Annotated in this window: 49 protein-coding genes, 1 tRNA gene and 4 pseudogenes; 33 read left to right on the forward strand and 21 right to left on the reverse strand. The window is 72.5% G+C overall.

Features of this window, described 5'->3' with window-relative positions; genetic code table 11:
* The 7 genes and pseudogenes from ACYVPE_RS20530 to ACYVPE_RS20560 all read left to right on the forward strand — a co-directional run.
* Nucleotides 1-375, forward strand: a pseudogene (locus ACYVPE_RS20530) (hypothetical protein); the annotation flags it as partial.
* Between the two features lie 274 nt (nt 376-649).
* Complete coding sequence (gene rplU, locus ACYVPE_RS20535) at nt 650-979, forward strand: 50S ribosomal protein L21 (RefSeq protein WP_461035115.1); 330 nt, start codon at nt 650-652, stop codon at nt 977-979.
* Between the two features lie 12 nt (nt 980-991).
* A complete protein-coding gene (gene rpmA, locus ACYVPE_RS20540; protein WP_461035116.1) occupies nt 992-1,252 on the forward strand; it encodes a 50S ribosomal protein L27 in 261 nt (86 codons plus the stop codon).
* Between the two features lie 133 nt (nt 1,253-1,385).
* Nucleotides 1,386-2,840 carry a GTPase ObgE gene (gene obgE, locus ACYVPE_RS20545; protein ID WP_461035117.1) on the forward strand — a complete coding sequence of 485 codons (1,455 nt, stop codon included), beginning with the start codon at nt 1,386-1,388 and terminating at the stop codon, nt 2,838-2,840.
* A 164-nt stretch (nt 2,841-3,004) separates the two neighbouring features.
* A complete protein-coding gene (locus ACYVPE_RS20550) occupies nt 3,005-4,552 on the forward strand; it encodes an SDR family NAD(P)-dependent oxidoreductase (RefSeq protein WP_461035160.1) in 1,548 nt (515 codons plus the stop codon).
* Complete coding sequence (locus ACYVPE_RS20555; protein ID WP_461035118.1) at nt 4,549-6,606, forward strand: hypothetical protein; 2,058 nt, start codon at nt 4,549-4,551, stop codon at nt 6,604-6,606. The genes ACYVPE_RS20550 and ACYVPE_RS20555 overlap by 4 nt, the downstream gene beginning before the upstream one ends.
* A gap of 65 nt (nt 6,607-6,671) precedes the next feature.
* Nucleotides 6,672-9,434 (forward strand): CDP-glycerol glycerophosphotransferase family protein, encoded by a 2,763-nt coding sequence (locus ACYVPE_RS20560; protein WP_461035119.1) that lies wholly within the window; start codon nt 6,672-6,674, stop codon nt 9,432-9,434.
* Nucleotides 9,435-9,483: 49 nt separating this feature from the next.
* Here ACYVPE_RS20560 and ACYVPE_RS20565 read toward each other — a convergent pair whose 3' ends face one another.
* Nucleotides 9,484-10,563 (reverse strand): acyltransferase family protein, encoded by a 1,080-nt coding sequence (locus tag ACYVPE_RS20565; protein ID WP_461035120.1) that lies wholly within the window; start codon nt 10,561-10,563, stop codon nt 9,484-9,486.
* A gap of 77 nt (nt 10,564-10,640) precedes the next feature.
* Between ACYVPE_RS20565 and ACYVPE_RS20570 the strand changes: the two genes are divergently transcribed.
* A complete protein-coding gene (locus ACYVPE_RS20570) occupies nt 10,641-11,279 on the forward strand; it encodes an alpha/beta hydrolase family protein (protein ID WP_461035121.1) in 639 nt (212 codons plus the stop codon).
* A gap of 458 nt (nt 11,280-11,737) precedes the next feature.
* On the opposite strand, the gene ACYVPE_RS20575 is transcribed toward ACYVPE_RS20570, so the two are convergent.
* The gene (locus tag ACYVPE_RS20575) at nt 11,738-13,954 is read right to left on the reverse strand and encodes a hypothetical protein (RefSeq protein ID WP_461035122.1); all 2,217 of its coding nucleotides are present in this window, start codon (nt 13,952-13,954) and stop codon (nt 11,738-11,740) included.
* A 266-nt stretch (nt 13,955-14,220) separates the two neighbouring features.
* Between ACYVPE_RS20575 and proB the strand changes: the two genes are divergently transcribed.
* From proB to ACYVPE_RS20600, 5 genes are all read left to right on the forward strand, one after another.
* The gene (proB, locus tag ACYVPE_RS20580) at nt 14,221-15,342 is read left to right on the forward strand and encodes a glutamate 5-kinase (protein WP_461035123.1); all 1,122 of its coding nucleotides are present in this window, start codon (nt 14,221-14,223) and stop codon (nt 15,340-15,342) included.
* A gap of 171 nt (nt 15,343-15,513) precedes the next feature.
* Nucleotides 15,514-15,930 carry a hypothetical protein gene (locus tag ACYVPE_RS20585; protein ID WP_461035124.1) on the forward strand — a complete coding sequence of 139 codons (417 nt, stop codon included), beginning with the start codon at nt 15,514-15,516 and terminating at the stop codon, nt 15,928-15,930.
* Nucleotides 15,931-16,002: 72 nt separating this feature from the next.
* Nucleotides 16,003-17,286, forward strand: coding sequence for a glutamate-5-semialdehyde dehydrogenase (locus ACYVPE_RS20590; RefSeq protein WP_461035125.1), 1,284 nt, complete (start codon nt 16,003-16,005; stop codon nt 17,284-17,286).
* Nucleotides 17,287-17,335: 49 nt separating this feature from the next.
* Nucleotides 17,336-18,118 (forward strand): SCO2584 family spore wall biosynthesis protein, encoded by a 783-nt coding sequence (locus ACYVPE_RS20595; RefSeq protein ID WP_461035126.1) that lies wholly within the window; start codon nt 17,336-17,338, stop codon nt 18,116-18,118.
* Between the two features lie 141 nt (nt 18,119-18,259).
* Nucleotides 18,260-19,369, forward strand: a complete 1,110-nt coding sequence (locus ACYVPE_RS20600; RefSeq protein ID WP_461035127.1) for an SCO2583 family membrane protein — start codon at nt 18,260-18,262, stop codon at nt 19,367-19,369.
* On the opposite strand, the gene ACYVPE_RS20605 is transcribed toward ACYVPE_RS20600, so the two are convergent.
* Complete coding sequence (locus tag ACYVPE_RS20605) at nt 19,329-20,495, reverse strand: M48 family metallopeptidase (protein ID WP_461035128.1); 1,167 nt, start codon at nt 20,493-20,495, stop codon at nt 19,329-19,331. The genes ACYVPE_RS20600 and ACYVPE_RS20605 overlap by 41 nt on opposite strands.
* Before the next feature lie 145 nt (nt 20,496-20,640).
* Between ACYVPE_RS20605 and ACYVPE_RS20610 the strand changes: the two genes are divergently transcribed.
* From ACYVPE_RS20610 to ACYVPE_RS20630, 5 genes are all read left to right on the forward strand, one after another.
* Entirely contained in the window at nt 20,641-20,802 is a 162-nt protein-coding gene (locus ACYVPE_RS20610; RefSeq protein ID WP_165955962.1) for a hypothetical protein, read from the forward strand.
* A 9-nt stretch (nt 20,803-20,811) separates the two neighbouring features.
* Complete coding sequence (nadD, locus tag ACYVPE_RS20615) at nt 20,812-21,483, forward strand: nicotinate-nucleotide adenylyltransferase (RefSeq protein ID WP_461035129.1); 672 nt, start codon at nt 20,812-20,814, stop codon at nt 21,481-21,483.
* 20 nt (nt 21,484-21,503) lie between these two features.
* Entirely contained in the window at nt 21,504-23,162 is a 1,659-nt protein-coding gene (locus ACYVPE_RS20620; RefSeq protein WP_461035130.1) for an LCP family protein, read from the forward strand.
* Nucleotides 23,163-23,374: 212 nt separating this feature from the next.
* Nucleotides 23,375-23,821 (forward strand): ribosome silencing factor, encoded by a 447-nt coding sequence (rsfS, locus tag ACYVPE_RS20625; protein ID WP_461035131.1) that lies wholly within the window; start codon nt 23,375-23,377, stop codon nt 23,819-23,821.
* A 35-nt stretch (nt 23,822-23,856) separates the two neighbouring features.
* Nucleotides 23,857-24,474 (forward strand): histidine phosphatase family protein, encoded by a 618-nt coding sequence (locus tag ACYVPE_RS20630; RefSeq protein WP_461035132.1) that lies wholly within the window; start codon nt 23,857-23,859, stop codon nt 24,472-24,474.
* A gap of 8 nt (nt 24,475-24,482) precedes the next feature.
* On the opposite strand, the gene ACYVPE_RS20635 is transcribed toward ACYVPE_RS20630, so the two are convergent.
* Nucleotides 24,483-25,322 carry a helix-turn-helix transcriptional regulator gene (locus ACYVPE_RS20635; protein WP_461035133.1) on the reverse strand — a complete coding sequence of 280 codons (840 nt, stop codon included), beginning with the start codon at nt 25,320-25,322 and terminating at the stop codon, nt 24,483-24,485.
* A gap of 103 nt (nt 25,323-25,425) precedes the next feature.
* On the opposite strand from ACYVPE_RS20635, the gene ACYVPE_RS20640 reads away from it, so the two are divergent.
* The 4 genes from ACYVPE_RS20640 to ACYVPE_RS20655 all read left to right on the forward strand — a co-directional run bounded on the left by ACYVPE_RS20640 (nt 25,426) and on the right by ACYVPE_RS20655 (nt 29,124).
* Nucleotides 25,426-26,835 (forward strand): MFS transporter, encoded by a 1,410-nt coding sequence (locus tag ACYVPE_RS20640; protein WP_461035134.1) that lies wholly within the window; start codon nt 25,426-25,428, stop codon nt 26,833-26,835.
* Between the two features lie 146 nt (nt 26,836-26,981).
* Nucleotides 26,982-27,215 (forward strand): hypothetical protein, encoded by a 234-nt coding sequence (locus ACYVPE_RS20645; RefSeq protein ID WP_132819596.1) that lies wholly within the window; start codon nt 26,982-26,984, stop codon nt 27,213-27,215.
* 128 nt (nt 27,216-27,343) lie between these two features.
* Nucleotides 27,344-27,416, forward strand: a tRNA-Ala gene (locus tag ACYVPE_RS20650).
* A gap of 574 nt (nt 27,417-27,990) precedes the next feature.
* Entirely contained in the window at nt 27,991-29,124 is a 1,134-nt protein-coding gene (locus ACYVPE_RS20655; protein ID WP_461035135.1) for a PP2C family protein-serine/threonine phosphatase, read from the forward strand.
* 70 nt (nt 29,125-29,194) lie between these two features.
* On the opposite strand, the gene ACYVPE_RS20660 is transcribed toward ACYVPE_RS20655, so the two are convergent.
* The 3 genes from ACYVPE_RS20660 to ACYVPE_RS20670 all read right to left on the reverse strand — a co-directional run bounded on the left by ACYVPE_RS20660 (nt 29,195) and on the right by ACYVPE_RS20670 (nt 31,956).
* A complete protein-coding gene (locus ACYVPE_RS20660) occupies nt 29,195-30,487 on the reverse strand; it encodes an MFS transporter (RefSeq protein ID WP_461035136.1) in 1,293 nt (430 codons plus the stop codon).
* A gap of 80 nt (nt 30,488-30,567) precedes the next feature.
* A complete protein-coding gene (locus ACYVPE_RS20665; protein WP_461035137.1) occupies nt 30,568-31,098 on the reverse strand; it encodes a carboxymuconolactone decarboxylase family protein in 531 nt (176 codons plus the stop codon).
* A gap of 12 nt (nt 31,099-31,110) precedes the next feature.
* A complete protein-coding gene (locus tag ACYVPE_RS20670; RefSeq protein ID WP_461035138.1) occupies nt 31,111-31,956 on the reverse strand; it encodes a hypothetical protein in 846 nt (281 codons plus the stop codon).
* A gap of 277 nt (nt 31,957-32,233) precedes the next feature.
* Between ACYVPE_RS20670 and ACYVPE_RS20675 the strand changes: the two genes are divergently transcribed.
* The 4 genes from ACYVPE_RS20675 to ACYVPE_RS20690 all read left to right on the forward strand — a co-directional run bounded on the left by ACYVPE_RS20675 (nt 32,234) and on the right by ACYVPE_RS20690 (nt 36,539).
* Nucleotides 32,234-33,499: an FAD-dependent oxidoreductase gene (locus ACYVPE_RS20675; protein ID WP_461035139.1), complete on the forward strand. Its 1,266-nt coding sequence runs from the start codon at nt 32,234-32,236 to the stop codon at nt 33,497-33,499.
* Nucleotides 33,500-33,554: 55 nt separating this feature from the next.
* On the forward strand, nt 33,555-34,682 hold the full coding sequence (locus ACYVPE_RS20680) for a cupin domain-containing protein (RefSeq protein WP_461035140.1): 1,128 nt from the start codon (nt 33,555-33,557) through the stop codon (nt 34,680-34,682).
* A 75-nt stretch (nt 34,683-34,757) separates the two neighbouring features.
* Entirely contained in the window at nt 34,758-35,642 is an 885-nt protein-coding gene (locus tag ACYVPE_RS20685; RefSeq protein WP_461035141.1) for a fumarylacetoacetate hydrolase family protein, read from the forward strand.
* Between the two features lie 81 nt (nt 35,643-35,723).
* Complete coding sequence (locus ACYVPE_RS20690; protein ID WP_461035142.1) at nt 35,724-36,539, forward strand: IclR family transcriptional regulator; 816 nt, start codon at nt 35,724-35,726, stop codon at nt 36,537-36,539.
* A gap of 16 nt (nt 36,540-36,555) precedes the next feature.
* On the opposite strand, the gene ACYVPE_RS20695 is transcribed toward ACYVPE_RS20690, so the two are convergent.
* Genes ACYVPE_RS20695 through ACYVPE_RS20710 form a run of 4 tightly spaced genes read right to left on the reverse strand, consistent with a single transcriptional unit; the run spans nt 36,556 to nt 39,951 of the window.
* Complete coding sequence (locus tag ACYVPE_RS20695; protein ID WP_461035143.1) at nt 36,556-37,548, reverse strand: ABC transporter substrate-binding protein; 993 nt, start codon at nt 37,546-37,548, stop codon at nt 36,556-36,558.
* Nucleotides 37,545-38,312 (reverse strand): ABC transporter ATP-binding protein, encoded by a 768-nt coding sequence (locus tag ACYVPE_RS20700; protein WP_461035144.1) that lies wholly within the window; start codon nt 38,310-38,312, stop codon nt 37,545-37,547. Before ACYVPE_RS20700 ends, ACYVPE_RS20695 begins: the two co-directional genes overlap by 4 nt.
* The gene (locus tag ACYVPE_RS20705; protein ID WP_461035145.1) at nt 38,312-39,160 is read right to left on the reverse strand and encodes an ABC transporter permease; all 849 of its coding nucleotides are present in this window, start codon (nt 39,158-39,160) and stop codon (nt 38,312-38,314) included. The genes ACYVPE_RS20700 and ACYVPE_RS20705 overlap by 1 nt, the downstream gene beginning before the upstream one ends.
* Nucleotides 39,157-39,951 (reverse strand): ABC transporter permease, encoded by a 795-nt coding sequence (locus ACYVPE_RS20710; protein WP_461035146.1) that lies wholly within the window; start codon nt 39,949-39,951, stop codon nt 39,157-39,159. Before ACYVPE_RS20710 ends, ACYVPE_RS20705 begins: the two co-directional genes overlap by 4 nt.
* 369 nt (nt 39,952-40,320) lie before the next feature.
* Between ACYVPE_RS20710 and ACYVPE_RS20715 the strand changes: the two genes are divergently transcribed.
* Nucleotides 40,321-40,602 (forward strand): hypothetical protein, encoded by a 282-nt coding sequence (locus ACYVPE_RS20715; RefSeq protein WP_461035147.1) that lies wholly within the window; start codon nt 40,321-40,323, stop codon nt 40,600-40,602.
* A gap of 377 nt (nt 40,603-40,979) precedes the next feature.
* The gene (locus ACYVPE_RS20720; RefSeq protein WP_461035148.1) at nt 40,980-41,447 is read left to right on the forward strand and encodes a MarR family winged helix-turn-helix transcriptional regulator; all 468 of its coding nucleotides are present in this window, start codon (nt 40,980-40,982) and stop codon (nt 41,445-41,447) included.
* A gap of 21 nt (nt 41,448-41,468) precedes the next feature.
* Here ACYVPE_RS20720 and ACYVPE_RS20725 read toward each other — a convergent pair whose 3' ends face one another.
* The 4 genes from ACYVPE_RS20725 to ACYVPE_RS20740 form a co-directional block, all read right to left on the reverse strand.
* A complete protein-coding gene (locus tag ACYVPE_RS20725; RefSeq protein WP_461035149.1) occupies nt 41,469-42,311 on the reverse strand; it encodes an alpha/beta fold hydrolase in 843 nt (280 codons plus the stop codon).
* Nucleotides 42,312-42,388: 77 nt separating this feature from the next.
* Complete coding sequence (locus tag ACYVPE_RS20730) at nt 42,389-42,751, reverse strand: nuclear transport factor 2 family protein (protein WP_461035150.1); 363 nt, start codon at nt 42,749-42,751, stop codon at nt 42,389-42,391.
* Nucleotides 42,752-42,946: 195 nt separating this feature from the next.
* Nucleotides 42,947-43,594 (reverse strand): hydrolase, encoded by a 648-nt coding sequence (locus ACYVPE_RS20735; protein WP_461035151.1) that lies wholly within the window; start codon nt 43,592-43,594, stop codon nt 42,947-42,949.
* 239 nt (nt 43,595-43,833) lie between these two features.
* On the reverse strand, nt 43,834-44,862 hold the full coding sequence (locus ACYVPE_RS20740) for a glycoside hydrolase family protein (RefSeq protein WP_461035152.1): 1,029 nt from the start codon (nt 44,860-44,862) through the stop codon (nt 43,834-43,836).
* Between the two features lie 166 nt (nt 44,863-45,028).
* On the opposite strand from ACYVPE_RS20740, the gene ACYVPE_RS20745 reads away from it, so the two are divergent.
* A complete protein-coding gene (locus tag ACYVPE_RS20745; RefSeq protein WP_461035153.1) occupies nt 45,029-46,255 on the forward strand; it encodes a LacI family DNA-binding transcriptional regulator in 1,227 nt (408 codons plus the stop codon).
* A 261-nt stretch (nt 46,256-46,516) separates the two neighbouring features.
* On the opposite strand, the gene egtD is transcribed toward ACYVPE_RS20745, so the two are convergent.
* From egtD to ACYVPE_RS20770, 5 genes and pseudogenes are all read right to left on the reverse strand, one after another.
* The gene (egtD, locus tag ACYVPE_RS20750) at nt 46,517-47,494 is read right to left on the reverse strand and encodes an L-histidine N(alpha)-methyltransferase (protein ID WP_461035161.1); all 978 of its coding nucleotides are present in this window, start codon (nt 47,492-47,494) and stop codon (nt 46,517-46,519) included.
* A 96-nt stretch (nt 47,495-47,590) separates the two neighbouring features.
* Nucleotides 47,591-48,292: pseudogene (gene egtC, locus ACYVPE_RS20755) on the reverse strand (ergothioneine biosynthesis protein EgtC); the annotation flags it as partial.
* Nucleotides 48,292-49,647 carry an ergothioneine biosynthesis protein EgtB gene (egtB, locus tag ACYVPE_RS20760; protein WP_461035154.1) on the reverse strand — a complete coding sequence of 452 codons (1,356 nt, stop codon included), beginning with the start codon at nt 49,645-49,647 and terminating at the stop codon, nt 48,292-48,294. The pseudogene egtC and the gene egtB, both read right to left, overlap by 1 nt.
* 20 nt (nt 49,648-49,667) lie before the next feature.
* Entirely contained in the window at nt 49,668-50,912 is a 1,245-nt protein-coding gene (gene egtA, locus ACYVPE_RS20765; protein ID WP_461035155.1) for an ergothioneine biosynthesis glutamate--cysteine ligase EgtA, read from the reverse strand.
* Nucleotides 50,909-51,322: a mycothiol transferase gene (locus tag ACYVPE_RS20770; protein WP_461035156.1), complete on the reverse strand. Its 414-nt coding sequence runs from the start codon at nt 51,320-51,322 to the stop codon at nt 50,909-50,911. The genes egtA and ACYVPE_RS20770 overlap by 4 nt, the downstream gene beginning before the upstream one ends.
* Before the next feature lie 92 nt (nt 51,323-51,414).
* On the opposite strand from ACYVPE_RS20770, the gene ACYVPE_RS20775 reads away from it, so the two are divergent.
* Nucleotides 51,415-52,221, forward strand: coding sequence for an MBL fold metallo-hydrolase (locus tag ACYVPE_RS20775; RefSeq protein ID WP_461035157.1), 807 nt, complete (start codon nt 51,415-51,417; stop codon nt 52,219-52,221).
* A gap of 164 nt (nt 52,222-52,385) precedes the next feature.
* Here the strand turns inward: ACYVPE_RS20775 and ACYVPE_RS20780 are convergent.
* Nucleotides 52,386-52,724, reverse strand: a pseudogene (locus ACYVPE_RS20780) (SDR family oxidoreductase); the annotation flags it as partial.
* Between the two features lie 84 nt (nt 52,725-52,808).
* On the opposite strand from ACYVPE_RS20780, the gene paaN reads away from it, so the two are divergent.
* The 3 genes and pseudogenes from paaN (at nt 52,809) to ACYVPE_RS20795 (ending at nt 55,904) form a co-directional block, all read left to right on the forward strand.
* Nucleotides 52,809-54,521 (forward strand): phenylacetic acid degradation protein PaaN, encoded by a 1,713-nt coding sequence (gene paaN / locus ACYVPE_RS20785; protein ID WP_461035158.1) that lies wholly within the window; start codon nt 52,809-52,811, stop codon nt 54,519-54,521.
* Nucleotides 54,502-55,053, forward strand: a pseudogene (locus ACYVPE_RS20790) (enoyl-CoA hydratase/isomerase family protein); the annotation flags it as partial. The gene paaN and the pseudogene ACYVPE_RS20790, both read left to right, overlap by 20 nt.
* Nucleotides 55,050-55,904: a 3-hydroxyacyl-CoA dehydrogenase family protein gene (locus ACYVPE_RS20795; protein ID WP_461035159.1), complete on the forward strand. Its 855-nt coding sequence runs from the start codon at nt 55,050-55,052 to the stop codon at nt 55,902-55,904. The pseudogene ACYVPE_RS20790 and the gene ACYVPE_RS20795, both read left to right, overlap by 4 nt.
* Nucleotides 55,905-56,075 lie beyond the last annotated feature (171 nt).

Here is a 56,075-nt window from a genome sequence, read left to right on the forward strand (position 1 = left end):
GAGGCGGCCGAGGTCGTCGTGCAGGTCGTCGAGCGGCCGGCCGAGCCCGAGGCGGCGCCCGAGCCGCAGCCCGCCGCGGCGGCCCCGCCGCCGCGCGCGCGGGTCTCGGCGCCGGCCGGTTCGCCCGAGGGCGCGACCGAGGCCGTGGTGACCGTGGTCGCCCCGGGCGCCGGCAAGAAGGCGGCGGCCAAGAAGGCGCCGGCCAAGACCGCGAAGAAGGCCGCCAAGAAGGCCACCACCAAGAAGGCGGCGGCCAAGAAGACCACGGCCAAGAAGGCCGCGGCGAAGAAGACGACGGCCAAGAAGGCGACCAAGAGCGCCTCGGCCGCCGAGCAGTCGCAGCCGCCCTCGGTCTCCGCGCAGACCGGGGAGTGACGACGGGGTCCGCCCGGTCCTTCCGCCCACCGTCGGGCGGAAGGACCGGGCGGACCCGTGTCACGGGCCGGCCGGGGTGGGACCGGGGCCGAATTTGACCCCCTTGTCTGCGCCTCCGTATTGTTGGTCGTCGGCATGTCACCAGGCACGCCGATCGCTCCTGAGCAACTACCTCCCCGCGAGGCGCGCGGCGTCGCCGCTCGCGCCGGGGGAGAGGCCGGGTTCGCCCGTTGCTGGCGTCAGGGGTTCCGGATCTGAGAAGAGGGAGTTCCGCGTGTACGCGATCGTGCGCACCGGCGGCCGTCAGCAGAAGGTCGCCGTCGGCGACGTCATCGAGGTCGACCGCCTGGCCGACAAGAGCACCGGCGACACCGTCGAGCTCTCCACGCTGCTCGTGGTCGACGGCGAGACCGTCACCAGCGACCCGTGGGTGCTGGCCGGCGTGAAGGTCCAGGCCGAGGTCGTCGACCACCACAAGGGCGACAAGATCCGGATCCAGAAGTTCAAGAACAAGACCGGTTACCGCCGGCGGATGGGTCACCGTCAGCTGCTCACCCAGCTGAAGGTCACCGAGATCCCCGCCCCGGCCGCGAACGCGAAGTAAGGGACCAGGCAGATGGCACACAAGAAGGGCGCGTCGTCCACCCGGAACGGCCGCGACTCGAACCCCCAGTACCTCGGCGTGAAGCGCTTCGGCGGCCAGGCCGTGAAGGCCGGCGAGATCCTGCTCCGCCAGCGCGGCACCCACTTCCACCCCGGCGCGGGCGTGGGCCGCGGCAAGGACGACACCCTGTTCGCGCTCCGGGCCGGCAAGGTCGAGTTCGGCACCCACCGCGACCGCCGCGTCATCAACGTGGTCGTGGCCGCGGCCGAGTAACCGGCGGCTTCCTTTCACCCGAGGGCGGACCGACTTCCCGGCAGATGCCGGGAAGCACGGGTCCGCCCTCGGCGTTTATCCGACACACTCCGCACCTCACACGCATCACAGACCCCGCCGGGAGGCACACGTCATGACCACCTTCGTGGACCGCGTCGAGATCCATGTCGTCGCGGGTAACGGGGGCCACGGCTGCGCCTCCGTGCACCGGGAGAAGTACAAGCCGCTCGGCGGCCCCGACGGCGGCGACGGCGGGCGCGGCGGCGACGTCGTGCTGGTGGTCGACCGGGACGTGACGACGCTGCTGGAGTACCACCACAGGCCGCACCGGAAGGCGACCAACGGCAAGCCGGGCGGCGGCAGCCACCGCACCGGCGCGGCCGGCGAGGACCTGGTGCTGCCCGTGCCGGACGGCACCGTGGTGCTCGACGCCGACGGGCAGCCGCTGGCCGACCTGGTCGGCGAGGGCACCAGGTACGTCGCCGGCCAGGGCGGCCGTGGCGGCCTCGGCAACGAGGCGCTCGCCTCGCCGCGCCGTAAGGCGCCCGGGTTCGCGCTGCTCGGCGAGCCTGGCGAGGAGCGGGGCATCGTCCTGGAGCTCAAGACGGTCGCGGACGTGGCGCTGGTCGGCTTCCCGAGCGCCGGCAAGTCCTCGCTGATCTCCGTGCTGTCGGCCGCCAAGCCCAAGATCGCCGACTACCCGTTCACCACCCTGGTGCCCAACCTGGGCGTGGTCACCGCCGGGTCCACCGTCTACACCGTGGCCGACGTGCCGGGGCTGATCCCGGGCGCCAGCGAGGGCAAGGGCCTGGGCCTGGAGTTCCTGCGGCACGTGGAGCGCTGCTCGGTCCTGGTGCACGTGCTGGACTGCGCCACCCTGGAGCCCGGCCGTGACCCGCTCACCGACCTCGACGTGATCGAGGAGGAGCTGGCGAAGTACGGCGGCCTCGACGACCGGCCGCGGCTCGTGGTGCTCAACAAGACCGACATCCCCGAGGGGCTCGATCTGGCCGAGATCGTCCGGCCCGATCTGGAGGCTCGCGGCCTGCGGGTGTTCGAGGTGTCCGCGGTCTCCCGGCAGGGGCTGCGGGAGCTGTCCTTCGCGCTCGGCGGGCTGGTCGCCGAGGCCAGGGAGGCGCGGCCCAAGGAGGAGTCGACCCGGATCGTGATCCGGCCGAAGGCCGTGAACGACACGGGCTTCACGGTAACCGCCGAAGGTGAGGGTTTCTTCAGGGTTCGGGGCGAGAAGCCGGAGCGCTGGGTGCGGCAGACCGACTTCGCGAACGCCGAGGCCGTCGGCTACCTCGCCGACCGGCTCAACCGGCTCGGCGTCGAGAACGAGCTGATCAAGCAGGGCGCCAGGGAGGGCGACGGGGTGGCGATCGGCGGCGACGACGACGCCGTCGTCTTCGACTTCGAGCCCGCGATGGTGGGCGGCGCCGAGATGCTCGGCCGACGTGGCGAGGATCACCGGATGAACGAACCGCGCCCCGCGGAGCAGCGGCGCAGGGAGCGCGAAGCGCAGCGGCGGGACGGCCGACAGGACTCCGCCCAGCAGGAGTTCGAGGAGTTCGACCCCTTTGAGTGAGCTTGTCGCGCCTGCCCAGGGGGCGTCGTAGACTAACGCGCCACCGTCACAAACGAATAACAGTCGACAACGGTTCATCCGGTTTAGGGGTCAAGCTTCGACGGGGGTTAACCTTCTCCTCGCGTAGCCGACACCTTTTGATACCGGCAGGAGCTGCCTTGTCCATCCAACCCAAAGGACCGTCCCCACACACCACAGCGGTCGTTCTCGCTGGCGGTACCGGCCAGCGGGTGGGTCTCTCCATACCGAAGCAGCTGATCAAGATCGCGGGCAAGGCGGTCATCGAGCACACGCTGGCGGTCTTCGAGGAGTCCGCGGACATCGATGACGTCATCGTGATGATGGCCCCCGGCTACGCGGCGGACGTGGAGCGGATCATCGCCAGGAGCGGCCTGACGAAGGTCAGCCGGGTCGTCGAGGGCGGCAGCACGCGCAACGAGACGACCCGGCGGGCCATCGCCGTCGTCGGCGAGGGGCTCGCCGAGGGCGAGGACCGCAACGTCCTCTTCCACGACGCCGTGCGGCCGCTGCTCTCGCAGCGCGTGATATCCGACTGCGTGGCCTCCCTGGACCGCTACCAGGCCGTCGACGTGGCGATACCGTCCGCCGACACCATCATCGTGACCCGCACCCACGGCGAGGACGGCGAGTTCATCACCGACGTCCCCGACCGCTCCCGGCTCCGGCGCGGCCAGACCCCGCAGGCGTTCCGGCTCTCCACCATCCGCCGGGCCTACGAGATAGCCGCCGGCGACCCGAACTTCCAGGCCACCGACGACTGCTCCGTGGTCCTGCGCTACCTGCCCGACGTGCCGATCCACGTCGTCCAGGGTGACGAGTTCAACATGAAGGTCACCCAGCCCGTCGACGTCTTCATCGCCGACAAGATGTTCCAGCTCGCCTCCACCGCGGCCCCCCAGCAGTCCGACGAGGCCGCCTACCGCGAGCGGCTGTCCGGCAAGACCATGGTGGTCTTCGGCGGCTCCTACGGCATCGGCAAGGACATCGCCGACCTGGCCGCCCACCACGGCGCCACCGTCTACCCGCTGGGCCGCTCCACCACCGGCACCCACGTCGAGAAGCAGGCCGACGTCGCCGAGGCGCTGGAGAAGGCGTACGCGGAGACCGGGCGCATCGACTACGTGGTGAACACCGCGGGGGTGCTGCGCATCGGCAAGCTCGCCGAGACGGACGACGCCGCCATCGAGGAGGCGCTGACCGTCAACTACCTCGCGCCGGTCCGCATCGCCCGCGCCGCCCACAAGTACCTCGCCGAGACCCGCGGCCAGCTGCTGCTCTACACCTCCAGCAGCTACACCCGGGGCCGCGCCGAGTACAGCCTGTACTCGTCCACCAAGGCCGCCATGGTGAACCTCACCCAGGCGCTGGCCGACGAGTGGGCGGGCGACGGCGTCCGCGTCAACTGCGTCAACCCGGAGCGGACCGCGACCCCGATGCGCACCAAGGCGTTCGGCCAGGAGCCCGCCGGCAGCCTGCTCTCCTCGGAGGCCGTCGCCAGCACCTCGCTCGACGTCCTGCTCTCCGCCATGACCGGGCACGTCATCGACGTCCGCCAGCAGGACCCCACCGCCGACGCCAGCAGCGCCGGCTCCTTCGAGCGCGCCCTGGCCGCCGCCCTGAACGCCGAGACCGCCGCCGCCGAGACCGCCGCCGACGCCGCGCAGGGCCGGGTCCCGGGGGAGGTGGCATGATCCGAGCACTCCTCCGCCGCCTCGTCGGGGTGGCGTCCGGCGCCGAGCTGGTCGCGGCGCTGGTGATGGTGGTCGGCTACCCGCTGATGCTGGCCACCGCGCTCCTGCCGTCCGCCGTCGGCTTCGCCGTCGCCGCGGTCTGCTCCTACCTCGGGGACCACTACCTGCACCGGCGCGGCTCCTACGTGCTGGTGCGGTTCGGCAAGGCGAGGCTCGGCCTCACCATCCGCTTCCTGATCCGCCAGCTGCTGCTGCTCCTGCTGCTGATCCGCTCCGAGCTGACCGACGAGGCGGTGCTCTACGTCGCTGGCCTGCTCGTCTTCTACGGGCTACAGGCCCCGCACACCGGCCTGGTGATGGTGCTGCGGCGGAAGCGGCGGCTGCCGATCACCACCCGCAACATCGACCTGTCGACGCTGCCGGTGCCCGAAGGACCGCCGCGCTGGCTCACCTACCGGGCCGTGGAGAAGGTGCTGCACACCGAGGTGCCGATGTTCCTCGGCCTGCTCGGCGTCGCCGCCACCGACGAGGCCGCACTCGGCCACGCCGGCATCGCCGGCACCATGGCGCTGGTGCTCGGCTACCTGCTGGTGCTGCTGCCGTTCTTCCGCGCCGGGAAGCTGCCGCCCGACCCGGAGCGGACCCTGGAGTGGTTCGACGAGTGGCTGCTCACCCACCGGCCGACCGTCGCGCTCTACTTCTCCGGCTCCAAGGACTCCGCCTACCAGGTCAACATGTGGCTGGAGACCCTGGAGCGGCTCGACGACGAGCGGCCCGTCGTCATCCTGCGCGAGCGCGCCATCCTGGCCAGGCTCGCCACCACCACCCTGCCCGTGCTGTGCGTGCCGAGCGCCGTCCACCTGATGCAGATGGACCTGTCCACGCTGCGGGTCGGCCTCTACCCGGCCAACGTCGGCAAGAACCTGCACCTGCTGCGGGTGCCCACCATGAAGCACGTCTTCGTCGGCCACGGCGACAGCGACAAGATCGCCAGCATCAACCCCTTCGCCAAGGCGTACGACGAGGTGTGGACCGCCGGCCGGGCCGGCCGCGACCGGTACGCGCTGGCCGACGTCGGGGTGCGCGACGAGGACATCGTCGAGGTGGGCCGGCCCCAGCTGGCCGGCATCGCCGCCGGTACCGGGCAGCCGCTCGCCGGGGAGGTGCCGACCGTGCTCTACGCACCCACCTGGGAGGGCTGGACCGACGACCCGGGCAACACCTCGCTGCTGCTGGCCGGCGAGAACATCGTCAGGCGGCTGCTGGAGTCCGAGCGCCCGGTGCGGGTGCTCTACAAGCCGCACCCGTTCACCGGCACCCGTGACCGGGAGGCGGGCGTCGTGCACCGCCGGATCGTCGCCCTGATCGAGGAGGCCGCCGCCCGGCGCGCCGCCGACCCGCGCTTCGCCGCCGAGGCCGAGCGCACCGCGGGGGAGCGGGCGCGCGCCCAGGCCGCGCTCGGCGGCCGCGCCACCACGGCGGCGGCGCTCACGCCGGCCGCCACCTGGGACGACGCCTCGGTCTCCCGCGACGCCCAGACCCCGCTCGACCAGGCGGCCGGCGAGGAGCGGCGCCTGGCGGAGCGGAACGAGCTCTACTGGGACTCGCTCGGCTGGTGGCAGCACCGGGTCGTCACCGGCCCCGAGCCGCGCCTCTTCGACTGCTTCAACGAGTCCGACGCCCTGGTCTCCGACATCTCCAGCGTGGTGTCCGACTGGATCGCCAGCGGCAAGCCGTACGCCGTCACCGACTCGGCGGCGCTCGGCGAGGACGAGTTCAAGCGGCAGAACACCGCCGTGCGGGCCGCCGTCATCCTGACCAACGACGCCACCGGGATCGACCGGCTGCTCGACGCCGCCCACGCCGCCGCGGCCGACCCGCTGGCCGCCGCCCGGGCCGAGCTCAGGGACTACCTGCTCGGGCCCGACCAGCCGCCCTCCCAGGAGCGGTTCGCGGCGGCCGTCAGGGACCTGGCCGACCGGGCCTCGGCCCGTAACCGGGCCCAGGGGCAGGCGGGAGCCGCCGACGCGACCGCCGTGGTGCCGGCGCCCTGACGAAGGGCGCGTGGTGGGGGAGTGCAGAAGACCGGAAAGAGCTGGAAGAGAAGGCACTGACTGACGTGGTAGCGAAGCCGGAAGACCTGATTCCCGAGGAGCTCGCGCGCGGGCTGCGCTTCCTCCCCGAGGCCACCGACGAGGACCGCGAGGCCTTCCTCGACGCGGCGGCCACGTTCCTGGCGGCCGCCGACGCGGCCAAGCTCCGCAAGCTGCCGCCCATCGCCCGCATCAAGTGGGAGCTGGTCCGCGGGCGGCGGCTCGGTGACCTGCTCACGGTCATCGACTTCGAGCGGACCAACCCCGGTGCCTTCCCCGTCCGCGGCCGGCTCCGCCCCTACGTGGCCATCCCCGGGGTCGACAACCGCGGCCTGCCGGCCGCCGTCACCCGGCTGCGGCTGCGCGAGATGCCGGTGCGCGCCAAGGCGACCGAGGTGCTGTGGCAGGACGGCAGGATCGTCGTGCGCGGCTACGCCTACGTCGCCAACCTGCCGGGCGGCGCCGGCGCGCTGCCCAGGCTGGCCTGGCTGCGGGCCCCCGGCGGGCGCCGGATCCCCGTCAGGTTCCGCGGCCAGGAGTCGCTGCGCGCCACCCGCGAGTCCAAGCAGGCGCTGCACAACCACGACGACGCGGGCTTCGAGATCACCATCGACCCGGCCAAGCTCAAGTCGCGCGGCAGGTGGCGGCCCGCCACCTTCGGCCTGACCATGGCGCTGCCCCGCCCGGGCGGCTACGTGCCGGGCAAGGCCCAGCGGGTCGACATCGGCTCGGCCGGCCACTCGCAGGTGCGGCACCTCGGCGACGGGGTCCGGCTGGTGGCCGGCTTCGCCGAGGACAACTTCCAGATCACCATCGACGTCGCGGAGGCGGAGGTCGGCGACCAGACCGCCACCGCCGACGCGCTGGTGATCGGGGTGCGCTCGCCGGCCGACGGCAAGCGGCCCACCAAGCTGCGGATCGTACGCAAGGGCCAGCAGGGCGGCGTCGAGTACCCGCTGGCGCCCCAGGAGGGCGGCGAGGCCGACCGGCGGTGGTCCCGCTGGCGCGCCGAGGTCCCCTTCGACGACCTCACGGTGGCCACCACCGCGACCGAGAAGACGTACGACTTCCTCACCCACATCGAGTTCGCCGACGGCACGTCGCGCCGCGCCACGGTCGGCGACGGCTTCCTGCCCGGCCGCTACCCGCGCCCCGACGGCCGGGAGATCGCGGTCACCACCGACGGGCCCGGGCTGCTGAAGCTGCACGACAGGGCGCGGCAGGCCGTCGTCGACACGCTGAAGTGGACCCGCGACGGCGTGCTGGTGGTCGAGGGCTCCTACACGGGCCCCGGCGACCAGAAGCGCTTCGTGCTCCGGCACGGCGAGCGGTTCGAGGAGCACGTCCTGCCGCTGACCTGGTCGGAGACCGAGCGCAGGTTCAGCGTGCGGATCACGCCCGACAGGATGTCGACGTACGACGCGGTGCTGCCGCTGCGCGCCGGCCGCTGGTACCTCTCGCTGCGCGACGAGGACGCCTGGGGCAACAAGGGCGACGTGCCCGTGAAGCTGCGCGCCGACCTGATCGACACGCTGCCGTCGAAGAAGCGCGTCGCGGGCCGCACCTACACCGTCAACCGCCGCTACTTCGACCGGCTCTTCCTCGGCTCCGGCCCGGTGCTCAAGGCGGAGGAGCGCGGCGCCCTCAGGCAGCGCGAGCTGCGCCAGACGCTCACCCCGGCCTTCAAGCGGGAGCCGCTCACCGAGACGGTCTTCTACAACAGCTTCGGCGGCAAGCAGTTCTCCGACTCGCCGCGCGCCGTCTACGAGGAGTTCGTGCGGCGCGGCATCGACGTCGAGCACCTGTGGTCGGTCGCCGACGCCCAGGTCGACCTGCCGCCCGGGGTGCGCCCCGTCGAGTGGCACAGCCGCGAGTGGTACGAGGCGCTGGCCCGCAGCCGGTACGTCGTCACCAACGTGGGCCTCGGCGACTGGTACGAGCGGCGCGAGGGGCAGTGCGTCGTGCAGACCTGGCACGGCACGCCGCTCAAGAAGATCGGCGCCGACCTGCTCGGCACCCCGAAGGCCAACCTCCAGTACATCGCCAGCCTGCCGCACCGGTTCAGGCAGTTCGACCTCGTGGTCTCGCCCAACGCGTTCACGACGCCGATCATGCGCAACGCGTTCCGCTGCGAGGGCGAGATCCTGGAGGCCGGCTACCCGCGCAACGACGTCTTCCACCGGCCCGACCGGGAGAAGATCGCGCAGCGGGTGCGGGCCACGCTCGGCATCCCCGAGGGGAAGAAGGTCGTGCTGTACGCGCCGACCTGGCGGGACGACCAGCGGCACACCGCGTCCAAGTTCAAGCTCGACCTCCAGGTCGACCTGAACGCGGCCAAGGACGCGCTGAGCGACGACCACGTCTTCCTGTTCCGCAAGCACCCGAAGATCCTGGACGCCATCCCGGGCGCTGGGCAGGGCTTCGTGTACGACGTCTCGGCCTACCCGGACATCGCGGAGCTCTACCTGATCACGGACGTGCTGATCACGGACTACTCCTCGGTGCTGTTCGACTTCGCGCACTCCGGCCGGCCGATGCTCTTCTTCACCTACGACCTGGAGCACTACCGGGACACGCTGCGCGGCTTCTACTTCGACTTCACCGCGCGGGCCCCGGGGCCGCTGATCAAGACCTCGGCCGAGCTGATCCACGCCATCCGCACCGCGGAGACGGTGCGGCGCGACTATGCCGGGAAGTACGAGACGTTCGTCAGGGACTTCTGCGAGCCGTCCGACGGCCTCGCGACGGCCCGGGTGGTGGACCGGATGCTGGAGATCGGGCAGGGCTGAGGCGGGCCGGCCGCGCCGCCGGCCCGCGCACCGCTGGCCCGCCCCGTTCTCAGGCGGCGGGCCGGCGGCGGAACAGCCAGTCCAGCCTCGGTTCGACCAGGGGTCGGAAGATCCGTTGGACCACCGGCGTGCACAGCAGCGTGACGCCCACGGCGGCGATCGCGCTGGCGATCAGGAGAGCCGCGGGCTGCTCGTGCATCACGTCCGGGTCGTACCAGCCCCAGCTCTCGGCGCCGCGGACCAGGAAACCGTGCAGCAGCAGCCCGTACAGGGTTCCGGCGCCGAGCGAGGTGAACCAGCGGTGCCGCCCCGGCACCAGCGCGAAGAAACAGGCGGTCAGCAGCACGGAGCAGGCGAAGAGGACGAAGGTCATCACGATGCCCGTCCACCACGGCTCGCCGAGCTCCTGCGCGCTGCCGCGGTGGTAGAACCACGTGTAGCGCATCCGTGGGACGGCCCAGTAGGCGACGAGCAGCGCTCCCGCGAAGACCGGCACCGCGAGCAGTCGGACCGCGCGGCAGCGCACCCGTTGGAAGTGCTCGGGCTTCAGGACCAGGCCGAGCACGAAGAACGGCAGGAACTGCAGGACGCGCTGGATCTGGAGATCGTTGCCGAGCGACGGCGAGGCCGTGGCGATGGCCGCGATGGCCAGGGCGAAGGGCAGCGGCCAGCGGAGGGCCTTCCACACCGGCACGGTCAGCCGCCAGATGAACAGCGCCAGCAGGAACCAGAGCAGCCAGCGTGGCTCGAAGAGACCGATGTAGGTGCTGTCGTCGTCGTCCAGCCGGCGCAGGAAGAGTGTGTAGGCGACCTGGAAGACCACATAGGGCACGAGCACGCCGGTGACCAGCCGCTGGACGCGGTCGGCGCGGCCGTCGAAGTTCCGCGACAGGTAGCCGGAGATGACGATGAACGCGGGCATGTGGAACGCGTACACCGCCATGTAGAGCGCGGTGACCACGCGCGAGTCGCCGCGCAGCGGCTCCCAGGCGTGGCCGACCGCCACCAGGACGATGGCCAGGTACTTGGCGTTGTCGAAGAACGCGTCCCGCTGCTTGGGTCTGTCCTCGGCCTGGCGCGGTACGGCGGGAGTCTCCTGGGTGCCCGTGAGCTGTCGCGTCTCGTTCATCAGTACGGCACCTTAGCGTCAGCTCGCGTTAAGGCGTGGCGCGGGGGAGCGGCGGCCGGCTGCCACAGACTGGGCGCATGACCAGAACCGTGCACACCCCCTCAGGAGACGCCAGGATCACCTGGCACGCGGCCGCCGGGGCGCGGGCCGTGCTGGCCCTCGGCCACGGCGCGGGCGGCGGCGTCGAGAGCGCCGACCTCCGGGCGCTGGCCGGCGCGCTGCCGGCCAGGGGGATCACCGTGGCGCTCGTCGAGCAGCCGTGGCGGGTGGCGGGCAAGAGGGTGGCGCCGGCGCCGCGCACGCTGGACACGGCCTGGGAGGCGCTGTGGCCGGCCCTGGAGAAGCCGGGGCTCCCGGTGTTCGCGGGCGGCCGCAGCGCCGGGGCGCGGGTGGCCTGCCGCACGGCGCGGGCGCTTGGCGCGCGCGCCGTGCTGGCGCTGTCGTTCCCGCTCCATCCGCCGGGGAAGCCGGAGAAGTCGCGGGCCGACGAGCTGACCGGGGCCGGGGTGCCGGTGCTGGTCGTCCAAGGCGGCCACGACCCGTTCGGCCGCCCCGCCGAGTTCCCGGCCGGCACCGAGCTGGTCGAGGTGCCGGCGGCCGACCACGGCCTCGCGGTGCCGAAGCGGGCGGAGCTCTCCCAGGACGACGCACTGGCGCTGGTGGTCTCCCGGGCGGGCGACTGGCTCACCGGCCTGCTGCCGCCGCACCCGGGCTAGACCCTGTCCTGCCGATCCTGCCGGGCCCGCGACGCCAGCTACGGCACCTCGCCGCGTTACCCCACGCCGCGGAGCGGCATGTCAGGCGCCGCGCGCGAATACGGCCACGTATGAGCTGCGCCGCGGTCGATGTGCGGCTCCGCCGCGTGGGGCGCCTTGCGCGAAGCGAATGGGGGCACTCCCCCAAGCACTCCGTGCAGGGGGCACCCCCACCCAGGCCGCCAGGCCTGGGGGAGCCAAGGCCTGATCCGAGCCGGCGGTCCCGAGGACGAGGCCGGCGCAGGCCGCCGCGGCCCCGATCAGTACGCCGCGGCGCGAGGGAACACGAGAGTCGCGGGACATGAACTCCCTTTCGTATGGCGGCTGTTGGGCCGCATTTGGCTCCCCTGACGCGGCAGAATCTGCCATGCCGCGTCGGAGGGGGGAAGCGCCAGGAAGGAAATCCCTGGCGCCTCCCGTCACCGAGTGGTTCGGGGAGCGGCCGACCGCTCGGCCGGCGGTCCCGCCGCCTCCCGCTGCCGCGCACGCCGGGCGTCGGCCGCCGCGCACAGCTCGTCCACGGCCCGCCTGAACCGGACGATCGACGGCGGTTCCGCCGGGCCGAGCAGGTACTCGGTGAGCTCGGCGCGGGCCGCCGCGAGCCGGTCGAGCGCCGGGTCGACCACGCTGTCGAGCAGCTCGCCGAGGCCCGCCGCGTCCGGGGCGAGGATGGTCGCGGCCCGCACCGTGGGGTTGGCGGCGCGGAACTCCGCCGCCGGCAGCCCGCTGGTGTTGACCACGGCGTAGGGCTTGGCGCTGGCCAGATGGTCGGCGACGACGCTCGACACGTCCGCGATCAGCAGGTCGGCCTGGTTGAAGCAGCTGTAGATGTCGGGCCGGGCGCCGGTGAGCACCAGGTGCCCCCGGGCCGGCTGGGAGGCCCAGAACGCCGCCGCCCACGCCTCGGCGGCCGCGGCCACGCCCGCCGCCCGGCCGGCCGCCGGCGCGCCCTGCCCCGCCATCCGCTCCAGGTCGTCGGCGCCCACCCGCACCACGCTCCCGTCGCCCGCCACGACCGCCCGCCGTGTGGTGTCGGCCGGCGACGCGGCCTCCGCGGCCCCGCGGCCGACCGGCTCCGCCGGCGCGTCGGCGCTGCCTGCCGCGACGGGGCGCGGTGAGGTGTCGGCCGGCGACACGACCTCGGCGATGTCGGCCGGCCCCGCCACGGCTGCGGAGTCCACCGCCGGGTCCCCGGCCGGCTGGCTGCTGTCAGGCAGGCCGTCGATCCGGGCGGCGCCGCCACCGGTCCGTGCCGCGGGCCCGTCGCCGCCCCGCGCCGCGATCAGCGCGCGAATGCGCGCGTCCGCGGCGGCCGCCTCGCGGTTGACGGTGCCCGTCATCGGGTGCGGCTTGTACAGCAGCCGCACCCGGGGGTCGGCCAGCAGCGCCCCGACCACCCGCTCGCCCGCCAGGATGATCGACGTGTTGCCCGGGTCGTCGGTCCAGCCCTCCCAGGTCGGCGCGTACAGCACGGTGATCGGCCCCAGGGCCGGCGGCGGCCCGGCGGCCGGCCGGATCGGGGCCAGCTGCGGGCGGCCCACCTCCACCACGTCGCGGTCGTCGACCCCGACGTCCGCCAGCGCGTACCGGCGCCGCGCCGCCGCGCCCGCCACCCACACCTCGTCGTACACCTTGGCGTACGGGTTGCAGCTGGACAGCTTGTCGCTCTCGCCGTGGTTGACGAACGCGTGCTTGATGGTGGGGATCCGCAGCACCTGCGACGTCTTGGGCGCGTTCGCCGGATGGATCAGCACCTTGAGCGAGGAGTGTTCGAGCAGCATCAGGTTGGCCACCCGCGGCAGGCACACCACCGGCAGGTCGGTGGCCGCGATCTGCTGGAGCATCGGCCGCTCCCGCAGCACCACGAGCGCCCGCCGGTCGAGCTCCGCCATCGTGGAGAGCCACATGTTGGCCTGGTACGCCGTGCCGGAGCCGCCCGAGAAGTACAGCCCGACCTCCGGCCGGTACTCGGCGAGCCAGCGCCTGAACCACTCGAGCACCGCCTCGTCGCCTGGCGGCCGCCTCGCCGGCAGCAGCCAGGTGGCCAGCCGGCCGGCCGCCCCGCAGAACAGCGCGAGCGAGACGCCGACCCCGAGCAGCCCCCACGCGGGCCGCCCGGTCGCCGCCGTGAGCAGCAGCCCGACCGTGGCCGGCGACGAGAGCAGCGGAACCCGGCGGGTCGGGCTGGTCAGCAGCCGCGGCGGGGCCGGCGAGAGCCGCAGCTCGTCGGCGTCGACGTTCCTGGTGAGCACCGGCAGCGTGCGCTGCCGCCGCACCAGCACGCCGAGCGCCCGGCACCCGAAGTGGGCCGCGTAGCAGGCGAGCAGCCCGCCGACCAGCAGCACCCCGCCGGCCCCGCCGAGGTCCGCGAGATGCCCGAGGCCGACCACGAGGAGCAGGTCGCGCAGCAGCTGTCTGACGGTCTCGTCGCAGCGCAGCCGGTTGAGCGGGGACAGCGTCCCGGGGCGCCAGCGGCGCAGCGCCAGCTCGAACCCGAGGCCGCCGGCGCCGGCGGCGCACAGCAGCGGCGCGTTGGGCAGCAGCGCGCCGACGAGCTGCGCGGTGAACAGGACGAACAGGATGCCGGAGGCGGCGAGGGCGTACAGGCCGCGACGAGGCGGCGGTCCGACGGGCAAGGTGGGGCTCCCGTGAAACGTGGTGCGGATGCGAGTGCGAACGCGAACGCGCGCGACGACGCGCGCCGGGGATGGGGAGGGGAGGTGGCCGGCGGGGCGCTGGGCCACGGCCGGCCGGAAAAATGCGCGGCGGCGAACCGCCTGGTTACGGTTGTATGAGCGCCGGGGCGATCTTCGGGCGCTCGCGGGTCGCGTAGCCGCCGGTCGCGTAGATTACGCCCCAAGGATCGATTCGACCGGGAACGAACGAACGCAGGGGTACCACGGTGGCAGCGGCACCACGGCAGGACGTCTCCGACGCCCGCAGGATCGTCGTCAAGATCGGTTCATCCTCGCTGACCACCGCGGCCGGAGGACTGGACGCCGACCGGGTGGACGCACTGGTCGATGTGCTGGTGAAACAGGACGGAAGGCAGATCGTACTGGTTTCCTCCGGTGCCATCGCCGCCGGTCTCGCCCCGCTCGGCCTGTCGCGGCGCCCCTCCGACCTGCCCCGTCAGCAGGCCGCGGCCAGTGTCGGGCAGGGGCTGCTGCTCGCCCGCTACACCGCCTCCTTCGCCCGCTACGGCCGGCGCGTCGGCCAGGTGCTGCTCACCTCGGACGACACCAGCCGCCGCGCCCACTACCGCAACGCGTACCGCACCCTCGACCAGCTGTTCACCTTCGGCGTGGTCCCGGTGGTCAACGAGAACGACACGGTCGCCACCGACGAGATCCGGTTCGGCGACAACGACCGGCTCGCCGCCCTCGTCGCCCACCTGGTCAGGGCCGACCTGCTGGTGCTGCTCTCCGACGTCGACGGCCTCTACGACGGCGACCCGGCCAAGCCGGGCACCAGCCGGATAGCGGAGGTCGGCGGCCCCGACGACCTGGCCGGCGTCGAGATCGGCCGGGCCGGCCGGGCCGGCGTCGGCACCGGCGGCATGGTCACCAAGGTGGAGGCCGCCGCCATCGCCACCGGCGCCGGCATCCCTGTGGTGCTGGCCTCCGCGAGCCAGGCCGCCGACGCGCTCTCCGGCGCGGGCGTCGGCACCTACTTCCGGCCCACCGGGCGGCGCTCCGCAGGCCGGCTGCTGTGGCTCGCCCACGCCTCGACCCCGCGCGGCTCGGTCACCCTGGACGCGGGCGCCGTGCGCGCCATCACCGAGCGCGGCAGCTCGCTGCTGCCGGCCGGCATCACGGGCGTGTCGGGGGAGTTCACCGCGGGCGAGCCGATCGAACTCCTCGACGAGTCGGGGCGCGCGGTGGCCCGCGGGCTCGTCAACTTCGACGCCCGCGAGATCCCCCGACTGATCGGCCGCTCCACCCACGACCTGGCCCGCGAGCTCGGCCCCGCCTACGAACGGGAGGTCGTCCACCGCGACGACCTCGTCCTCCTGCGACCCTAGGCCCCGTCGGGGCCCCCTCCCCATCTACAGGGGACGCACACCGGAGCGGTGCCGGATCTGTGAAAGACCAGTCTTTCCACCGAAGGTTCAGGGAAACGCCCCGCACCGTGTCCCGTGAGCTGGTCCACTCGATGTGCGAGGCACCACGAGCAGCACGTCAGGAGGCCGCCGGTGAGGCGACTGGCCAGCGTCCGGGGAGGCACCCAGGCGGCGGGGGAGCAGCGGAGGGCAGAGGCCCAGCAGCCCGCCGCCCGGCTGTGGCACATCACGCTCAGCGTGGCCGGCGAGGCCGCGCCGCTGCACGACGTCCGCCGCGGCCTCGAGCGGCTGGCGAACGACCACCCCTTCCTGCTCACCAGCCGTTACGCCCCCGACCACGCCGAGATCAGGTACTGGGAGGAGGCGCGTGACCTGCACGACGCCGCGGCCGTCGCGCTGCGGCTCTGGGGCGAGCACCGGCGCACCGCGCAGCTGCCGCCGTGGGAGATCGTCGGCCTGGAGGTCATCGGCCGGGAGACCTACCACCAGCGGGTCGCCGAGGGCTACGGCCCGCCGCCCGCGGTGCCGGTCGGCGTCCACCCCTTCTAGCCCTCCGCCGGCCCGCGACCGCTCCGTGGAACGCGTTCCGGCGCCGGTGCCCTGGCGACTACCCTGCAGAGCATGACCAGCAGCGCACCCGCAAGCGACTCTCCCGTCATCGCCGCCGCCCGCCGGGCCAAGGAGGCCGCGGCCGCCCTCGCCCCGGTGCCGCGCACGGCCAGGGACCGGGCGCTGCTGGCCATCGCGGACGCGCTCGAGGCGCGAGCCGCCGAGGTGGTCGAGGCCAACGCGGCCGACGTGGCCAGGGCGCGCGAGGCCGGCACCTCGGACACCGTGATCGACCGGCTCACCCTCACCCCCGAGCGGGTCGCCGCCATCGCCTCCGACGTGCGCGACGTGGTGGCGCTCCCCGACCCGGTGGGCGAGGTGGTGCGCGGCTCGACCCTGCCGAACGGCCTCGAGCTGCGGCAGGTCCGCGTCCCGCTCGGCGTCGTCGGCATCATCTACGAGGGCCGCCCCAACGTCACGGTGGACGCCGCCGCGCTCTGCCTCAAGTCGGGCAACGCGGCACTGCTGCGCGGCTCGTCCTCCGCCTACTCCTCCAACGAGGCCCTGGTCCGGGTGTTGCGGGACGCCGTGGCCGGCGTCGGACTGCCGGCCGACGCCGTCCAGTTGGTGCCGGGCGAGAGCCGCGAGTCGGTGCGCGAGCTGATGCGGGCGCGCGGCCTGGTGGACGTGCTGATCCCGCGCGGCGGCGCCTCGCTGATCCAGACCGTGGTGACCGAGTCGACGGTGCCGGTGATCGAGACCGGCACCGGCAACTGCCACGTCTACGTCGACGAGCTGGCCGACCTGGACATGGCCGTCGAGCTGCTGGTCAACTCCAAGGCGCAGCGCCCCAGCGTGTGCAACGCGGCGGAGACGGTGCTGGTGCACGCCGGGATCGCGGACCGTTTCCTGCCGCTCGCGCTGGCCGCGCTCACCACGGCCGGGGTCACCGTGCACGGCGACGAGGCGTGGCAGAAGGCGGGGGCCGGCGCCGGCGTCCGGGTGGAGCCGGCCACCGACGTCGACTGGGAGACGGAGTACCTGAGTTACGACATCGCGGCCGCCGTCGTGCCCGACCTGGACGCGGCCGTCGCGCACATCCGCCGCTGGACCTCGGGGCACACCGAGGCCATCGTCACCCGGGACGCCACCGCGGCCCGGCGGTTCGTCTCGCTGATGGACTCGGCGGCCGTGATGGTCAACGCGTCCACCCGCTTCACGGACGGCGCCAGGTTCGGCTTCGGCGCGGAGATCGGCATCTCGACGCAGAAGTTGCACGCCCGGGGCCCGATGGGCCTGCCCGAGCTGACCACCACCCGCTATGTGATCACCGGCGAGGGTCACACCGTCGAGTGAAATCCGGATGGCCCTCCCCCTGGCCGCGTATTCGGCCTACGCTGGAGTCGTGCCGGACGACGTGGGGGGCCTTCCGTCGCCGAATGGCGAGGGGCCCAACAGCGAGGACCTGGGGGCCGCCGACGAGGCGTTCGCCTCCGTGGTGCTGGACGAGGCGTTCATCGAGGCGGCCGAGGTTCACGAGCCCACCGCGGCCGAGCGGATCCTGTACGCGGCTCTGGAGCGCGCCGAGTCCGAGGCCGAGTTGGAGGCCGAGGCGGGCGGCGAGATCGGGTTCTACCGGGATCCCGACCTGGACCCTGGCTCATCCGACGGCCTCGCCGGGTTCGAATCCGGCGGCGGCCAGGCCGGCTTCCTCGGCGAGGGTCCTGACGGCGAGGACGAAGGCGACGACGAGGGCCGGTTCGACAGCTCCGACTACACGCGCTACCTCGCCGACCTGCCGGACGGCGAGTACGACGACCAGGCCGAGCAGGCCGAACAGGACGAGTTGGCGTTCGGCGGCCCCTACCCGCCCTATGGCGGCGGCTACGGCGGCGTGGTGATACCCGGCTCCGGCGGCGCGGTGGGCCCGGGGCCCGCCCACGCCGAGGCCGCCGCCGGCTGGCGCCCGGTGCGCTGGCAGCGGCCGGTCGCCTGCGTGCTCGCCATGGTGATGGGGATCAGCGTGATCGCCTTCGCGCTGATAGCCATCCAGCGCGCCGGCTCCGGGGGTTCCCGGCTGCCGGGGCCGACGCCGCCCGCGCCCACCGAGCCCACCGAGCCGGAAGGACCGGACGACGAGGGCACCACCGTGGAGGCCGACTTCTCCGACGGGGACGGATCCCGGTAGCGCCGGCCGCCCTCGGGCCAGGCCGGCGAGCGGCACACCAGGCGGCTCGCGCCCGCGCGCGCCGGCACACTCGGGTGGGGCCGGCAAAATCCCCGCCGCCTTGGGCTGTTGAGCGTCCCCTCGGCGATTTACGCTGGACGGGTGGCCGGGCGCACAGACCCTCCAGAAGGACTTCCCGGGGGCGCCCCGGGAGCCGGGGACGAGGAATACCAGTCGACCGTCTTCGACGAGTCGTTCGTCAGAGCTGCCCGTCTCCAGGAGTTCTCGGCGCAGGAGCGCATCGAGGACCACACGACGGCCGTCCGCCGTCGCGATCCCGAGCCGGGCCGCGGCCGGGTGGTGCCCAGGCAGGGCATCGCCCTGGCGCTGATCATCCTGCTGGCCTTCGCGGCCGCCATCTACCTCGGCAACAACAACCCGTACGACACCCCGGTCCGGCTCAACTCCGACCCGCCGTCCGCGAACACCACCGTGCTGGTGCCGGACGGCGAGGTGCCGGGCGGGGCCGACGCCGACGCCGCCTACGCCGGCACCCCGGCCGCCGACTACGGGGTCGGCGCCGGCGGCGTCCACCTGCCCGACCCGCGGGCCACCGACCACTTCTCGCGCGAGCAGGTGCTCACCGCGCTCACCCTGGCCAAGGAGTACGTGGTGGCCAGCGGGCTCAGCCCCGAAGTGCTGCTCGGGGAGACGGTGATGCCGGTCAGGGAGCTGCTCGGCGCCGAGCAGCAGCGGCAGTTGGACAACGCGACGCAGGGCCACGGCCTGCAGTCGGTGCCGACCGACTGGCTGATCCGCTTCGACACCGAGGCCGTCGAGCTGGCCGACCCGCAGGTCCGGGTGGACGGCGGCTTCACCTTCGTCGAGACCAACGACGACACCCTCCAGGTCACCGCCCGCCACGTCCTGGCGTTCGCGCTGCGCGCCGCCGGCAGCGGCGCGGGCGGCGAGGGCGGCGCGGCGCCGGTCGCCGTGTTCACGGCGCAGCGCCAGCTGCGGCTCCAGTTCGGCAAGGAGGAGCTGCGCGACCGCAACGTGCTGGTGCGCGAGGTCGAGCTGCTGCTCGGGCCGATGGACTGCGCCACCGACCCGTCGGACGCGCTGCGGCCGCTGCTGCCAGGCGAGCGGGTGGACGCGCCCGCGGCCGCCGCCGTCGACCCGTTCGCGTTGGACGGCGGCCGCGCGGTGCTCTGCGGCGAGTACGCCCCGTTCAGCGATCCTCGGGCCCACGCTCCGCTGCTGAATCGCTAGGGCCGGCGTCCCCGCCCTTGCCGCCCGCGCCCCGGGACCTGCTCTGCCCGGTGGCGAAGTCCCGCAGCCGGCCGCCGAGTTCGCCGGCGCCCCCGGCCACGTCGCTGACCAGCTTCATCAGCGGGTCCTTGCTGGTCCGCACGCGCTCCGTGTAGTGCCCTGCCGACTCGCGGAAGGCGTCGGTGACCCGCGTGTCGCCGTCGCCGTCCCGGCGCGGGTAGTGGCCGTCCATGATCCGCTGGTGGTCGCGGCCGCCGGCCCAGCGGCGCAGCTCGGCCGCCCGCACCGCCGCGAACGGGTGGCTGCGCGGCAGCACGTTGAGGATCTTCAGCACCGAGTCCCGCAGGTCGCCGCCCGCCTCGTACTCGTCGGCCTGCTTCAGGAACTCGTCCACGTTCATCTCGTGCAGGTGGTTGCCGCCGGCCAGCTTCATCAGCCCGCGCAGCGACGCCTCCTCGTCCTGACCCACCAGCAGCCCGGCCCGGTCGGCCGACAGCTCGGACTTGCGGAACCACTCGCGGAGCGCGGTGACGATCGCCATGATCGCGATGCTGCCGAGCGGGATCCACGCGACCCGGACCGCGAGGTTGGTGAGGAACAGCAGGATGGTGCGGTAGACCGCGTGCCCGGACAGCGCGTGCCCGACCTCGTGGCCGACGACCGCCCGCATCTCGTCCTCGTCGAGCAGCTCCACGAGGCCGGTGGTGACGACGATGATCGGCTGGTCGAGGCCGATGCACATCGCGTTGGGGTTCGGGTCCTGGGTGACGTAGAACGGCGGGACCCGCTCCAGGTCGAGGATGTGGCAGGCGTCGAGCAGCATCTCGTGCAGATGCGCGAACTGCCGCTCGTTCACCCGAACCGAGTCGGAGAGGAACAGCAGCCGCAGGCTGCGCTCCGGCAGCATCCCGCTCAGCGTCCTGAAGACGGTGTCGAAGCCGGTGAGCTTGCGCAGCGCCACCAGCGCCGAGCGGTCGGCCGGGTGCTCGTAGGCCCGGGACGAGATGCCGGGGAAACTCCGCCGCCCGCCGCCGCGCGGCACCGACTCGCGCGCGGTGCCGTCGTCCGCCGTGCCGTCGTCCGCTATGCCGTCCGTGCTGTCCGTTCCGTCGCCGTTGTCCGTCATGGGGCCCCCTCCGTATGGTGCGCCGCCCGTGTCGGCGTCCAGCGCACCGCACTCGGAGCGGTGGGGGCAAGAGGCCGCGGCCGGCTCGTCCGCTTACGATGACCCTACGTTTCAGCCGTCAGCCACGTTCCCGGATAGGCCAGCCATGATGACGCTCTCCGCCTCACCCGCCGCCGAAGCCCTGGTCAGCCTCGCCAACGAGGGTGGTCAGCACGACTCCCTGAACGCCTATGCCATCGGCGGCGGCGCCCTGGCGGGCCTGCTGCTCCTGCTCTGGATCACGACCCGCCTCAACCGCGACCGCTAAGGTCGGTCCATGCGAGAGCGGATAGCCCGTGCCAAGCGGCGCATCGGCGTGATGGGCGGCACGTTCGACCCCGTCCATCACGGGCACCTCGTGGCCGCGAGCGAGGTGGCCGCGCTGTTCCACCTCGACGAGGTCGTCTTCGTGCCGACCGGCAAGCCCTGGCAGAAGGACCACAGGACCGTCTCCCCGGCCGAGGACCGCTATCTGATGACGGTCATCGCCACGGCGTCCAACCCGCAGTTCTCCGTCAGCCGCATCGACATCGACCGCGGCGGCAAGACCTACACCATCGACACGCTGCGCGAGCTGCGTGCCGAGCACGCCGACGCGGACCTGTTCTTCATCACCGGCGCCGACGCGCTGGCGCAGATCCTGGGTTGGCGGGACGCCGAGGAGCTGTTCGCGCTCGCCCACTTCATCGGGGTCACCAGGCCCGGGCATCCGCTCGCCGACCCAGGACTGCCGAGCGGCGGGGTCTCGCTGGTCGAGGTCCCCGCGCTCGCCATCTCGTCCACCGACTGCCGCGAACGGGTCGCCAGGGGCGATCCGGTCTGGTATCTGGTGCCGGACGGGGTGGTGCGCTACATCAACAAGCGCGCCCTCTACCGGGACCCTTCTCCGGCTGACGCTGGGAGGCACCCCCAGGACGACGCCGAGGGACCGACGCAAGCGGCGCGCTGAACGGCTGAAGGGCGGCACTGGTGAGCGACCGACAGGACCCGTACGGGCAGTTCGGCCAGCCCGGACAGATCTACGGCTACGACGAGTACGGTCGTCCCATCTACGGCACGGAGCCGCAACAGCCGCCCGCGCAGGGGGAGTACGACTACGGCTACGGCGCCACGCCCCAGGCGCCCCAGGACCAGGGTGCCGCGCAGGGCTACGCGGGCGGCTACGGCTACCCCACGGGGCAACAGCCGCCCGTCGCCGACCCCCACGCGAACCCGAACGCGAACGCCTACGACGGCTATGGCTACGGCTACGGCGGCGCGGGCACCGGCTACGACCAGGACCCGGGCCAGGACCCGGGCCAGGGGCAGATCCCGCACCAGGGCACCGACGCCGACGCCGACGCCGGATACCACCCCGGCAGGGGCGCCGCGGAGCGCACCGGCTACCAGACCGAGCAGTTCGCCTTCGTCGAGGACGAGAACACCGACTCCGAAGACGTCATCGACTGGCTGAAGTTCTCCGAGAGCCGCACCGAGCGCCGCGAGGAGGCCAAGCGCCGCGGCCGCGGCCGGCGTCGGCTGCTGGTGATCGTGCTGGTGCTGGCCCTGCTCGGCGGCGTCGGCTTCCTCTACGCCACCGACCGGCTGCCCTTCCTCTCCGACGCCGAGACGGCCACCGAGACCGCGACCGGCGCCCAGGTCAGGGACGTCGTCGTGGTCCACCTGCGGCCGCTCGACTCGGACCAGACCTCCACCGTGCTGCTCGTCGGCAACGAGACCACCGAGGCCGGCACCACGCTGCTGCTGCCCAACGAGCTCACCGTCACCGCGGACGGCGGCACCACCACCCTCGGCCAGGCGGTCGCGGGCGAGGGCGCGGCTTCCGTCCGCGAGGCCGTCGGCGGCCTGCTCGGCGCCGACATCCAGGGCACCTGGCGCCTCGACACCCCGTACCTGGAGACCCTGGTCGAGCTGGTCGGCGGCATCACCCTGACCACCGACGCCGAGGTGCCTGGCGAGGAGGGCGAGGACCCCCTGGTGCCGCGCGGCGAGGACGTGACGCTGGCCGGCCGGGCCGCCGTCGCCTACGCCACCCTGCGCGGCGAGGACGAGCCGGGCAGCGCCCAGCTCGCCCGCTTCGGCCAGGTGCTCCAGGCCGTGCTGGAGGAGCTGCCGGCCGACGAGGCGGGCGCCACCCGGGTGGTCGAGGGCCTGAACCAGATCGTCGACCCCTCGCTCCGCGAGGACCAGCTCGGCAACCTGCTCGGCCGGCTGGCCGGCTACGCCCAGGCAGACGCCTACCAGACCACCCAGCTGCCGGTGGAGACCGACGGCACGATCAGTGACGAGACCGCCGACGGCGTGGTCGCCGACGTGCTCGGCGGCACCGTGAACAACGCCGACCCGAACGCCACGCCGCGGATCGGCGTCCGGGACGCGAGCGGCGTCCAGGGCACCGCGGAGGCCGCCAGGATCGCCCTGGTCAACGGCGGCTTCACGGTGATCGACAGCCGCTCGGCCGGCGAGACCGAGCCGACCTCCCAGGTCACCTACGTCGACGCCGAGGACCAGCAGACGGCCCTCGAGGCGGCCAGGACCCTCGGCCTGCCCGAGGACGTCGTCACCCAGGGTGAGGGCGCCGGAAATGCCGATGTGACGATCGTCCTGGGCGAGGATTATGAGGGGTGACCTGGCACGACCAACCACCCTCGCCGGTCGTTGGGGAGGGCCGTCAGCGTACTATCGAATCTCTGGTATGTTCTCCGTGCTCCATTGGAGTCGGTTCGGGCTGGACCGCTACCTTCGGGTGGGAAGCTCCCTTTCTTTGAGTGAGGGTGCGGAGTCACGAGACCCTGGACGGGTGACATACCTACCCCCGATCCAAGGAGACCGCAGCACCAGTGACCGCCACCGATCGCGCCACTGAGCTGGTCACGGCCGCCGCCCAGGCGGCGGCCGACAAGCTCGCGCACGACATCATCGCCTACGACGTCAGCGACGTCCTCGCCATCACCGACGCCTTCCTGCTGGCCTCCGCGCCAAGCGACCGGCAGGTCAGATCCATCGTCGACGGGATCGAGGAGGCGCTGCAGAAGGAACTCGGCGTCAAGCCGGTGCGCCGCGAGGGCGAGCGCGAGGGCCGCTGGATCCTGCTGGACTACGTGGACATCGTGGTGCACGTGCAGCACGCGGAGGAGCGGGTCTTCTACGCCCTGGAGCGGCTCTGGAAGGACTGCCCGGTGATCGAGCTGCCGGAGGACGCCACGGCCACCAGGGGCCGGGCCGCGGAGCACGCCAGGGAGAACGAGGCCGCCGGGAGCGGAGCCCAGGGCGGTGAGCTCCGCTGAGCGCCGCCCCCGGCACCAACCACAACCGGCGGATCGTGCTCTGGCGCCACGGTCAGACCGCCTGGAACCTGGAGCACCGCTTCCAGGGCACGATGGACATCGCCCTGACCGACGTCGGCCGCGCCCAGGCACGGCACGCCGCCGGGCTGCTCGCCTCGCTCAACCCGCACTCCATCGTCTCCTCAGACCTCCAGCGCACGGTCGACACGGCCACCGAGCTGGCCGCCGTCACCGGGCTCCCGGTCAGCCACGACGAGGGCCTCAGGGAGAGCTACGCGGGCGCCTGGCAGGGCCTCACCCACGAGGAGATCCGCGCCCGCTTCGGCGAGCAGTACGCGGCGTGGAAGCGCGGCGAGCCGGTGCGGCGCGGCGGCGGCGAGCTGGAGACCGAGGTGGCCGACCGGGCCGCGCCCGTGGTCGAGCGCGCCGCCGACAAGTTGCCGCCCGGCGGCGTCCTCGTCGTGGTCAGCCACGGCGGCACCATCCGCACCACCATCGGCCGCCTGATCGGGCTCACCCCGCCCAGCTGGGAGGCGCTCGGCGGCCTCTCGAACTGCTGCTGGTCGGTGCTCGGCGAGAGCGTCCGCGGCTGGCGCCTGCTGGAGCACAACGCCGGCTCCCTCCCCGAGCCCGTCCTCGGCGACGACGTCTGACCCCCCGGTCAGACGTCGCCGCCACCGCGCCGTAGCCGCTCCACGGCGGCCCGGCTCGCCTCGTCCCCCGGCACGTAGACCACCATCCTGGCCTCCGGCATCCCGTGCACCGAGAGCGACTGCGAGCGCATCCGCAGCTCGCCGACCGCACGGTGCCGGAACGTCTTGACGGCCGGCCCGGGCGGCACCACGTCGCCGCTGGCCCACATCGCGGCGAACTCCGCGCTGGCCCGGGACAGTTCGCTCAGGAACCGCTCCCAGGCCGGCTCGCCGACGTGGTTGCCGTAGGCGCCGCGCAGCGTGGCCACCATGGCCTTCAGCTCGGTCTCGCGGAACACCAGCGGGCAGTCATCGAGCAGTTCGGTGAACAGCTGCCACAGGGCGTTGCCGCCCGCCACCCGGTCGGAGAAGAAGATCGCGCGATAGGCGGCGTTGGTGCCCAGCACGTCGTAGCGGCTGTTGTAGACCACCGCGGGCAGCGGGCCGAGGGTGTCGAGCACCAACTGCACGTCGGGGCCCAAGGCGGCGCTGTCCGGCACCGGATCGGGCAGCCACGCCACCTCGGCGAGACGGAACAGGTGCTCCCGCTCGGCGGCGTCCAGCCGCAGCGTCCGGGAGACGGCGTTCAGCACCTGCGCGCTCGCGTTGATCGGCCGCCCCTGCTCGAGCCAGGTGTACCAGGTGACGCCCACCCCGGCCAGCTGCGCGACCTCTTCGCGCCGCAGGCCTGGCGTCCTGCGCCGCGAGCCGGGCGCCATGCCGACCTCGGCGGGCGTGATCCTGGCCCGCCGGCTGCGCAGGAACCTGGCCAGCTCCGGCCTGCGCCGCGTCGTCGCCATGATCGTCATCCCCCCCAGGCTGCCACCGCGCGGGACCCGTTGCCAGGAGTCTGCCAGTACCCGTATCAGCGGGCTCTCGTTACCCGTACCCGGCCGGCGTCATCGTCCTGCCATGACCACGCTCGCCGCAACCAGGACCCGCCCGGGACTGCTTCTCACCATCGTCCTCACCGCCCAGTTCATGGCGCTGCTCGACGTCTTCATCGTCAACGTCGCCGCCCCGACCATCCAGGGCGAACTCCACGCCACCGGCGGCGAGTTGCAGCTCATCATCGCCGGATACACCATCGCCTACGCGGTGTTGCTGATCACCGGCGCCAGGCTCGGCGGCCGGTACGGCCCGGGGCGGCTCCTCCTCGCCGGCCTGGCGCTCTTCACCGCCGCCTCGCTCGCCTGCGGCCTGGCCGGCGGCGTCGGCACCCTCGTCGCCGCGCGCTTCGTCCAGGGCACCGGCGCGGCCCTGATGCTGCCGCAGGTGCTCAGCCTGATCCAGCGCACCTTCACCGGCCAGTCCAGGGTCAGGGCGCTGACCGGCTTCGCCGCCGTGCTGGCCACCGGCGCCGCCGCCGGCCAACTCGTCGGCGGGGTGCTGGTGAGCGCCGACCTGTTCGGCTTGAGCTGGCGGTCGGTGTTCCTGGTCAACGTGCCCATCGGCGTCGCCCTGCTCGCCCTCGCCGCCCGCGGCCTCCCCCTGGAGCGCCCGAACTCGGCCGAGCGCGCCAGGGGACTCGACCCGGCGGGACTGCTCACCCTGACCGCCGCCGTCACCCTGACCACCGTGCCGCTGGTGCTCGGACAGGAGAACGACTGGCCCACCTGGTGCTGGCTGTCGTTCGCCGCCGCGGCCGTGCTGCTCGCCGTCCTCCTCCGCCACGAGTCCCGCCTCGCCGCCCGCGGCGGGGAGCCGCTGATCGCGCCGCGGGTGCTGACCAGCCCCGGCATGCCGCTCGCGACCCTCCGGATCTTCCTGTCCATGACGATCAACGGCGGCAACCTCTTCGTCCTCTCGCTGCACGTCCAGGCACCCGAGGCGATCGGCGGCCTCGGCTACGGGCCGCTCCGCGCCGGCCTGGTCTTCCTGCCGACCGCCCTGGCCTTCGGCGCCGTCTCGCTCCTCTGGCGCCGCGTCCCTGCCCACCGGCAGCCCGCGCTGCCCGCCCTCGGGCTGCTGCTCTCCTGCGCCACCGCGCTGGCCACCGGACTCCTGCTCCGCGACGGCGCCGACCTCGGCGCCCCGACCCTGGCGGTCCTCGCCCTCGGCGGCGCCGGCCTGGCCCTCGCCTACAGCCCCACCCTGACCGCCGCCCTCGCCCGCGTCCGCCCCGAGGACGCGGCCGACGCCAGCGGCATCACGATGATGACCACCCAACTCGGCATGCTCACCGGCGTCGCCGCCGTCGGCACCCTCTACCTCGACCGCCTCGACGTGTGGCCACCCACGGTCGCCCTCGCCGCCGTGGCGGCCACCGCCGCGGCCGCTGGTGGGGTTGTCCGACCTGACGGGCGGGTAAAGAGGCGTTGATCGTCGTGTATCGATCCCGTCTCCGTGACCGTCAGGTGGGATCACCGGCTTAACCGTCCGCAGGGGCCGTGGCAGAATCGGATCCAAGCCGGGGTGGGGATGTCCATGTGGGCACGGCCCGCGACCGAGGGTGGAGCTGATCACTCATGGGTGCACACAGCAGAAAATGCGACTGGTGTGGAGCCGGCACCCCGATCGTTCGGGACCTCCAGCCGATCAACGCCTCCTACCAGTACTGGTGCGTCGAGTGCGCCCGTGCTCTGATCATCAAGGGCGACCCGATCGAGGTCTACCGCGAGCTGGAGGGCGAACCGATCTACGGCCGCCTCCTCGACGAGCACTGCGCGCTCAAGCGTTTCTACTCCTTCGCCAGCGTCTGACCCCACCTCCCACCCCTCCCCGGGCCCCCGCCGAAACCGATTTGGCAATCCCCCGGGGAGGGTGTGTAAAGTAGGCATCGCCGCCGAGGGGAAGCCCGAAAGGGAAGAAACCGAGGCGGACCAGGCAAGGGGCTATAGCTCAGTTGGTAGAGCGCTTGCATGGCATGCAAGAGGTCAGGAGTTCAATTCTCCTTAGCTCCACAGGTCAGAGGCCCCCTCTCGTCAGGGAGGGGGCCTCTGCGTGACTAGCTGAGTGACCAGTGCCCTCGGCCCCGGAGCCCAGTGCCCGATACGCCGCGCTTAGGCGTCGACTTCTCGTGCCCGTTCCCCCGTCGAACCGCCTTCCACCTCTCCGCGCCGGCCCGGCCTGCGGCCGGTGCGGCACCACCCGCTTCCGCCTCACACCAGCGCACAACACCGGCCGACACCCCGGGCCACGGCGCGTCTGTCACGCCAGCAGCGTCGCGCTGGGTCGGGGTGCTCCTCGTGGACGGCGATCGTTGACGCGATCCGGCTGCTGCCCGGCGCCGACTTGGTCGGTTGGGGGGCGGTATGACTTCTCGGCCGAGCGGGTGCCGGGCGGCCTGTTCGGCGGTGGGGAGTGGGCGACGGGCGGCTATGACGGACCTCATGACATCCTCGCGCCGCGTCACCGGGCCCGCGCGCTCGTTGAACTTCCTCACGCCGTCGAGTGCGCTCGTACGCCAACGATCCGCTGAGGCTCCCGATGTGCCGCCGCACGGAGGTAGGCCAGAGGGGAGCGCGGCAGTTGTCCTTGGCTTCACTGCATAGTTCCCCCGAAGGGCCCGCCCCCGTCGGGGGACTCGTTCGGCTGCTGCCGGTCGCCCTGCTGCTTGCCGGGGTGGTCCTCAATCTGGCCACTTCTCCTCACCTGACGTTCCTCGGCATTTTCATTGCCGCGCCCCTGATCGCCGCGGCGATCGACACGCCCCGGGTCACGCTGGCGACCGCCCTGGCCTCGCTGACCATCAGCACTCTGCTGCTCACCGTCATCAACCCGCCTCCGCAGCTGACGGTCGGCGAGCGGGTCACGCTGGTCAGTACCGCCGTGGTGGGCGCGGCCCTCGCGGTGGTCGTCAACGTCGTGGTGGTACGTGGTCGGCAGCGGGTGGCGTCCGCGTTCGGTATCGCGGAGACCGTGCAGTGGGCCGTTGTCCCGGCCCCGCCCACCCGGATCGGGCCGCTGCGCGCCGCCGCCCGCTATCGCGCCGCCCAGCAGGAGGCGCTGATCGGGGGCGACCTGTACGCGGCCGCCGAAACCCCGTTCGGCGCACGGCTCATCGTCGGCGACGTCTCCGGTAAAGGGGTGGGCGCGGCCGCCGCGGTGGCCGTGGTGCTGGGCGCCTTCCGTGAGTGGGCCCAGCACGAACCCGACCTGCTCTCGCTGAGCGCCCGGGTGGAGCGGGCCCTGCTACGTGAGAACGAGAGCTCCCGTCTGCTGGACCCCTACGAGGGGTTCATCACCGCTGTCCTCACGGAGATCGGCCTGGGACCCCCGCACCGGATGACGACGGTCTGCCACGGTCACCCGCCGCCCCTGCTGCTGCCGCCCGGGAGTGCGCCTCGGTACCTGCCAGTCCCGGAGAACGCCCTGCCGCTGGGGCTGGGTTCGGGAACGCGGGGGCCGGAGAGGCATCTGCACACCGCCGACTTCCCGCCGGGTGCCTTCCTGTTGTTCTACACCGACGGGGTCACCGAGGCCCGTGACGGGCACGGCAGGTTCTACGACCCGTCGACCGGTCTACGTGACCGCGACTTCGGCGATCCCGGCGCACTCGTGGACGCCGTCATCAGCGACGTGCTGGCGCACACCGGAGGCAACCTCCAGGACGACACCGCCGTCCTGGCCCTCCAACATCCAGCGACAGCGCCGCAGCCCGCGCGTTGACCAAGGTCCCAGGCACCGCCCCGGTCCGGTCCGGCGTGGGTGCCGGGGGGTGGGGCGGTGGTGCTCGGGGTCAGGCCGCCAGCGTGCGCTGCGTGGTGTCGGAGCCGGTGGACAGGTTCTTGTGGAGTACGGCCTGGGCGGGCGTCGCCGGCCTGGTCGCGGCCCGGTGTCCGTCGTGGCGCGGCCACAGCAGGAGGGCGCCGGCGGCGCCGACCGCCGCGAGGACCGCGAGGACGGACCAGGCGAGGGTGAAGCCGGCGTTCGTGCCGAGCCATCCCGCGACGGGGTAGGTGATCAGCCAGGCGAGATGCGACAGGGAGAACTGGGCCGCGAAGGCTTCGGGGATCCGGTTCGCTCCGACGGAGCCCCGAATGACCTTGCCTGTCGGCGTGACGATCAGCGCCATGCCGACGCCGATCACGACCCAGACGAGCGCGGTACCGGTCCATGTGGTGCGGCCGGACGCGATGAGGGCGATGGCGGCGACCGTGCCACTGAGGAGGACCCCGCCGCCGGTCATCATGACGGTGCGTTCGGCGATCCGGTCGAGCAACCGGGGAAGCGCGAGGGCGGCCAGGAGCGTTCCGGCGCCGGAGGCGGCGAGCATCCATGCCACGTCCGACCGCGAGCCGCCGAGCTCGTCACGTACGTAGTTGACGGTGTTGACGACGACGATCGAACCAGCCGCCGCGACCACGAGGTTCAGCGCCATGACGCCGCGCAGCCGCGGTGTCGTGAGGAACGTCCTGATCCCTGCCGCCGCCTTGTCCCACGCGTTGGTGTGGGCACTGGGACGGGCGTCGGGGATGCGCGTCGACACGATGAGCAGGGTGGAGAGGGCGAACCCCGCGGAGGTGCCGAGGAACAGCCAGTCGAAGCTCATGAACGCCAGGGCGATCGCTGCCAGCACGGGGCTGAGCAGGCTCTCCATGGTGTAGGCGACCTGGGAGGCGGACAGGGCACGCGTGTAGTCGGACTCGTCGGTGACGATGTCGGGGATGACGGCCTGGAACGTCGGGGTGAACGCCGCGGACGCGGACTGGAGCAGGCCGATCAGGACGTAGATGTGCCAGATCTCGGTGACGAGCGGGAGGGCCAGGACCACCGCGGCGCGCACCACGTCGAGGAGGACCAGCAGGGTTCTTCGGGGGAGCCGGTCGACGTACGCGGCGGCCAACGGGGCTATGACCACGTACATGACCATCTTGATGGTCAGGGCGGTGGCGAGGACCGTTCCGGCGCGGGGGCCCGCGAGGTCGTAGGCGAGCAGTCCGAGGGCCACCGTGGTCAGTCCGGTGCCGAACAGGGCGATGACCTGGGCGCTGAACAGGTGGCGGTACTCGCGGATGGCGAACAGACGCATGACGTGTTTCCTCCATGTCCGGGTGGCGGGGCTCGGCCCCCTGGTGGCGGCCGTGTCCCACGGGTGAGGCGGGGGTGTCTCTACACACCGGCGGTGTCCTCCGGTGTGAGACCGGCGGCCAGGTTGAAGGCGCCGGTGAGGATGTTGAGTGCGACGATGCCGACGACGTCGGCGATCTCGCGGTCGCTGTACCCGTGCTCGCCCAACGCGATGACCTGCTCGTCGGTGATCGATGTCGGTTCGCGGTAGACCTGGAGGGCGAGGGTGATGATCGCCGCGATCGCGGGATCGGCCGAGGTGCCCGCGCGGGCTCGGTCGATCTCTTCCTCGTCCACTCCCATCGCGCGGGCGGCGCTGACATGCGAGTCGAGACACAGCCCGCACCCCTGTAGGACCTGGACGGCGATGGAGATCCGTTCGCTGATCCCGCGGTTGAGTCTGGCTCGCTTCATGGCCCGGCTGAGCTGCAGATAGCCGCCCAGGACGGCCGGCGAGTGCGCCATCGTGGAGACCATGTCGCCGATCCGGCCATGGCGGGCGACCAGGTCGGCGAGGAGGTCGCGGGAGGCGCCGACGGCTGTGTCGGGCGTGAGTCGGGTCAGACGGGGCATGACGGTCCTTCCTCAGGCGTGGAGGATGTGCTGGGGGTGGTGGGACCCGCGCCGAGTCGGGCGTGGGCCGCGGGCGGTTCCGGTGGTCGACACCGTGAACTCGGCCGTCCGGACGATGTCGTCGTGCTGGAAGTCCAGGTACAGGCGGTAGGTGCCGCTCGAAGGCGCGGCGGCCATGAAGGTGATCTCGGGCCCGGGCTCGGTGGTGCCGTCACCGGGCTCGCCGTCGGGGTGGACGTGGAGGTAGCCCAGGTCGCCGACCCGCAGAGCCACCAGGTGCCCGTACGCGGCCAGGTAGGGCTGCAGGTCGGTGACGGGCCGGCCGTTCCGGCTGACGGTGAGCTTCAGGTCGCTCGCCCCACCGGGCAGGAGTTCGCCGTCGAGGGTGACGGCGTACTCGCCGACCTGTGCGGCCCGGGTGGCCTCGGGAAGCGGCCGCGGGTCGTAGTGCCCGGCGACCGCGACGTCGATCCCCAGCGTCATGGCCCCGTCGTGGCCGGCCGGGTGGATGTCGGCGAAGATCCTCCAGTCCCCCGGTTCCAGGTTCAGTTCGACGCTCCAGGTGCCCTTCTCGTCCATCACCGGGTGCACGTGCTGGAACCCGGTCGTGTCACGCCGGACGGCGATGAGGTGCAGTTCCTTCTCGTGCTCGGGTGTGAAGACGGTCACCGCCTGCCCGTCGGGACCGGTCACCCGGAAGGTGACCGGCTGCGACCCGCTGGACAGGATCGTCGAGTCGAACTCGAGGGTGTACCCGTTCTCCGAGACCGACAGCCCACCGGGCCGGGCTCCTCCATGGCCGGCGTGGGCTCCGTGGCCGCCGTGGCTGGTCATGTCGTGGCCGGAACTGCTCTTCATCGTTTCTCCACCCCGCGTGGTGAGTCCTCTGACGGTGCCCGATGTCCCGGACACCGAGCCAAACGATATACCCCCCGGGGGTATTCCGCCAGCGTGTATCCGAGGATGGATGCCTCGACGCCCCGGTGAAGCGAGGCCGGTGGCCACGGAATCCGCCGGCTTCGGCGACGCGCTGGTCGGCCTCGGCTTCGCGATCTGGACGGACGCTGTTTTTCTGTATGGAGGAAATTGTGCGAACTCTATTTCTCATGTATGGAACTCATGAGAGGTTGAGCCCATGGCAGCACAACAGCGTGGACTTAACGACGGGCCGGTCCTGGTGGTCGGTGGTGGCCCGGTGGGGATGGTGGCCGCCGCCTGGCTGGCCCGGCTCGAGGTGCCGGTCGTCCTGATCGAGGCCGAGGACGAGCCGAAGACCGACTGGCGAGCCTCGACCTTTCACGCGGCGACCCTGGAACTCCTCGACGAACTCGGCGTCTCCGGGCAGATGCACGCCGAGGGCCTGCGCGTGCCGATCTACCACTTCCGGGACCGCACGGAGGGGCTGATAGCCGAGTTCGACTTCCGGCTGTTGGCGGACGAGACGCCGTTCCCCTACCGACTTCAGCTCAATCAGCAGCACCTGGTCCGGATGCTGCACCAGCGGCTGCGCACCACTCCGGGAGTCGAGTTGCGCTTCGGCAGCCGGGTCACCGGAGTGCGGCAGCGGCCCGGCGGCGGGGTGACGGTCTCGCTCGGGACCGCGACCGGGGCCGAGGAGTTGACCGGCTCGTACGTGATCGGCGCCGACGGGGCCGGCAGCACGGTGCGCGGCGCGTTGGGCGTCGCGTTCACCGGCTTCACCTATCCCGAGCGCTTCCTGATCGCCAGCACCTCCGTCGACCTCGCCCAGGTGCTGCCGGGGATCGCCGAGGTCAACTACGTGGCCGATCCCCGCGAGTGGCTCTTCCTGTTGCGCACCCCGGAGTCCTGGCGCGCGGTCTGGCCGGTGCCCGCCGAGCAGAGCGAGGCGGAGGCGCTGCACGAGGACACCCTGCGCCGCCAGTTCCAGGGAGTGGCCCCCCGGGCGGAGGGCTATCCGATCATCGACCGCCAGCTCTACCGGGTCCACCAGCGGGTCGCCGAGACCTTCCGGGTCGGTGACGTGCTGCTGGTCGGGGACGCCGCGCACATCAACAGCCCGATGGGCGGAGTCGGCCTCAACAGCGGCATCCACGACGCGGTCGACCTGGCCCGTCGCATCGGGCGGATCGCGGGGGGCGGCGCCGATGCGGACGCCGAGTTGGACGCCTTCGCCGAACGCCGCCACCGGGTCGCCGTGGAGTACGTCCAGGCCGACACCCAGCGCAACACCGAGCGGCTGATGGAGACCGACGAGACCCGCCGCCGCGCCGCGCACGACGAGATGCGGGCCATCGCGGCCGACCCGGAGCGCGCCCGCCGCTACATGCGTCGGGTCTCGCTGCTGGAGAGCGTGCGCCGCTTCGGGATCGGTCTCCCGCCGGGGAGCAGGCCGGAGCACGCCGGCACTCAGGCGCCCTGACCCACACCCGCGTGTTCGGAACCACCCCCATCAGCCGACGATCTGGAGGCCCGCCATGTCCACCGCCGAGGAGACCCCGGAGGCCCGGGAGGCCCGGGCGTCACAGGAGAGCGACCCGGAGCTGCGTGCCCTCTACCAGGACATCGAAGCCGCCGGGTTGCGACCGCTGTGGACCATCACCGAGCAGCTGCTCACCCCGACGCCCCGGCCCCGGGCGGTGCCCTGGCTCTGGCGTTCCTCGGACCTGCGCCCGCTGGCCGAACGCGCCATCCGGCTGGTTCCGGTGGAGCGTGGCGGGGAGCGCCGGGTGCTGTCGTTGACCAACCCGGGTCTCGGCGGCCGGCCCTACGCGGCCGGCACCCTCTGGGGCGCGCTCCAGTGCCTCGGCCCCCGGGAGACGGCTCCCGCGCACCGGCACACCCCGGGCGCCATCCGCTTCGTCGTCGAGGGCGAGGGGGTGTGGACCACGGTGGACGGTGACGCCTGCGACATGCGCCCCGGCGACCTGGTGCTCACCCCCGGTGGCGCCTGGCACGACCACGCCAACGGCGGGGACGGCCACATGTACTGGTTCGACGGCCTCGATCTGCCGATGATCGAGGCCCTGGACGCGATTTTCTTCGAGCCGCACCCCGAGCTGCGGCAGCCGGTGGTGGGCGAACACAACCGATCCGAGCGGGAGTTCGGGGAGGCCGGCGGCGCGCTTGCCGCCACCATGGTGGCCGGCGCGGTGCGCGGCCCGCTCGACGCGGAGCCGTCCGGGTTGCTGGTCTACCGCTGGGCGGAGACCGACCGGCGGCTCACCGAGCTGGCCGAAGGAAGCGACGAGCCACTGGTCGGCGTGGAGTTCACCAACCCGCGCTCCGGCGCCAGCGTGCTGCCCACCCTCTCCTGCGGCATGCACCGGGTGCGGCCCGGCGGCGGGTCCACCCCCGTGCGGCGCACCGGCAACCGGATCTACGTGGCCTTCCGGGGGGCGGGGCACAGCGTGCTCGACGGGCGCCGCTTCGACTGGACCGCGGGCGACATGTTCGTCGTCCCGTCCTGGACGGCCGAGGAGCACCACAGCGTCGGGGGCGCGGACCTGTTCTCGCTCGGCGACGACCCGGTGCTCCGCGCGCTTGGCGTCTACCGCGAGGAGCGCCTGCCGGCCGCCCAGGAGATCACCGATGTCTTCGGCTGAGTCCGCCGGGGCCACCCGGACCGACCCAGCCGCCCGGCCGATCCAGGCCGCCGAACCGAAGGAGAGCAGGACGACATGAAGCTGGTGATCTTCGACGACCATCGCCTGGGCGTGGTGGAGGGAACGGGGGAGCGGGCGCGGGTGGTCGACGTCACCGACGCGTTGGGCTGGCCGCACGACCCGGACCCGCTGACCTCCGGTTGGTGGCGCCGGCTGTGCCGGGACTTCCCCGAGGCCCGGTCGCGCCTGGCCGCGGCCGCCGCGGCCGGCGAGGGACGGCCGCTCGCCGGGACGCGGCTGCGGGCGCCCGCCGTCAACCCCAGCAAGATCGTGGCCTGCGCCTGCAACTACGCCGACCACGTGGCCGAGATGCACGGGGTCCAGGAGCGCACCCTGGGCGGCGTGGAGTCCTGGATGATGAACTTCGACGTCTTCCTGAAGTCGCCGTCCTCGCTCTCCGGCCCCGCCGACGACATCGTGCTCCCGGCGGAGATCGTCGCCGCGGGGCAGGAGATCCACCACGAGTCGGAGTTGGTGATCGTGGTGGGTCGGGGCGGCCGTGACATCCCGGAGGAGCGGGCGCTCGACCATGTCCTGGGCTACACGCTCGGGCTGGACATCACGGTGCGCTCGGCGGCCGACCGCTCCCGCCGCAAGAGCTATGACACCTTCAGCCCGCTCGGCCCGGTGCTGGTCACCGCCGACGAGATCGGCGACCCCGGCGCCCTGGAGATCCGGCTGGACGTCAACGGCGGCGAACGGCAACACGTCAACACCCGGGACCTGTTGACGCCGGTGCCGGCGATCGTCTCCTACGCCTCGCACATGATGACGTTGCTCCCCGGCGATCTGATCTTCACCGGCGCGCCGCCCGGCGTGGGGGCCATCGAGCCGGGTGACACCGTGCACGCGTCGATCGCCGGGGTGGGCGCGATGACCCTCGCCGTCCGGCAGGGCTGACCGCGCCTCGGGGGTCCCGGCCGGAAGTTCCCTTACCGCCCGGGACCCCTCATCGGAAAAGAAGTGGGCTAGAATTCTTTCATGTCGAATGATGCTCCCGGGGTGCGCCGGGCCACCGCCCCGTCGAGCGGCGCCGGTTCTGGCATCAGCTCCGTGGACAACGCCCTGCGGCTCCTCGAACTGATCGGGGAGCGGCAGGCGCTGCGCGTCTCGGAGGCCGCCGACGATCTGGGGGTCGCTCCCTCCACCGCGCACCGGCTGCTCAACGCGCTGCGCCGGCGCGGTTTCGTGCTCCAGGACAAGCCCAACACCGCCTACCGGCCCGGTCCTGTGCTCAACGAGATCGGGCTGGCCGCCATCGGCCGGGTCGACATCCGGCAGGTGGCCAGGCCGGTGCTCGAGGACGTCAGGGACCACACCGAGGAGACGGTCAGCCTCTCGCTGCTCGAGGGGCGCAACGTCCGGTTCATCGACTGCGTGGAGAGTCCCCGCGCGGTCCGGGTCGGCAACCGCACCGGGGTGGTGCTGCCGGCGCACTGCACCGCCGCCGGCAAGGCGATCCTGGCCGCCATGCCCGAGTCCGAGTTGGCCCGCCGGTTCGCGGACGCCGAGCTGGTCACCCGCACCGAGTTCTCGGTCACCGAATGGCCCAGGCTGGCGGCCGAGTTGGCCGAGATCCGGCGGCTCGGCTACGCGGTCAACATCGAGGAGGGCGAGCTGGGCATCTCCGCCGTGGCCGCCGTCCTCCGGGACCGGGCCGGCACCCCGCTGGCCTCGGTGGCGGTCGTGGTCCCGGCGCACCGCCTCGCCGCCAGGGAGCAGGCGGGGCGGTTGGCCGAGCGGCTGCTGGTCGCCAGGGACCAGCTCCAGGAGACGCTGCGCGGGCAGCTCACCTGACCCCGTGCGCGGCGGGTCAGTCCGCCACCGCGCGTTCGTAGTCCAGGTCTGCGTCGGTGAGCCCGATCTCCCGCATCACCGCGTGGATGGTCTCGATCGACTCCCGGTCGTTGCCGCCGCGCCAGACCGGCAGGTTCATCCGGCCGGCCAGCTCGGGTGACAGGTCGCTGATCTCGGGCAGCGCCTCGCGGAAGGCCGCCGGGTCCTCGGCCACCGAACGCGCCGTCCGCTCGACGCCGGCCCGGAACGCCGCCACCAGCTCGGGGTCGTCCGCCACCCGGTCCGAGGTCATCAGATAGGTGCCGATCTGCAACCCGGGCCGGGTGTTGACATAGGGGCTGGCGAGTACCCGAAGACCCTGCGACCGGCCGATGGAGGCGAACGGCTCGATCAGCACGCCGGCGTCCACGTCCCCGCGATCGATGGCCGCCGGGATGTCAGGCAACGGCATCTCCACGAAGCGGACGTCGTCGTTGGAGAGCCCCGCCTCGGTCAGCACCGAGTTGACCACCACGTCATTGATGTTCTGGAGCGAGTTGACCGCGATCCTGGTCCCGTCCAGATCCTCGGGAGAGGCGATCGGGCTGTCCTCGGGGACCACCAGCGAGGCGAAGTCCTCCGCCGGGTCCTGCGCGGTGGAGGTGCCGGCCGCCACCATCTGGATCGGCATCCGCCGCCCCATCGCGATCATCGCCGACACCACGTTGGAGCCGGCCACGTCGATGTCGCCGCTGAGCAGCGCGGGGATCACCGTCGCGCCACCGCTGGACGGGCTCACCCTCAGGTCGACGCCCTCGTCGGCGAAGTAGCCCCGGGACACCCCGTAGGCCAGGAACGAGGACGGCACGCCTGCGGTCTCCGAGACCACCAGGGTGTCGCCGTCCCCGCCGCCCGAGACGTCGGCCCCCGACAGGTCGCCCCCGTAGTCGCTACAGGCCGCCGTACCGAGCACCAGAAGACCGGCGAGCGTCCCGGCCGCCGCGCGTCTCCGGCCTCGCCGCCGGCTCACGCCGCCACCTTCCCGCCGTCGATCGCGGCGAACAGCTCACCGCGCAGCCGGGCGAACTCCGGGTTCTCCTTGGTGCGCACCTGGTCCCTGGGACGCGGCAGGTTCACCGTCACCTCGTGGCCCACGGTGGCCGGCGGACGCAGCACGAGCACCCGGTCGGCGAGGTAGATCGCCTCGTCGATGTCGTGGGTGACGAAGAGCACCGTCGTCTCGTAGCGCTCCCAGACCCGGAGCAGCAGATCCTCGAGGCCGGACCTGGTCTGGGCGTCCACCGAGGCGAACGGCTCGTCCATCAGCAGGATCCTGGGCCGGTAGGCCAGCGCCCTGGCGATGGCCACCCGCTGCTGCATGCCCCCGGAGAGCTGCCAGGGGAAGCGGTCGCCCCGGTCGGCCAGGCCCACCGCGTCCAGCGCCTCCTCGGTCAGCGCCGCGGCCTCCCGGCGGTCGATCCCCTTGTAGCGCAGCGGAAAGGCGATGTTGCGGCGGACCGTCATCCAGGGCAGCAGCGAGCGGCTGTAGTCCTGGAAGACGAAGGCCATGTCCTTGGGCGGCCCCGTCACCGGCTCGCCGCGCAGCGTGATCTCGCCCGAGGTGGAGGGGAGCAGGCCGGACAGACACCGCAGCATCGTGGTCTTGCCACACCCGGAGGAGCCCAGGACGCAGACGAACTCCCGGTCCTCCACGGTGAAGTCGAGGTCCGCCACGGCCGGCGCCGCGCTCGGGTCGGGGCCGTAGACCTTCCGCAGATGGGAAACGTTGAGCATCAGACTTCTCCGTCGGACGAGGGGGCGGCGGAACGCGCCGACCGCTTGGTGGTTCCGGTCTTCCCGGCGGCGGCGGCCGGCGAGGCCAGGCCCTTGAGGCCGAAGTGCCAGGCCAGCACCCGGCGTTCCAGGCGCTGGAAGAGCCAGTTGAGGACGTAGCCGAGCACCCCGAGCAGGATGATCCCCGTCCACATCTCGGGGATGGCGAAGGAGCGCTGCTGCTCCAGCACGAAGTAGCCGAGACCGTTGCTGCTGGCCACCATCTCGGAGACCACCATCAGGATGATCGCGATGGCCAACGAGGTGCGCATCCCGGCGAAGATCCGCGGGGCCGCGCCCGGCAGGATGATCCGCAGCACCCGGGCGCCCAGCGGGATGTGGTAGGCGCGGGCCATGTCCAGTTGCTGGCCGTCGACCCCCCGCACCCCGTCGATGGTGTTCAGCAGGATCGGCCAGACCGCGCCCAGCACGATCACGAAGATCTTGGAGCTGTCGCCGGAGCCGAAGAGCAGCAGCGAGAACGGGATCAGCGCCGGGGCCGGCAGCGCCCGCAGGAACTCCACCACCGGCTCGGCGGCGGTGCGCAGCATCCTGGACATGCCCAGCACCAGGCCGAGTGCCACGCCGAGGACGACCGAGGCCAGATAGCCGGCCGACATCCGCAGCAGCGAGGGCAGCAGGTCGCTGCCCACCCGGTCGAAGAGCCACAACTCGCGGAAGTACTGGAGGATCTCGCTCAGCGGCGGGAAGTAGAAGCTCTGCGCCCGGGCCGTCCACAGGCCGTAGCCGACCAGCAGGGCGGCGGGCAGCGCCAGCTCCAGCAGGAACCCGAGGGCGCGGCGGTTCACTGGGCCACCTCCTGGCGCTGCGACGGGTGCCACTTCAGCAGCCGACGCTCGACGGACTGGAAGGCGCTGTTGAGCAGCCAACCGACCAGTCCCGTGACGATGATCAGGGCGTACATCCGCGGCAGGTTGGCGTTGGACTGGGCCACCACGATCGACTGCCCGAGGCCGGGCGCGCCCACCACCAGTTCGGCGGTCACCGCCAACACCAGCGCGATGGCGGAGGAGATCCGCAGCCCGGTGGCGATGTAGGGGGCGGCGCTCGGCAGGGTGACCCGGAAGAACGTGGCGGTCGGCGGCAGTCCGTAGGACCTGGCGGTGTCCCGCACCACCGGGTCCACGTCCTGCACCCCGTAGATCACCTGGAGCAGGATCGGCCAGAAGGTGACGAAGACGATCAGGAAGACCTTCATCTCCAGGCCGACGCCGTAGACCAGTACCGCCAGCGGGATCAGCGCCACGGAGGGCACCGGGCGGCAGAACTCGATGACCACCCGGGCCGCCCGGTACGCGGTCCGGTTCGAGCCCAGCAGGATGCCGCAGGGCACGGCGAGCAGGGTGGCCAGCGCCAGCCCCAGGGCCCAGCCGCTCAACGTGCGGCCTGTCTCCGTCCAGAGCGGATGCCCGGCGGCCAGCTTGAACAGCTCCGCGTAGGTCTCGGTGATCGGCGGGAACCAGCCGCGGGAGAGCAGCCCGATGCGCGAACAGACCTCCAACGCCAGGAGCACCACGAGCACCCCGGCGATCTTCAGCCCGAGGTCCCGCACCCAGCGTCGGCCGAGAAGGCGCGCCACGCGTCCTGAGCGGTCCGCCGGATGTGCCCGAGACATCCCCTGTGGAGCGCTTGTGACCGTTGCGGTCCCTTCGAGGCTCATGACATGACAGAGGTAGTTTCGGACCAGCTCATGGCGACTCCTTCGTGCTTGAACGGGGTGCCCTGCAAGTTACGACCTGTTTCCGCATACAGCAATACGTTCGCTTGAACTTCCCTCTATAGGAAAAATCGGCGGTCGGAGGGCCCGCCGCGCGCCCCCGGGGCGGGTGCTCCGGAATCCGGCGTGATCAGGGGATTTGTCAGTGCTCGGCGGTAAACTTGGAGCAGTGTTCGAGAGAGTTGTCCGGAGCGATCCGGCGCTCTCGACAGCGACAGGAGGACCCCTGTGATGGCTGCCGCACTCACCTCGACGCCCGCGCTGTTCGACCTTCCGTACGCCCCGCTCGCGAAGGCGCCGCTGCCCGCCGGGCAGCCGCGTGAGTGGTACATCGCCCACAACCGCAGGCTCAAGGCCATGCGCCTGGCCATCGCCCTGCTCGACTCCGGCGTCCGCACCCCGCTCCAGGCACGCGACCGCGTCATACGGGACACCGCGGCGCTCATCGGCATCCACCCGCCGTCCACCACCACCTGCCACATGGTGCGGGCCCTGATGAGCTACACGCGCTGAGGGGCGTGGCCGGGGCGGGCGTCTATAGGATCAACCCGCCCCGGGCTGCGGGGTGTTGCTGCGACGATCGGTGGCTTGTGATGGACGACTTCCTGGCGGAAGCGGTCGGCGAGGTGCTCGACGAGACGGAGGACGCCCTGGAGGACGTCGGCGTCGACGTGGAGATCGACGGCGACTGAACCCTGACCCGACAGTCGGCCCCCGCCGCGCGCCGCGGCGGGGGCCGACCGCGGGGCGCTCGGCGACGCGGCCGGCGCGCCTCACCGCTGTCAGGGGATCGGCGGAGGCTGTGCCCGGTCGGCGGCGCCCGGCAGGAAGTAGGATTCCCCACGTCAGAGGGATGGATGAGCTGTCAACGACCTCGTTACACTCCCTCCATGAACGCGACGCCTCGCTGGCTGACCTCGGAGCAGAAGGCCGCCTGGGACAGCTTCATCCGCATGCAGGAGACGCTCATCGGGCGACTCTCCCGCCTGGTCCAGGCCGACTCCGGGATGTCCGCCTCCGACTACATCGTGTTGGTCGGTCTCACCGAACGCGGCGGCGGGCGAATGCGCTTCCTGGAGCTGGCCAAGTCGGTGGAGTGGGAGAAGAGTCGCATGTCCCACCAGGTCACGCGGATGGCGAAGCGCGGACTTGTGGCCAGGGAGGAATGTCCCGACGACGGGCGCGGCGCGTTCATCGTCGCCACCCCGGCCGGCTACGAGGCGATCGAGAATGCCGCGCCCATGCACGTCGAACACGTCCGCCGGCTGTTCATCGAGGCCCTCACCCAGGAGGAACTCGACACGCTCGCCCGGATCTCGAACCGCGTTCTCGCGCATATGGAGAAGCAGCCCGACTGACCCGGAGCGAGGCGGCGCCACTCAGGCCAGGACGAAGCTCAGGAGCGCCTTGTTGACCTGGTCGGCGTGGGTCCACAGCAGGCCGTGCGGGGCGCCTTCGATCTCGACGTACTCCGCCTCGGGGAACATCTCGTGGAACGGGCGGCCCGTGGCGTCGATGGGGAGGATGTTGTCCTTGGTCCCGTGCAGGATCAGGGCGGGCTTGCCGGCGGCGCGCACGGCGGCGACGTCCTCGCGGAAGTCCTCGATCCAGCTGGGCACCACCGCGTAGGCGGCCACCGGCGCGCTGCGGGTGGCGGTGTTCCAGCTGGCGGTGACCGCCTCCTGGCTGATGCGCGAGCCGAGGGTCTCGTCGAGGTTGTAGAAGTCGCTGAAGAACTGCGTGAACCAGGCGTACCTGTCGGTGCGGGCCGCCTTGGAGATGTCGTCGAAGACGGACCGCGGCACGCCGGTCGGGTTGTCGTCGGCCGCCACGAGGAACGGCTCGAGCGAGGCGAGGAACGCCAGCTTCGCGACGCGCTCGTGACCGTGGTTCCTCACGTAGCGCGCCAACTCGCCGGTGCCCATGGAGAAGCCGACCAGGATCACGTCGCGCAGGTCGAGGGAGTCGAGCAGGGCGTTCAGGTCGGCCGCGAAGGTGTCGTAGTCGTAGCCGGTGCCGACCTTGCTCGACTGCCCGAAGCCGCGGCGGTCGTAGGTGATGACGCGGTAGCCGGCGGCGATCAGCTCGCGCGACTGGAGTTCCCAGCTGTCGCCGTCCAGCGGGTAGCCGTGGATGAGGACGACCGGCTGCCCGGTCCCGTGGTCCTCGTAGTAGATCTCGGTGGTGGTGCTGTTCTCGTTGCCGACCGCTATGTATCCCATGGTTCCGATTCCCTCTGTGCGGTGGTGACCCCGGATCCGGGGTCGCGTTCGGACGCCGCTGACCTGCCCGCTCGGTGTCAGACCATCGGGTTGCCGCTGACGGTCGCCTCGGGGGAGGTGAGGTCCTGGATCACGTCCCAGTGCTCGACGATGCGGCCGTTTTCCAGCCGGAAGACGTCGACGATGACGACGGGGTTCGGCGCCCAGCCGTGGACGATGCTGTGGGTGAACACGAGGTCGCCCTGTGCGGCGATCCGCTGCGGCTCCCACGAGAAGCCCTCCAGGCCCGGCACCACGGCACGGAGCGTGTCCAGACCGTTGGGCATCCGGGGGCTGTGCTGCACGTAGGGTTCGGCCCAGTACCGGTCGAGCGCGGTGACGTCCTTCTCGGCGAAGAGCTCCCGCATGGCGGTGAGCACGATCTCGGTATTGCTGGTCATGGTCATGCTTTCTTGATGGTTCCGACGAAGTGGTACAGCGTGCCGCCCGCGGTCACGTGGGAATTGCCTCAACCCCCGGCCACCGGGGACGGGTTGCCGGAGCATCCGGCAACCCGTCAGAGAATGCCGCGCGGTTCCGACCACTCGCCGTTGACGCCGAGGCCCGATACGGAGGGAGCCGGCGCGGTGGTCATGTCAGGCGCGGTCGGTGGCGAGGAGCTGCGTCTCCCAGGCGTAGGCCACGCCGGTGGCACCGCCGTGCTGCACCATGATCTCGGTGGTGCCCGCGATGGTCTTCTCGCGGGCCCAGTCGCGCTGCCACTCGCTCATCACGGCCAGCCAGGTGATCGGGGTGACGCCGGCCTGGACCATGCGCCGCACGGCCATGTCGTGGCCCTCCTTCGTGCCACTGCCCGAGGCGTCGGTGACGGCGTAGACCTCGAAGCCCTCACCCGCGGCCTGGATGGCCGGCATCGCCACACAGACCTCCGTCCAGAGGCCGGCGATGATCAGCTTCTTGCGTCCGGTCGCCTTGACGGCGTCCACGACGCGCTGGTCCTCCCAGGTGTTGATGAGGGTCCTGTTGATCGGCTTCTGCTCCGGGAACACGTCCTGCACACCCTGGAGGAGGAGGCCGCCCCGCTCCTCCAGGACGGTCGTCAGGATGGTCGGGACGTCGAACACCTTGGCGGCCTTGGCGAGGCCGACGACGTTGTTGACGATCATCGTCGGTTCGTGGCTGTTCAGGTTGGCGAACTGGAACGGCTGGTGGTCGATCAGCGCCAGGACGCTCTCCTCGGGCGTCAGCAACGCGTCGAGGCCGGCCTTCTTCTCAGTGCTCATGGGATTCCTCTTCCAGGGCTTCGCGTCCACGGGGCCTCGGACGGTGCATCGAGATCTCGATGCCCGCGGCGACCGGCTGAGGGCTGGTCAGCTGGCGTCCCCACCGGTTTGGTTGACGCGACACCCACATTAGGTACCGGTAGTTGAGCTGTCAACCAGTGCCTCGAGTCGCTGCGTCGCCGGGGTGCCTGGCGGGTGCCTGGCGGGTGGGTGGCGGGCGAACAGCGCTGCCCGCGAGGTCAGTTGGCGCGGGCCAGGGCGATGTTGGTCGAGCCGCGCTGCCCGGCCTCGTAGAACATGTGCAGCCGTCCGTCCACCTCGACGAACGACGGTGCGGCGGCCCGCCCGTCGTCCGGCGCGCCCGACCGGGCGTCGTAGAGCACGCCGAGGTGGTCCTCGCGGTCGAAGCCGGTGCCGACCCGGGCGACATGGATGTTCCCGGTGCCGGAGTGGTACACCACGTGCCCGCCGCCGTTCCGCGACCAGTAGTGCGCGCCGGAGAGCTGGCCGCCCTCGCCCGCCCTCGGCGAGATCAGCGGGTCCGGCTTGACCTGCCAGCCGGAGGTCAGCGACTGCGACCAGCCGAGGTAGATCTTGCGGGTGCCGCCGTGGTTGCCCATGAAGAGCATGATGTACATGCCCGACCGGGTCGGGTGCGGGAAGACCCGGGCGTAGGACGTCTCGCTGACGCCCGGCAGCAGGTAGGTGCCCACCACCCTGTTGTGGTACTGGAAGCTGCGCCCGTCGGCCGAACTCGCCACCCTGGTCGTGTGGTTCTCGCCGTGGAAGAACAGGTAGATCCTGCGGTCCGCCGGGTTCCAGAAGGCGTCAGGGCTCGAGACGTGGGAGACGTCGAAGCTGGCCCAGGTGCGGGGAATGACCGGGTTGTTCGGGTACTCCCGCCAGGGGCCGGTGACCGTGTCGGCGTAGGCCAGGCAGATCCCGCCGGGTGGGTCGTGCGGCGCGTAGTACATGTACCAGCGGCCCAGCGGGTTGGCGATGCGGCCGGCGACATGGCGGACGGACGGGAAGATCAGCTCGTTGGTCGGGTTGTATCTCAGCTGGCTCTTGTCGAGCGCCTGGCCGTAGTAGCCGAAGGTCGGGAAGCCGGGCACCGCCGCCTGAGCGGTGGCGCCCCCGGCGAGGGACAGCAGTCCGCCGGCCGCCGTCGCGGTGCCGAGCGCGGCGGTGCCGAGCGCGGCGGTGCCGCGCAGCAGTCCGCGGCGGCTCACGGGGGTGGTGGGGGAGTGACTCAGGTCGTCCGTCACGGTGACTCCAGAGGGGGATGCGACGAGGCGGGAAGCCGATGGCAGCAAAGCTTCGAGGCGGCTCGGAGCAGCGTCAAGGTGGTAATACGAATTACCACCTTGACGGCCCTCGGCCGGAAACGCAGCATGACGACGGAACGCACCGCCACCTCGAGAGGAGACGGCCGTGACCGGACCCCGCCGCCGGGTGACCCAGCAGGACATCGCCCGGATCAGCGGGGTCAGCCAGACCACGGTCTCCCTGGTGCTGAACAACCGGCTCGACGCCGGGGTGCGGATAGCGCCGGAGACCAGGCAACGGGTGCTGGAGGCCATCGCCGAGACCGGCTACGTCGCCGACCCGGTGGCCAGGCGCATGGTCGCCAGGCGCAACCGGATCATCGGCGTCTTCACGTATGAGGCGGTCTTCCCCGGCGGTACCCGGGACTTCTACCAGCCCTTCCTGGCGGGCATCGAGGAGAGCGCGGAACAGCTCGGCTGCGATCTGCTGCTGCTGACCAGCGCCCCGGTCGTGGACGGACGGCGGCGCATCCTCCACGAGGGCAACCGCTTCCGGCTCGCCGACGGCTGCGTCCTGCTCGGCCGGGAGACCGACCGTGGCGAACTGGCCAGGCTGGTGGCCGAGGACTACCCGTTCGTCTCGGTCGGCCGCCGCGCCGACGCCGGCGGCCCGGTCCCCTACGTGGGCGCCGACTACCCGGGGGCGGTCGCCGAACTGGTGGCCAGGGCCGTGGAGTTGGGGCACCGGCGGCTGGCCTATCTGGGCAGCGGCAGCCACACCGAGTCGCGCGGCGACCGGCGGGACGGCTTCACCGCCGCGCTCGCCGCCACCGGCGCCGCGGGCCCGGTGCTGGCCGGCGACACCGCCGGGCTGATCGCCCGGCTGCCGGAGCTGGTCGCCGACGGCGTGACCGCGCTGTTCGTCGAGGAACCGGCCGACTGCCAGCGACTGGCCGACCGGCTGGCCGAACTCGGGCATCCGGTGCCGGCCGGGATCTCCGTCGTGGCGCTGGGCAACCCTCCCCCAGACTCCGTCCGGGGGGACCCCCACGGAGCAGACTCCGTCCGGGGGGACCCCCACGGAGCAGACTCCGTCCGGGGGGACCCCCACGGAGCAGACTCCGTCCGGGGGGACCCCCAGACGGGGCCAGACTCCGTCCGGGGGGAGCCCCATCCGCCGGCCACCGCCGACATCGACTTCACCGGTTTCCGCATCCCCCGCCGGGAGATGGGGCGGCAGGCCATGGAGGTGCTCAGCGCCCTGCTCGAGGGCGTGAGCACCGTGCCGCGGCGCCTGCTCGCCTGCGATATCCACCGGGGCGCCAGCCTCGCGCCGCCGCCCGCTCGGCGGCCGGGCCCGAACGGTTCGGCGGCGCCCCGGGCCCGCGGCTAGGGCCTGTCTTCCGGATCTTCGTGGGGCCGCGACGCCAGCTACGGCACCTCGCTGCGTTACCGAATCGCGCGAATACGGCCAAGTATGAGCTGCGATCCGGCGCCTTGCGCGAAGCGAATGGGGGCACCTCCCGGACGAAGTCTGGGGGAGCACCGCATCTGGGGGTACTCCCCCAAGCACTCCGTGCAGGGGGCACCCCCACCCAGGCCGCCAGGCCTGGGGGAGCCAAGGCCTGATCCACGAAGATCCCAAAGACAGGCCCTAGTTCGGGGCCGCCATGAGGAGGGCGAAGCGGGTGGCCGGGTCGGTCCACCAGTGGCGAACGGTGAAGCCGCCGCGTTCGAGTTCGGCGGTGAGGGCGTCGCGGCGGAACTTGCAGGAGAGCTCCGTGCGCAGGTCCTCGCCCGCGGCGAGGTCGAGCGTGAGGTCGAGGTCGGGGATCTTGACGGTCTGGAGGGCGCGGGAGCGCAGCCGCATCTCGATGCGTTCGAACTCCGGGTTCCACAGGGCGACGTGGTCGAAGAGGTCGGGGTCGAAGTCGGCGCCGAGTTCGCGGTTGAGGACGTGCAGCACGTTCCGGTTGAAGGCGGCGGTGACGCCGGCCGCGTCGTCGTAGGCGCGGACGAGGGTCTCGGGTTCCTTCACCAGGTCGGCGCCGAGCAGCAGCACGTCGTCGCCGCTGAGCGCGCGCGACAGGGTCAGGTAGAAGGCGTGGCGCTGCGGCTCGTCGAAGTTGCCGACGGTGCTGCCGAGGAAGGCCAGCAGGCGTGGGCCGGGCTCGTCGGGCAGCGCGAGGTCGGACTCGAAGTCGGCCACGGTGGCGGAGACCGTGAGCTCCGGGTAGTCGAGACGGATCGCGGTGCCGGCCGCTTCGAGGGCGGGGGCGCTGACGTCCAGGGGGGCGTAGCGGCGCAGTGTGCCGGCGGCGGTCAGGGCGTCGAGCAGCAGTCGGGTCTTGCGGGAGGAGCCGGAGCCCAGCTCGATCAGGGTCGTGGCCCGGGTCAGGGTGGCGATCTCCGGGGCGCGGTGGGTGAGGATCTCCTGTTCCGCGCGCGTCAGGTAGTACTCGGGGAGGTGGGTGATCCGCTCGAACAGGTCGCTGCCCCGCTGGTCGTAGAACCACTTGGGGGACAGGGTGCGCGGTGCCCTGCCGAGGCCGTCGCGTACGTCCGCGTGGAGCGTGGTGGTGAAGTGGTCGGCGGGCAGCCGGTCGTCGAGGGTGAAACCGTGGTCGGTCATGGGGCGTGGTCCCTTGGGGCTTGGGAGCGGGGCGCGCAGGGGGATGATCCGCACGCCGGCGGTCGTGGCCAGGAGCAGCGAGTGGTCGGGGGCTTCCCGCCAGTCGCCAGGGGTGTCGTCGGGTTCCGAGGCGACCAGGGCGGTGGCGGGTCCTGTGCGGTACCACAGGGTGTCGCCCCAGGCGGTGGCGGCGATCGTGTGGCCGTCGGTGAGGAGGAAGTTCAGCCGGGCGGTCGGCCGGGCCGCGCCGACCTGTCGGACCACCGCGGCCAGGGCGCCGGCCGGCGGCTCGCCCCGCCGTAGCCGGCGCGCGATCATGGCCCACAGCACGGCCGAGTCGCTGTGGGTCTCCAGGGCGAGCGCCTCGGCGGCGGTGAGGTCGGTGGGCAGCCGGGTCCAGTCGGGGACGGCGCCGTTGTGGCTGAACAGCCAGCGCCCGTCGCGGAAGGGCGCGGCCGCCGACTCGTCCTGGGTGGTGCCGGCGGTGGCGGAGCGGACCGCGGCCAGCACGGTGCGGCTGGTGATCGTCCTGGCCAGTTCGGGGAAGTTGGCGTCGGCCCAGACGGGCACCGCGCGGCGGTAGCGCGCGGGCCTGGGGAGTCCGGGGTCGCCCTCGGCGCCGCCCGACTGGTCCGGCGCCAGGTCCGGGTACCAGCCGACGCCGAACCCGTCCGCGTTCACCGTGCCGTGCCGCTGTCGCGCGGGCCGCCAGGACTGCTCGTACAGGCCGCGCGGCGGTTCGGTGAGCAACCGCGCGAGGGTCACGGGGGGCCCGACGTAGGCGAGGTGGCGGCACATCAGTCGCGGCCCTCCGCCGCGGCGTCCCTGGCGGTGCGGAAGCCGGCGAAGATCTGCCGCCGGATCGGGAGGTCCCAGTTGCGGAAGGTGCCCCGGCAGGCGACCGGGTCGACGGAGAAGGCGCCGCCGCGCAGCACCCTGTAGTCGGGGCCGAGGAAGACCTCCGAGTACTCCTTGTAGGGGAAGGCGGTGAATCCGGGGTAGGGGGCGAAGTCCGAGGCCGTCCACTCCCAGACGTCGCCGATCAGTTGCCGGGCGCCGCTCGGCGCGGCGCCGGCCGGGTAGCCGCCGACGGGTGCCGGCCCGAGGTGGCGCTGGCCGAGGTTGGCGTGCTCGGGTCCCGGCTCCGCGTCTCCCCAGGGGTAGCGGCGGGAGCGACCGGTGGCGGGGTCGTGCCGGGCCGCCTTCTCCCACTCCGCCTCGGTCGGCAGCCGCCGCCCGGCCCACCTGGCGTACGCGTCCGCCTCGTACCAGCAGACGTGCAGCACGGGCTCGTCGGGGGGAACGGCCTCGGTGACGCCGAACCGGCGGCGCAGCCACCCGCCGCCCTCCCGACGCCAGAACAGCGGCGCCCGGAGCCCGGCCTTCCTGACGTGCCGCCAGCCGTCCGGGGCCCACCAGCGGGGGTCGCGATAGCCGCCGTCGTCGATGAACGCCTGGTAGGCGGCGTTGCTGACGGGCACCGTGTCAAGCCAGAACGCGGGGACGTCCACGGTGTGGTGGGGGCGTTCGTTGTCGAGCGCCCACGGGTCGGTACTGGTGCCCATCGTGAACGGGCCGCCGGGGACCAGCACCTCGCGGGGCAGCGTGGCCGCGTCGGCGGGCGCCTGGGGCGGCGCCGGTGCCCGGAGGACGGGCGGCCCCTCGCGCAGTTGCAGGGTGGCGAGCATCGTCTCGTCGTGCTGCTGCTCGTGCTGGGCGAGCATGCCGAAGACGAACCCGTTCGCCAGCAGCGGCTCCGGATTGTCGGGCGAGGTGTCGGTGCCGTCGAGCACCTCCCAGGTCGCGGCGCGGACCGCGGCCAGGTAGTCGCGGGCGGCGGCCGGTCCGAGCAACGGCAGGGCGGGGCGGTCGGCGCGGGGGTGCTGGAAGGCGTCGTAGAGCGGGTCGAGGTCGGGACGCAGCCCGGGGCGCCGGCCGGCCGTGCGGACCAGCCACAGGTCCTCCTGGTTGGCGATGTGGGCCAGGTCCCACACCAGGGGCGACATCAGCCGCGAGTGCTGGGCGACGAGGTCGGCTTCGGTGACCCGGTCGGTGAGGCGCAGGGTCCGGCGGCGGGCGGCCTCCAGCGAGGCCCGGGCGGCGGCGGACAAGGTGGTGCCGGACAAGGTGGTGCCGTGGTGAGGATTCGTCATGGCATGCCCTTTCGGACGGGTCACGCGCGGCTGAGCGCGTCCAACTGGTCATGGGCGGGACACCGGCCACGTTCCGGGTAGCGCTCCGCGAAGGAGGTCAGGGCCCGCCGCAGGGCCGCGGGTGCCCCGCGGCGTGCCAGGGCGCTGTCGGCCGCGGCGAAGCAGAGGCGGGCCGCCTTGGCGAGGTCCGGGTCGGCGAGACCGACGCGGGCCGCCCGTCGCCAGACGTCGACGCGGGGAAACGGCTCCGGGTTCCGACACAGCGGTTCGGTGGCCGCGTAGGCGGCGTCCGAGGCGGCGGGGTCGTCGAGGAGGAGGGCCGTCAGCACGGTCGGCACGATCCAGTCGTCGCCGTGCTGCGCGTCGATCATCCGCAACTCGAGCCAGCCGCGCGGTCTGACCGGCGGGAAGAGCGTGCCGAGGTGGTAGTCGAGGTCGGCCCGCGTGGGCGGCCGGAGCCCCGGGACGCCGCCAAGCCAGTCGCGGAGCGTCAGCCCCGGCGGCGCCGACCAGTCACGGCCGTGGGCGCCGCGGACGCACATCACCTTCGCGTCGAGCGCGTAACGGCTCCAGGCCACGCGCGGGTCGGGATGGTGGCGCGGCTGATGGGTGCGGCCGGCGTCCATCCGGAACCAGAGGGCCTGGCGGGTGGACAGCCATCCGGTGGGACGGCCGTCCCGGACGGGGGAGTTGGCGAAGGCGGCGACGAGGACCGGACCGAGACGGTGGGCGAGCTCCCAGCGGGAGCGGTGGCCGGAGACGCCGTCCGAGTCGTCCCCGCAGTCCAGGTTGACCTGCACGGAAGCGGTGCGCCGCATCATCACCCGGCCCCAGGGGCCCTCGCGGTCGAAGAAGCCCTCCATGGCCAGGTACCGGGGATGCCGAAGCACCCGGGGCGGATCGCGGAACGGGTCGAGGCCCCGGCCGACCAGCACGAGGCCCGCCTGCGCCATCGCCTCGCGCAGCACGGTGAGATCGGCGGTCATCGCCTCGACGCACGCGGTGAGTGAAAGGGCCGGCGGGGAGCTGAGCTCTACCTGGCCGCCGGGCTCGCGGCTGAGTGTGCTGCCCCCGGGGAGGGCACCTGGGCCCTCGACCGGCGCGAGGGCCGCATCAAGTCGGTCGACGGATATCGGTAGTCGAGGATCGTGGCGGTCCTGGACCAGCCACTCCGTCTCCACACCCGTCCGCTCGGGTGGGCCGGTCTTGAAGCACACACCACGCACATGTGTCTCCGCCTCCTCGGGGGTCAGCGCGGTCGTCATCGTCCTGCTCCTCTCTCACGGGGTTCACGGCTGGCGTGAATCGGGGCGAGCGGATGCGAGATCGGCCTCACGGCCTCGCACGGCTTCTCGTATACCCACACCGCGTCCGGAATCCCGCTCCCGGTGGTGATCTCCGGTGAGACCGTCGATGGACCACGCATGATGTCGGCATGACCCGCGTGCCGGGCGACTTCCTCGAGCATGTGGATCAGTGCATCGCGCAGTGAGACGGTCGCGCCGTCGAAGAACGCGAACGCGGTGCCTGTGGCGTCGATGTCCAGGATGTACTTGGCCGACTCGTCGGTGGCCACGTGCCAGTCGGACGCCTCCCCGCCCTCGACCTCGAAGGGAAGAGGGACCCCCGCGTGGCCGAACGTGAGCCAGAACCAACCGAGTTCGGCACCGGCCATGCCCAGACCCTAGCGGCCGGGAAGTCCCGTGCACCGGGCACGATTCACGGAAAGTGAACCGGAACCCGAGAAATGGCGGCACCATCTGTGGGATGCTCCCTTCCCTTCAGATCGGCCCGTACACCGTCATCGCGCTCGCCGACGGCGTGGGCCCCTTCTTCTCTCCCAGGTCGGAGGCGTTCCCCGGCGCCTCCGCCGAGCAGTGGGCGGCGGCCGACCGGTTCGATCCCGGCGCGGTCGACGCCGACGGGCGCTGGCGGCTCCGGTTCCGCGCGTTCGCGATCCGCGGCGACCGGGGCGTGACGCTGGTCGACGCGGGGATCGGCCCGGCCGACAGCCCGGCGGCCTCGTGGGCGCCCGTGCCCGGGGTGCTCCCGGCTTCGCTGGCCGCCGCGGGCATCGAACCGTCCGACGTGGACACCGTGGTGCTCACCCACCTCCACACCGACCACGTGGGCTGGGCCGTCGTCGGCGGCGGCGAGCGGGCGCGGCCGTTCTTCCCGAACGCCGGATACCTGTTGCAGCGGGCCGAACTCGACGCGATCGAGGAGATCAACCCGCAGCTGCGGTCCGCCGTGATCGACCCGCTGCGGAAGACCGACCAGCTACGGCTGCTCGACGGCGACACCCCGCTGCGCGGCGGCGAGCGCGTGGTCGCCACACCGGGTCACACGCCAGGGCACCAGAGCGTGCTCGTCGCGGACGGGCGCGAACTGGTCGCCGTCACCGGTGACCTGCTCGTGCACGCGATCCAGCTCCTCCACCCCGAACTCGCCTACGCCCACGAGATGGACCCCGAGCAGGCAAGGGCATCGAGGGAACAGGTGCTCCACGGCCGGGCCACCAGCACCCTCCATCTCGCGACCCCGCACCTGACCGAGCCGTTCATCGCCCGCTGACCGCCGCCCGCCTCAGTCGGGGTGCCCTCGCGGATGCTGCGGACCGCGGTGAGGAGGGAGTCGATCGCCTCCTCGCCGAGTCCCTGGGCGCGGGCCTGTGTCGCCCAGGCGTCGGGGGACGTCTCGACGTACGCGATGCGCCGGCCGATGGTGCGGCCGATGATGTCGACGGCTTCCCTCGTGGTCAGTGCCTCGGGCCCGGAGAGTTCGTGGACCATGCCCTCGTGCTGCCCGGGAGAGGTGAGGATCTCGACGGCCACGGCGGCGATGTCGGCGACGTCGATGAAGTCCTCGGATGCGCCGCCGACGTCGAACCTCTGGAAGCCGCCGGCTCCTATCGCCTCCCTGGCCTGCTGGCCGGTGAAGTTCTGGGCGAAGGAGCCGGGGCGCAGGATGGTCCAGGCCGTGCCGGAGTCCTTCACCGCCTGTTCCAGCGGGGCGACGATGTGACTGCCGCTCAGGCCGGTGCGTCCCGAGAGCAGGACGAGGTGGCGGACCACCACCTTGTGGCCCGACCGAACATTCGGTTAGCGTGCGGCACGGCCAAGTAATCCAGCCAGCCCCCTGCCTGTCAAGAGGTGGATCGCATGCCGCAGTTGAGCCCCCAAGGCCCCGACTTCCTCGCCCGTCACCGCGCACTGCTGGAGCGGGCGGTGGCCGCGGCCGAGCGTCGCGAGCACTGGACCCCGTATCCGGAGTCGCCGAGCAAGTCGGTGTACGGGGAGGACGCCGCGAAGCTCGGCGAGACGGCCTTCCACGAGCAGGTGGGCCGGCCGTTCGAACTGCCGGGCCACCCGGGCGAGTCGCGGGTGTCGCCCGGGGAGCGCTCCCCGTACGGCTTCCCGCTCGACGTCTCCTACCCCCGCCTGGAGCCGGACGCGGCGGTGGCCGCCGCGAAGGCCGCCGTCCCCGGCTGGCGGGACGCCGGGCCCGATGTCCGCGCCGGCGTCGCCGTGGAGATCCTGACCCGGCTGAACGCGGCGAGCTTCGAGATCGCGCACGCCGTGCAGCACACCACAGGTCAGGCCTTCGTGATGGCCTTCCAGGCCGGCGGTCCGCACGCCCAGGACCGGGGTCTCGAGGCGGTCGCCTACGCCTGGGCGGAGCAGAAGCGGCATGTGGAGCGGGCCCGTTGGAGCAAGCCGCAGCGCAAGGGCGGCCCGCTGGTGATGGACAAGCGGTTCACGCCGGTCGGGCGCGGCGTCTCCCTGTTGGTCGCCTGCAACACCTTCCCGACCTGGAACGGCTATCCGGGGCTCTTCGCCTCGCTGGTCACCGGGAACCCGGTCGTGGTCAAGCCGCACGCGGGCGCCGTGCTGCCGCTGGCGATCACCGTGCGCACCGCCCGCGAGGTGCTGGCCGAGGCGGGCTTCGACCCGAACCTCGTGCTGCTGGCCGCCGAGGAGCCCGGGGAGCGGAGCGCGGCCGTCCTCGCGCTCCACCCCGATGTGCGGATCGTCGACTTCACCGGCTCCACGGCGTTCGGCGACTGGCTGGAGGCCAACGCCACGCAGGCCGTCGTCCACACCGAGAAGGCCGGCCTCAACACCGTGGTGCTGGACTCCACCGACGACTACCGCGGCCTGCTGGGCAATCTGGCCTTCTCCTTGGCCCTGTACAGCGGCCAGATGTGCACCACCCCGCAGAACCTCCTCGTCCCCCGGGCGGGCATCGCCACCGACCAGGGCGTGCGCGGCGCCGACGAGTTCGCCGCCGACCTCGCGGCCGCGCTCGACCGGCTGCTGGCCGATCCGGCCCGCGCCGCCGGCACGCTGGGCGCCGTCGTGAACGACGGCGTGCGCGAGCGGCTGGCCGAGGCCGCCGGCGTCGGCCGCACGGTGCGCGCCTCGACGCGGATCGAGGCGCCCGAGCACCCGGAGGCGGACATCCGCACCCCGCTGGTGGCCAGGCTGGACGCGGAGACCGACGGGGAGACGTACACCCGCGAGTGGTTCGGGCCCGTCTCGTTCGTCATCGGCACCGACTCCACCGAGCACAGCCTCGACGTCTTCCGGGAGACGGTGCGCGCGCACGGCGCGCTGACCGCCGCCGTCCACTCCACCAGCGAGGCGGTGCTCGCGGCCGCCGAACAGGCCGCGCTGGAGGCGGGCGTGCACCTGTCCGAGAACCTCACCGGCGGGGTGTTCGTCAACCAGTCCGCCGCCTTCAGCGACTTCCACGGCAGCGCCGCCAACCCGGCGGCCAGCGCCACCCTCTCCGACCCGGCCTTCGTCACCGGCCGCTTCGCCACGCTCCAGTCGCGCCGCCCGGCCCCCGCCGAGGAGCCCACCGATGCCTGACGAGGCCGTCCTGGACGAGGTGTTCCTGGTCGACGGGGCGCGCACCCCGCAGGGCCGCTACGGCTGGGCGCTGGGCGGTGGCGCCGAACTTGCCTACGCCTGCGACCTGCGCATCGCGGGACCCGACGCCGTCTTCGGCAACCCCGAGCCCGGGCTCGGCATCATCGCGGGCGCCGGGGCCTGTTGGCGGCTGCCGGAGTTGGTCGGCGAGTCGATCGCCAAGCAGGTGCTGCTGGCCGGGCGGAACCTCGACGCGCCGGCGGCCCTGGCGGCCGGCCTGGTCATCGACGTCGTGCCGGCCGAGCGGCTGCTGGACGAGGCGCACGCGCTGCTCGACCGGATGGCCAGGGCCTCGGCCACCGCCCTGCGGCTGACGAAGCTCGTCGTCGACGCGCCGGGCGCGCACCCGGTGGCCGACGACCTCGCGCAGGCCGTGCTGTTCGAGGGCCGGGACAAGGAGGAGCGGATGCGGCACTTCTTGGAGAAACGCAGCTTGGAGAAAGGCAGCCCGGAGAAGAGGAGCACACCGTGACCTCACCACCCGCGGTCGTCGGGGTGATCGGCGGCGGCCGGATGGGCGCCGGGATCGCGCAGTCCTTCGCCGTGGTCGGGGCCCGCGTCACCGTCGTGGAGAGCGGCGAGGCGGCCGCCGCCGCGGCCCTCGACCGGGTGGCGACCGGCCTGAAGCGCGCCGCGGAACGGGACCGGCTGCCCGAGCCCGTCGACCGGGTGCTGGCCCGGGTGTCGACGGCGCGGACCGTCGACGAACTGCCGGCGGACGCCGGTCTTGTCGTGGAGGCCGTGCCCGAGGACGCCGCGCTCAAGGCCCGGGTGCTCGCCGCCGCCGAGCGGGCGGTGGGCGCGACCACCGTGCTCGCCACCAACACCAGCTCCCTGTCGGTCACCGAGTTGGCGGCCGCCCTCGCCCGGCCGGGACGCTTCCTCGGCATGCACTTCTTCAACCCGGTGCCGGCCTCCGAGCTGGTCGAGATCGTGGTCGCCCCGGGCACCGACCCGGAGACGGTGCGCGCCGCCCTCGACTGGACCCGGGGCCTCGGCAAGAAGGACGTCGTGGTCAGGGACTCGCCAGGCTTCGCCAGCAGCCGCCTCGGCGTGACCCTGGGCCTCGAGGCGATCCGGATGGTCGAGGAGGGCGTCGCGGAACCCGAGGCCATCGACAACGCCATGCGGCTCGGCTACCGGCACCCGATGGGCCCGCTGCGCCTCACCGACCTCGTCGGGCTCGACGTACGGCTCGCCATCGCCGAGCACCTGCACGCCACCCTCGGCGAACGCTTCGCGCCGCCCCGGCTGCTGCGCGAGAAGGTCGCCCGCGGCGAGTTGGGCCGCAAGACGGGACAGGGGTTCTACCCATGGGAGTGAACAGCGCGCCGTCCACCGCGACGCCGTCCACCGCGACGCCGTCCAGCGAGGGAGAAGCGCAGTGAGGGAGAGAGAGGGAGAGATTCCCAATGACATTGTCAAGCCGGGTCGGTGACGTCCCGTGATGGCGTCATGTCGTTGCGGAGCCGACGCTGGGGATGGTTGCCTCGA

It is taken from the genome of Streptomyces mayteni (assembly GCF_054783955.1).

Bases quoted from the DNA above. Each gene is read 5' to 3' on its own strand.
- rpmA (WP_461035116.1), top strand. From the start codon at position 992: ATGGCACACAAGAAGGGCGCGTCGTCCACCCGGAACGGCCGCGACTCG.
- obgE (WP_461035117.1), top strand. From the start codon at position 1,386: ATGACCACCTTCGTGGACCGCGTCGAGATCCATGTCGTCGCGGGTAAC.
- ACYVPE_RS20555 (WP_461035118.1), top strand. From the start codon at position 4,549: ATGATCCGAGCACTCCTCCGCCGCCTCGTCGGGGTGGCGTCCGGCGCC.
- ACYVPE_RS20565 (WP_461035120.1), bottom strand. From the start codon at position 10,563: ATGAACGAGACGCGACAGCTCACGGGCACCCAGGAGACTCCCGCCGTA.
- ACYVPE_RS20570 (WP_461035121.1), top strand. From the start codon at position 10,641: ATGACCAGAACCGTGCACACCCCCTCAGGAGACGCCAGGATCACCTGG.
- ACYVPE_RS20590 (WP_461035125.1), top strand. From the start codon at position 16,003: ATGACCAGCAGCGCACCCGCAAGCGACTCTCCCGTCATCGCCGCCGCC.
- ACYVPE_RS20605 (WP_461035128.1), bottom strand. From the start codon at position 20,495: ATGACGGACAACGGCGACGGAACGGACAGCACGGACGGCATAGCGGAC.
- ACYVPE_RS20610 (WP_165955962.1), top strand. From the start codon at position 20,641: ATGATGACGCTCTCCGCCTCACCCGCCGCCGAAGCCCTGGTCAGCCTC.
- nadD (WP_461035129.1), top strand. From the start codon at position 20,812: ATGCGAGAGCGGATAGCCCGTGCCAAGCGGCGCATCGGCGTGATGGGC.
- ACYVPE_RS20635 (WP_461035133.1), bottom strand. From the start codon at position 25,322: ATGACGATCATGGCGACGACGCGGCGCAGGCCGGAGCTGGCCAGGTTC.
- ACYVPE_RS20640 (WP_461035134.1), top strand. From the start codon at position 25,426: ATGACCACGCTCGCCGCAACCAGGACCCGCCCGGGACTGCTTCTCACC.
- ACYVPE_RS20645 (WP_132819596.1), top strand. From the start codon at position 26,982: ATGGGTGCACACAGCAGAAAATGCGACTGGTGTGGAGCCGGCACCCCG.
- ACYVPE_RS20660 (WP_461035136.1), bottom strand. From the start codon at position 30,487: ATGCGTCTGTTCGCCATCCGCGAGTACCGCCACCTGTTCAGCGCCCAG.
- ACYVPE_RS20665 (WP_461035137.1), bottom strand. From the start codon at position 31,098: ATGCCCCGTCTGACCCGACTCACGCCCGACACAGCCGTCGGCGCCTCC.
- ACYVPE_RS20670 (WP_461035138.1), bottom strand. From the start codon at position 31,956: ATGAAGAGCAGTTCCGGCCACGACATGACCAGCCACGGCGGCCACGGA.
- ACYVPE_RS20675 (WP_461035139.1), top strand. From the start codon at position 32,234: ATGGCAGCACAACAGCGTGGACTTAACGACGGGCCGGTCCTGGTGGTC.
- ACYVPE_RS20680 (WP_461035140.1), top strand. From the start codon at position 33,555: ATGTCCACCGCCGAGGAGACCCCGGAGGCCCGGGAGGCCCGGGCGTCA.
- ACYVPE_RS20685 (WP_461035141.1), top strand. From the start codon at position 34,758: ATGAAGCTGGTGATCTTCGACGACCATCGCCTGGGCGTGGTGGAGGGA.
- ACYVPE_RS20690 (WP_461035142.1), top strand. From the start codon at position 35,724: ATGTCGAATGATGCTCCCGGGGTGCGCCGGGCCACCGCCCCGTCGAGC.
- ACYVPE_RS20700 (WP_461035144.1), bottom strand. From the start codon at position 38,312: ATGCTCAACGTTTCCCATCTGCGGAAGGTCTACGGCCCCGACCCGAGC.
- ACYVPE_RS20715 (WP_461035147.1), top strand. From the start codon at position 40,321: ATGGCTGCCGCACTCACCTCGACGCCCGCGCTGTTCGACCTTCCGTAC.
- ACYVPE_RS20720 (WP_461035148.1), top strand. From the start codon at position 40,980: ATGAACGCGACGCCTCGCTGGCTGACCTCGGAGCAGAAGGCCGCCTGG.
- ACYVPE_RS20725 (WP_461035149.1), bottom strand. From the start codon at position 42,311: ATGGGATACATAGCGGTCGGCAACGAGAACAGCACCACCACCGAGATC.
- ACYVPE_RS20730 (WP_461035150.1), bottom strand. From the start codon at position 42,751: ATGACCAGCAATACCGAGATCGTGCTCACCGCCATGCGGGAGCTCTTC.
- ACYVPE_RS20735 (WP_461035151.1), bottom strand. From the start codon at position 43,594: ATGAGCACTGAGAAGAAGGCCGGCCTCGACGCGTTGCTGACGCCCGAG.
- egtD (WP_461035161.1), bottom strand. From the start codon at position 47,494: ATGACCGACCACGGTTTCACCCTCGACGACCGGCTGCCCGCCGACCAC.
- egtB (WP_461035154.1), bottom strand. From the start codon at position 49,647: ATGACGAATCCTCACCACGGCACCACCTTGTCCGGCACCACCTTGTCC.
- egtA (WP_461035155.1), bottom strand. From the start codon at position 50,912: ATGACGACCGCGCTGACCCCCGAGGAGGCGGAGACACATGTGCGTGGT.
- ACYVPE_RS20770 (WP_461035156.1), bottom strand. From the start codon at position 51,322: ATGGCCGGTGCCGAACTCGGTTGGTTCTGGCTCACGTTCGGCCACGCG.
- ACYVPE_RS20775 (WP_461035157.1), top strand. From the start codon at position 51,415: ATGCTCCCTTCCCTTCAGATCGGCCCGTACACCGTCATCGCGCTCGCC.
- paaN (WP_461035158.1), top strand. From the start codon at position 52,809: ATGCCGCAGTTGAGCCCCCAAGGCCCCGACTTCCTCGCCCGTCACCGC.